Annotated in this window: 40 protein-coding genes and 2 pseudogenes (1 of these 42 cut by a window edge); 23 read left to right on the plus strand and 19 right to left on the minus strand. The window is 73.2% G+C overall.

What is annotated here, in order from left to right:
• Nucleotides 1–740, minus strand: the 5' portion of a protein-coding gene (locus J2S63_RS21050) for a DNA polymerase domain-containing protein (protein WP_310306462.1). Its footprint begins 352 nt before the window's first position; only the first 740 of its 1,092 coding nucleotides appear in the window; its start codon is at nt 738–740; the stop codon falls past the left edge of the window.
• A gap of 59 nt (nt 741–799) precedes the next feature.
• Here J2S63_RS21050 and msrB point away from each other — a divergent pair, with 59 nt between their 5' ends.
• A complete protein-coding gene (msrB, locus tag J2S63_RS21055) occupies nt 800–1,204 on the plus strand; it encodes a peptide-methionine (R)-S-oxide reductase MsrB (RefSeq protein ID WP_310306464.1) in 405 nt (134 codons plus the stop codon).
• 40 nt (nt 1,205–1,244) lie between these two features.
• On the opposite strand, the gene hemQ is transcribed toward msrB, so the two are convergent.
• Nucleotides 1,245–1,973, minus strand: coding sequence for a hydrogen peroxide-dependent heme synthase (hemQ, locus tag J2S63_RS21060; RefSeq protein ID WP_310306466.1), 729 nt, complete (start codon nt 1,971–1,973; stop codon nt 1,245–1,247).
• The gene (gene hemG / locus J2S63_RS21065; protein ID WP_310306469.1) at nt 1,970–3,388 is read right to left on the minus strand and encodes a protoporphyrinogen oxidase; all 1,419 of its coding nucleotides are present in this window, start codon (nt 3,386–3,388) and stop codon (nt 1,970–1,972) included. The genes hemQ and hemG overlap by 4 nt, the downstream gene beginning before the upstream one ends.
• A gap of 79 nt (nt 3,389–3,467) precedes the next feature.
• Here hemG and J2S63_RS21070 point away from each other — a divergent pair, with 79 nt between their 5' ends.
• Nucleotides 3,468–4,436: a DUF4349 domain-containing protein gene (locus J2S63_RS21070; protein ID WP_310306471.1), complete on the plus strand. Its 969-nt coding sequence runs from the start codon at nt 3,468–3,470 to the stop codon at nt 4,434–4,436.
• Between the two features lie 31 nt (nt 4,437–4,467).
• Here the strand turns inward: J2S63_RS21070 and hemE are convergent, their stop codons facing one another.
• Nucleotides 4,468–5,529: a uroporphyrinogen decarboxylase gene (gene hemE / locus J2S63_RS21075; RefSeq protein ID WP_310306473.1), complete on the minus strand. Its 1,062-nt coding sequence runs from the start codon at nt 5,527–5,529 to the stop codon at nt 4,468–4,470.
• 83 nt (nt 5,530–5,612) lie between these two features.
• Between hemE and J2S63_RS21080 the strand changes: the two genes are divergently transcribed.
• Nucleotides 5,613–6,212 carry a DUF3000 domain-containing protein gene (locus J2S63_RS21080; RefSeq protein WP_310306474.1) on the plus strand — a complete coding sequence of 200 codons (600 nt, stop codon included), beginning with the start codon at nt 5,613–5,615 and terminating at the stop codon, nt 6,210–6,212.
• A complete protein-coding gene (locus tag J2S63_RS21085; RefSeq protein WP_310306476.1) occupies nt 6,209–7,453 on the plus strand; it encodes a ribonuclease D in 1,245 nt (414 codons plus the stop codon). The genes J2S63_RS21080 and J2S63_RS21085 overlap by 4 nt, the downstream gene beginning before the upstream one ends.
• Before the next feature lie 36 nt (nt 7,454–7,489).
• On the opposite strand, the gene J2S63_RS21090 is transcribed toward J2S63_RS21085, so the two are convergent.
• Nucleotides 7,490–9,007, minus strand: a complete 1,518-nt coding sequence (locus J2S63_RS21090) for an ABC transporter substrate-binding protein (RefSeq protein WP_310306478.1) — start codon at nt 9,005–9,007, stop codon at nt 7,490–7,492.
• A 121-nt stretch (nt 9,008–9,128) separates the two neighbouring features.
• Between J2S63_RS21090 and J2S63_RS21095 the strand changes: the two genes are divergently transcribed.
• Complete coding sequence (locus tag J2S63_RS21095; RefSeq protein WP_310306480.1) at nt 9,129–9,965, plus strand: hypothetical protein; 837 nt, start codon at nt 9,129–9,131, stop codon at nt 9,963–9,965.
• Nucleotides 9,966–10,007: 42 nt separating this feature from the next.
• A complete protein-coding gene (locus tag J2S63_RS21100) occupies nt 10,008–10,589 on the plus strand; it encodes a hypothetical protein (RefSeq protein WP_310306482.1) in 582 nt (193 codons plus the stop codon).
• Between the two features lie 135 nt (nt 10,590–10,724).
• Here J2S63_RS21100 and J2S63_RS21105 read toward each other — a convergent pair whose 3' ends face one another.
• Nucleotides 10,725–11,645: an endonuclease/exonuclease/phosphatase family protein gene (locus J2S63_RS21105; protein WP_310306484.1), complete on the minus strand. Its 921-nt coding sequence runs from the start codon at nt 11,643–11,645 to the stop codon at nt 10,725–10,727.
• 33 nt (nt 11,646–11,678) lie between these two features.
• Here J2S63_RS21105 and J2S63_RS21110 point away from each other — a divergent pair, with 33 nt between their 5' ends.
• Together J2S63_RS21110 and J2S63_RS21115 are read left to right on the plus strand one after the other, a co-directional pair.
• Entirely contained in the window at nt 11,679–12,098 is a 420-nt protein-coding gene (locus J2S63_RS21110) for a type II toxin-antitoxin system PemK/MazF family toxin (protein WP_310306486.1), read from the plus strand.
• Between the two features lie 4 nt (nt 12,099–12,102).
• Nucleotides 12,103–12,453, plus strand: a complete 351-nt coding sequence (locus J2S63_RS21115; RefSeq protein WP_310306488.1) for an iron chaperone — start codon at nt 12,103–12,105, stop codon at nt 12,451–12,453.
• Between the two features lie 69 nt (nt 12,454–12,522).
• On the opposite strand, the gene J2S63_RS21120 is transcribed toward J2S63_RS21115, so the two are convergent.
• The 4 genes from J2S63_RS21120 to J2S63_RS21135 all read right to left on the minus strand — a co-directional run bounded on the left by J2S63_RS21120 (nt 12,523) and on the right by J2S63_RS21135 (nt 18,214).
• The gene (locus tag J2S63_RS21120) at nt 12,523–13,260 is read right to left on the minus strand and encodes an SDR family oxidoreductase (RefSeq protein ID WP_310306490.1); all 738 of its coding nucleotides are present in this window, start codon (nt 13,258–13,260) and stop codon (nt 12,523–12,525) included.
• Between the two features lie 69 nt (nt 13,261–13,329).
• Nucleotides 13,330–13,503 carry a hypothetical protein gene (locus J2S63_RS21125; RefSeq protein ID WP_310306492.1) on the minus strand — a complete coding sequence of 58 codons (174 nt, stop codon included), beginning with the start codon at nt 13,501–13,503 and terminating at the stop codon, nt 13,330–13,332.
• A gap of 124 nt (nt 13,504–13,627) precedes the next feature.
• Nucleotides 13,628–17,464, minus strand: a complete 3,837-nt coding sequence (hrpA, locus tag J2S63_RS21130; protein WP_445376099.1) for an ATP-dependent RNA helicase HrpA — start codon at nt 17,462–17,464, stop codon at nt 13,628–13,630.
• Between the two features lie 60 nt (nt 17,465–17,524).
• Nucleotides 17,525–18,214 carry an NUDIX hydrolase gene (locus tag J2S63_RS21135; RefSeq protein WP_310306496.1) on the minus strand — a complete coding sequence of 230 codons (690 nt, stop codon included), beginning with the start codon at nt 18,212–18,214 and terminating at the stop codon, nt 17,525–17,527.
• A gap of 91 nt (nt 18,215–18,305) precedes the next feature.
• Here J2S63_RS21135 and J2S63_RS21140 point away from each other — a divergent pair, with 91 nt between their 5' ends.
• Nucleotides 18,306–18,506, plus strand: coding sequence for a hypothetical protein (locus tag J2S63_RS21140; RefSeq protein WP_310306498.1), 201 nt, complete (start codon nt 18,306–18,308; stop codon nt 18,504–18,506).
• On the opposite strand, the gene J2S63_RS21145 is transcribed toward J2S63_RS21140, so the two are convergent.
• Nucleotides 18,507–19,115, minus strand: coding sequence for a TetR/AcrR family transcriptional regulator (locus J2S63_RS21145; RefSeq protein ID WP_310306500.1), 609 nt, complete (start codon nt 19,113–19,115; stop codon nt 18,507–18,509).
• A 72-nt stretch (nt 19,116–19,187) separates the two neighbouring features.
• Here J2S63_RS21145 and J2S63_RS21150 point away from each other — a divergent pair, with 72 nt between their 5' ends.
• From J2S63_RS21150 to J2S63_RS21170, 5 genes are all read left to right on the plus strand, one after another.
• A complete protein-coding gene (locus J2S63_RS21150) occupies nt 19,188–20,711 on the plus strand; it encodes a flavin-containing monooxygenase (RefSeq protein ID WP_310306502.1) in 1,524 nt (507 codons plus the stop codon).
• Nucleotides 20,708–21,562 (plus strand): SDR family NAD(P)-dependent oxidoreductase, encoded by an 855-nt coding sequence (locus J2S63_RS21155; protein ID WP_310306504.1) that lies wholly within the window; start codon nt 20,708–20,710, stop codon nt 21,560–21,562. The genes J2S63_RS21150 and J2S63_RS21155 overlap by 4 nt, the downstream gene beginning before the upstream one ends.
• A 142-nt stretch (nt 21,563–21,704) precedes the next feature.
• Nucleotides 21,705–22,607 carry a hypothetical protein gene (locus J2S63_RS21160; RefSeq protein WP_310306506.1) on the plus strand — a complete coding sequence of 301 codons (903 nt, stop codon included), beginning with the start codon at nt 21,705–21,707 and terminating at the stop codon, nt 22,605–22,607.
• Between the two features lie 29 nt (nt 22,608–22,636).
• Nucleotides 22,637–24,091: an LVIVD repeat-containing protein gene (locus J2S63_RS21165; protein WP_310306508.1), complete on the plus strand. Its 1,455-nt coding sequence runs from the start codon at nt 22,637–22,639 to the stop codon at nt 24,089–24,091.
• 75 nt (nt 24,092–24,166) lie between these two features.
• Complete coding sequence (locus J2S63_RS21170; RefSeq protein WP_310306509.1) at nt 24,167–25,681, plus strand: DUF222 domain-containing protein; 1,515 nt, start codon at nt 24,167–24,169, stop codon at nt 25,679–25,681.
• A 214-nt stretch (nt 25,682–25,895) separates the two neighbouring features.
• Here J2S63_RS21170 and J2S63_RS21175 read toward each other — a convergent pair whose 3' ends face one another.
• The 5 genes from J2S63_RS21175 to J2S63_RS21195 are packed head-to-tail and all read right to left on the minus strand — an operon-like array spanning nt 25,896 to nt 30,327.
• Nucleotides 25,896–26,384 (minus strand): nucleoside deaminase, encoded by a 489-nt coding sequence (locus J2S63_RS21175; RefSeq protein ID WP_310306511.1) that lies wholly within the window; start codon nt 26,382–26,384, stop codon nt 25,896–25,898.
• A complete protein-coding gene (locus tag J2S63_RS21180; RefSeq protein WP_310306514.1) occupies nt 26,381–27,187 on the minus strand; it encodes an ABC transporter permease in 807 nt (268 codons plus the stop codon). The genes J2S63_RS21175 and J2S63_RS21180 overlap by 4 nt, the downstream gene beginning before the upstream one ends.
• A complete protein-coding gene (locus tag J2S63_RS21185) occupies nt 27,184–28,035 on the minus strand; it encodes an ABC transporter permease (RefSeq protein WP_310306515.1) in 852 nt (283 codons plus the stop codon). The genes J2S63_RS21180 and J2S63_RS21185 overlap by 4 nt, the downstream gene beginning before the upstream one ends.
• A 25-nt stretch (nt 28,036–28,060) precedes the next feature.
• Nucleotides 28,061–29,287, minus strand: a complete 1,227-nt coding sequence (locus J2S63_RS21190; RefSeq protein ID WP_310306517.1) for an ABC transporter substrate-binding protein — start codon at nt 29,285–29,287, stop codon at nt 28,061–28,063.
• Nucleotides 29,284–30,327, minus strand: coding sequence for an ABC transporter ATP-binding protein (locus J2S63_RS21195; protein WP_310306519.1), 1,044 nt, complete (start codon nt 30,325–30,327; stop codon nt 29,284–29,286). Before J2S63_RS21195 ends, J2S63_RS21190 begins: the two co-directional genes overlap by 4 nt.
• Nucleotides 30,328–30,770: 443 nt before the next feature.
• On the opposite strand from J2S63_RS21195, the pseudogene J2S63_RS21365 reads away from it, so the two are divergent.
• Together J2S63_RS21365 and J2S63_RS21360 are read left to right on the plus strand one after the other, a co-directional pair.
• A pseudogene (locus tag J2S63_RS21365) lies at nt 30,771–31,022 on the plus strand (hypothetical protein); the annotation flags it as partial.
• Nucleotides 31,009–31,374 (plus strand): annotated as a pseudogene (locus J2S63_RS21360) (outer membrane protein assembly factor BamB family protein); the annotation flags it as partial. The pseudogenes J2S63_RS21365 and J2S63_RS21360, both read left to right, overlap by 14 nt.
• A 70-nt stretch (nt 31,375–31,444) precedes the next feature.
• On the opposite strand, the gene J2S63_RS21200 reads toward J2S63_RS21360, so the two are convergent.
• Genes J2S63_RS21200 through J2S63_RS21210 form a run of 3 tightly spaced genes read right to left on the minus strand, consistent with a single transcriptional unit; the run spans nt 31,445 to nt 34,069 of the window.
• On the minus strand, nt 31,445–32,491 hold the full coding sequence (locus J2S63_RS21200) for a DNA polymerase IV (RefSeq protein ID WP_310306521.1): 1,047 nt from the start codon (nt 32,489–32,491) through the stop codon (nt 31,445–31,447).
• A 16-nt stretch (nt 32,492–32,507) separates the two neighbouring features.
• Complete coding sequence (locus tag J2S63_RS21205) at nt 32,508–32,930, minus strand: DivIVA domain-containing protein (protein ID WP_310306522.1); 423 nt, start codon at nt 32,928–32,930, stop codon at nt 32,508–32,510.
• 17 nt (nt 32,931–32,947) lie between these two features.
• Nucleotides 32,948–34,069, minus strand: a complete 1,122-nt coding sequence (locus tag J2S63_RS21210; RefSeq protein ID WP_310306524.1) for an FUSC family protein — start codon at nt 34,067–34,069, stop codon at nt 32,948–32,950.
• Nucleotides 34,070–34,132: 63 nt separating this feature from the next.
• Between J2S63_RS21210 and J2S63_RS21215 the strand changes: the two genes are divergently transcribed.
• The 7 genes from J2S63_RS21215 to J2S63_RS21245 form a co-directional block, all read left to right on the plus strand.
• Nucleotides 34,133–35,542, plus strand: a complete 1,410-nt coding sequence (locus J2S63_RS21215) for a WS/DGAT/MGAT family O-acyltransferase (RefSeq protein WP_310306525.1) — start codon at nt 34,133–34,135, stop codon at nt 35,540–35,542.
• Nucleotides 35,539–35,739, plus strand: coding sequence for a hypothetical protein (locus tag J2S63_RS21220; RefSeq protein WP_310306527.1), 201 nt, complete (start codon nt 35,539–35,541; stop codon nt 35,737–35,739). The genes J2S63_RS21215 and J2S63_RS21220 overlap by 4 nt, the downstream gene beginning before the upstream one ends.
• Complete coding sequence (locus J2S63_RS21225) at nt 35,730–36,677, plus strand: sulfotransferase family protein (protein ID WP_310306529.1); 948 nt, start codon at nt 35,730–35,732, stop codon at nt 36,675–36,677. The genes J2S63_RS21220 and J2S63_RS21225 overlap by 10 nt, the downstream gene beginning before the upstream one ends.
• A complete protein-coding gene (locus tag J2S63_RS21230; RefSeq protein WP_310306531.1) occupies nt 36,655–37,251 on the plus strand; it encodes an aspartyl/asparaginyl beta-hydroxylase domain-containing protein in 597 nt (198 codons plus the stop codon). Before J2S63_RS21225 ends, J2S63_RS21230 begins: the two co-directional genes overlap by 23 nt.
• Nucleotides 37,252–37,318: 67 nt before the next feature.
• Complete coding sequence (locus J2S63_RS21235) at nt 37,319–37,705, plus strand: DUF6916 family protein (RefSeq protein WP_310306533.1); 387 nt, start codon at nt 37,319–37,321, stop codon at nt 37,703–37,705.
• Between the two features lie 9 nt (nt 37,706–37,714).
• Entirely contained in the window at nt 37,715–38,224 is a 510-nt protein-coding gene (locus tag J2S63_RS21240) for a phage tail protein (protein WP_310306535.1), read from the plus strand.
• A gap of 7 nt (nt 38,225–38,231) precedes the next feature.
• Nucleotides 38,232–42,718: Ig-like domain repeat protein (locus J2S63_RS21245; protein ID WP_310306537.1), on the plus strand; the 4,487-nt coding region annotated here is incomplete at its 3' end.

Below are 42,718 nucleotides of genomic sequence, written 5' to 3' on the forward strand. Positions count from 1 at the left end.
TTGTTCTGGTTGTAGTCCAGGAAGATGCGCTCGCCGCGCTCCTCCTTCCACCACGCGGTGGTCACGCCGTCGTCGCGCCGCTCGAGCTCACGGCCCAGCGCGATCGCGGCGTGCCGGAGGTCGACGAAGTCCCACCGCGGCTCGATCCGGACGTAGACGTGCACGCCCCGGTTGCCACTGGTCTTGGCGAACCCGGTCAGCCCGTGCTCGGCGAGCAGGTCGCGCAGCAACAGCGCCACGCGGGCCGCGTCGGAGAAGTCGGTGCCCGGCTGCGGGTCGAGGTCGAGCCGCAGCTCGTCGGGATGGTCGACGTCGGCCCGGCGTACTGGCCACGGATGGAAGGTCAGGGTCCCCATCTGGGCGCACCACGCGGCGACCGCGACCTCGGTCGGGCACACCTCGTCCGCCGTACGTCCGGAGGGGAAGGTGACCTCCGCGGTCTCGAGGTAGTCGGGCGCACCCTTGGGCACGCGCTTCTGGTAGAACGCGTCGGCCTTCTCCCCCGGCCGTCCCGTCGCCAGCGTGATCTCGGGGCGTACGCCGGAGGGCCAGCGCTCCAGCGCCGTCGGCCGCTCGCGCAGCGCGCGCATCAGGCCGTCCTCGACCGAGACGACGTACTCCACGACCTGGAGCTTGGTGACCTCGGGCGTGGAGTCGGTCGCCTCGTAGATGACCCGGTCGGGGCTGGTCACGCGGACCTGACGGTCCCCTGCGGTCACGTGGGCGGCGGGAGTGGCCATGCGGGCATCGTGGCACGAGGTCTCGACAAGCTCGACCACCGAGTGGGTACGTTCACCTCATGGGTTACCAGGTGGAGAAGAGCGACGCCGAGTGGCGTGAGGAGCTGTCCCCCGACGAGTACGCCGTGCTCCGCAAGGGCGGCACCGAGCGGGCCTTCGTGGGCAAGTACACCGACACCGAGACCGAGGGCGTCTACTCGTGCCGGGCCTGTGGGGCCGAGCTGTTCCGCTCGGACAGCAAGTTCCACTCGCACTGCGGGTGGCCGTCGTTCTACGCGCCGCTGGCCGGCGACTCGGTGGAGTACATCGAGGACACCAGCCACGGCATGAAGCGCGTCGAGGTCCGCTGCGCCTCCTGCGGGTCCCACCTGGGCCACGTCTTCGAGGGCGAGGGCTACGACACCCCGACCGACCAGCGCTACTGCATCAACTCGATCTCGCTGACCCTCGAGCCCAAGGCCTGACCGCGCCCGCCCCCCAGCTGCCCATCGGAGGCCGGGCGCCTCAGGGGAGGTCGGCGAGCAGCTCGGCGACCTCGCGGCGGCGGCCGGTGTAGAACGGGATCTCCTCGCGCACGTGGCGCCGGGCCTCGGAGCCTCGGAGGTGGCGCATCAGGTCGACGATGCGGAACAGCTCGTCGCCCTCGAAGGCCAGGATCCACTCGTAGTCGCCCAGCGCGAACGAGGCGACGGTGTTGGCGCGGACGTCCCTGTAGTCGCGCGCCATCTTGCCGTGCTCGGCGAGCAGGGCGCGGCGCTCGTCGTCGGGCAGGAGGTACCACTCGTAGGAGCGCACGAACGGGTAGACGCAGACGTAGTCGCGGGCCTCCTCGTCGGCGAGGAACGCCGGGATGTGGCTGCGGTTGAACTCCGCCGGCCGGTGCAGCGCCATCTGGGACCACACGGGCTCGAGGCGGCGACCGAACGCGGTGCGACGGAAGCGGTGGTAGTGCTGCTGCAGCTGGTCGGAGGACTCCGCGTGGGTCCACACCAGGACCTCGGCGTCGGCGCGCAGCCCGGAGACGTCGTAGACGCCGCGGACGGTGACCTCGTCACCCATCTCCTCGAAGAGCTTCTCGACCTCACGGGCCTCGGCCTCACGGTCGGCCTCGCGCTCGGGGCCGTCGAGGCGGTCCCGCAGGTGGAAGACCGACCACATCGTGTAGCGGATCGAGTCGTTGAGGTCCTTCGCGCGCTTGCCCCGGTTGGGGACGGGGTTGGTCGGAGCGGTCATGGCCCCATTGTCCCCTGCGGCCCTGAGACCCCGAGATGCCGGTCCACCTGGTCGGCGGCGGCGACGGCGGAGGCGATGCACGCGGGCACGCCCACCCCGTCGTACGTCGCCCCGCAGACCGCCAGGCCCGGCACGGCCGCGACCGCCGAGCGGATCCGGGCGACCCGGTCGAGGTGGCCGACGGCGTACTGCGGCAGACCCCCGCCCCAGCGCTGCACGTGCCAGTCGACGGGCCCGGACTGCAGGCCGATGGCCGCGGCGAGGTCGACCACGACGGTGTCGACCAGCTCGAAGTCGTCGCGCTGGAGCTCGCGCTCCTCACGGTGACGCCCGAGGGAGGCCCGCAGGTGCACCAGGCCCTTGTCGGCGCCGGCCCGGCAGACCCAGTCCCACTTGCGGAAGGAGTACGTCGCGGCCTTGATCGAGCGCCCGTCGACCGGCGGCACCAGGAAGCCCGACCCCTCCACGCGGGGGAACTGCTCGGCGGCGAAGGCCATCGTCACCACCGCCATCGAGGCGACCTCGACCTCCGCGAGGACGGTCGCGGCGGCGGGCGCGAGCGGGCCGAGCAGGCGCGAGGCGTTGGGCGGGGGCAGGGCGACCACCACGGCCGCGGCGTCGACCGACGAGGGCCGGTAGGCCGACCCGTGGAGGACCCGGAACCCCTCCGGGGTCCGGCGCAGCTCGATCGCGGGCTCCCCGAGCCGCACGTCGAGCCCCCGCGCCAGCTCCTGGGGCAGCCGCCCGACGCCGCCGACGATCCCGGCGAAGACCGGGTCGTCGGAGGCCGCGGCCAAGGAGTCCTCGGCCGCGTGCAGCAGCGACGGGTTGCCGGCGAGCAGGGCGACCACCTGCGGGATCGCGGCCCGGGCGGAGATCTCGCGCGCGTGGCCGGCGTACACCCCGCCGAGCAGCGGCTCGACGACCCGGTCGAGCAGCTCGGTGCCGAAGCGGTCGACGACCAGGTCACCGACGCTGAGGTCACCGTCGAGGATCTTGCGCGGCAGCCCGGGCTCGCCCTCGACCCGCGCCATGCCCGCCGCGGACAGGATGCCGCTGGCGCGCAGGTCGTCGAGGTCGCCGGGGATGCCCATCACCGAGCGGGGCAGCGGGCACAGCCGGCCCCGCGACCAGATCCGCGCCTTGGTGGTCGCCGGGTGGACCAGGTCGTCGCCGAGACCGACGTCGCGGACCAGGTCGACCGCCTCGGGGCGCCTGGCCAGCAGGGACTCCGCGCCGACGTCGAGCGTGACGCCCCCGACCTCCTCCAGGCGCAGCTTGCCGCCGACGCGGTCGCTGCCCTCGAGCACCAGGACCTGGCGCCCGGGGTGGCGCCGACGGACCTCGCGGGCGGCCGTCAGACCGGCGATCCCGCCGCCGATCACGACGACGGGCAGCTCGGGCGTGACCTCCATCCCCCCATCTCACCATCACCGGGGGAACCCGACGCTGCTGCCCTGCGTCACACCGGGACACCGACGATCGGAGCCCGTCATGCCGTCCCTGCCCACCTCCCTGCTCGCCGCCGTCGCCGTCACCGCCGTCCTCGCCGGCTGCTCCAGCGGGGGCAGCAACGACTCCGGCGGCTCAGGGAGCTCCGGCGGCTCCGCGGCCGGACCCGTCGCAACGGGCGCCCTCCCCGAGGCCGCCGTCGCCGACCGCCCCCAGGACGTCGGCCGGCTCGCCGACACCTCGCTCAGGACCTCCGCCAGGCAGACCGGCAAGGTCTCGACCAGGCTGCCCGACACCACGTTCCTCGGCCGTGACGTGATCGCCACCGCCCAGGTCACCGTGCGGACCACCGACGTCACCCGGGCGCGGGAGCAGGTGGGCGACCTGCTGCGGAGGTACGTCGGCTACGTCGCCCAGGAGCGAACCGAGCGCAACCGCAAGGGCGAGACCGTCCGATCGGTGCTGCAGCTGCGGGTGCCGACCGAGAGGTTCGACCAGGCGCTCGACGACCTCGAGCAGCTCGCCCCCCAGGTCGACGTCGACCGCAGCACCGAGGACGTCACGCAGAAGGTGATCGACGTCGCCTCACGGATCCGGACCCAGGAGATCAGCCTGGGCCGCCTGCGGGGGTTCCTCGACAAGGCCCGGACCGTCGACGGGATCGTGCGGCTGGAGTCCGAGATCGCGCGGCGCGAGGGCGACCTCGGGTCGCTGCGGGCCCAGCAGCGCCAGCTCGCCGACCTCACCGCCGAGTCGACCATCACCGTGCACCTCGAGCACGTCGCGAAGCCGAAGGCCCACACCGGGCCCGAGAAGGCCGCGACCGGCTTCGTGGCCGGCCTCTCGACCGGCTGGGGCGCCTTCACCACCGCCGTGGTCGGGCTGAGCCAGGGCGTCGGGGTCGTGCTCCCCTTCGCGGTCGTCCTGGCGCTGCTCGGGCTTCCGCTGCTGCGGTGGGTGCACCGGCGTCGCCGGACCCGCCCGGCCCCGCTGCCCGAGCCCGCCGCCTGACCCGGGGTCCGACCTCGGGGTCCGACCTGCGTCAGCGCGCGGAGACCTCGTGCACGTGGTCGGTCAGCCGGGCGAGCTGGTCGGGGTCGGTGGCCGGGAGGACGCCGTGGCCGAGGTTGAAGATGTGTCCCGGGGCGGCGGCACCGGCCTCGAGCACCTCGGAGGCCCGGGCGAGCATCACCTCGGTCGGGGCGAACACCAGCGTGGGGTCGAGGTTGCCCTGGACCGCGCGGCCGCCCGCCCGGCGTACGCCCTCGGCGAGGGGGACGCGCCAGTCGACCCCGACGACGTCGGCACCCGCCTGGCCCATCAGCCAGAGCAGCTCGCCGGTGCCGACCCCGAAGTGGATGCGCGGCACGTCGAGGTCCGCGACCGCGGAGAGCACCGCCGTCGAGTGCGGCATCACCAGCGCACGGTAGTCCTGTGGCGCGAGCGCGCCGGCCCACGAGTCGAAGAGCTGGACCGCGGAGGCACCCGCGGAGACCTGGACACGGAGGTAGGCCGCGGCGATGCCGGCGATCTTGCGCATCAGGGCGTCCCAGACGTCGGGGGCGCCGTACATCATCGCCTTGGTGCGGGCGTGGTCCTTGGACGGTCCGCCCTCGACGAGGTAGGACGCGACGGTGAACGGCGCGCCGGCGAAGCCGATCAGTGGCGTCGGACCGAGCTCGGCCACGAGCTGCTGGACGGCCTCGGTCACGTAGGGCACGTGCTCGGGCGTGAGGTCGGGTATGGCGGCGACGTCCGCGAGGGTCTCGACGGGAGAGGCGACGACCGGACCGACCCCGGGCTTGATGTCGAGGTCGACGCCGACCGCCTTGAGGGGCAGGACGATGTCGGAGAAGAAGATCGCCGCGTCCACGCCGTAGCGGCGCACCGGCTGCAGGGTGATCTCGGTGATGAGGTCGGCGCGCATGCAGGACTCGAGCATGCCCACGCCCTCACGGACCTTGCGGTACTCCGGCAGCGAGCGGCCGGCCTGGCGCATGAACCAGACCGGGGTGTGGGGCACCGGCTCCCCCCGGGCGGCGCGGACGAAGGCCGACTCGCGGGGTGACCTGCGCTGATCGGTCTCGGGGGAAGGGGTCGACATGTCCTCCAGTCTTCCAGAGGACCGGCGCGTCGCCGTCGCGTGTCTGTGCTTCACGATCGCACGATCGCCCGTACCCTGAGGCCATGGCCACGCGCTCACCCTCCCGTGTGGCGTCCGCTGCCCTGCCGCAGACCTTCCGGGACGCCGTCGCGCAGCTGCGCGACGCGCGGCTCCGCCCCGAGGTGACGTGCGAGGAGATGCCTGCCCCGCAGCGCATCGCACCGTTCTCCTCCGCGCTGTCGGCCGACGTCACCGTGGCCGGGGACGACATCGGCACCGGCCGGCTGGTGCTGCTGCACGACCCCGCCGGCAACGACACCTGGGGCGGCACCTTCCGCTGCGTGGCCTACGTCCGCGCCGAGCTCACCCCCGACTTCACCGCCGACCCCCTGCTGGCCGACGTCGCCTGGACCTGGCTGGTGGAGGCGCTCGAGCAGCACGGTGCGACCTACGCCGCCGCGTCCGGCACCGTCACCAAGGTCACCTCCGAGAGCTTCGGGGCGATGGCCGAGGACCCCGGCAGCGCCCAGCTCGAGATCCGGGCGTCCTGGACCCCCCAGGGTCCGCTCGGTCCCCACGTCGAGGCCTGGGGCGAGCTGCTCTGCACGGCCTCCGGCCTCGAGCCGGTCCCCGAGGGCGTGACCGCGTTGCCCAGCCGGCGCGGCCAGCGTGGCGAGGGATGACCTCGTCCGAGGACCAGCCGACCGTCGAGGGTGACGAGGCGCCGCCTCCTGCCCCGGCTCCCCTGCTCGAACTGCGCGACGGGCTGCCGCCGGTCACCGCCGACGACGCCGGCCTGGCCGGGGTCGCCGCCCGGCTCGGCGCCGGCACCGGCCCGATCGCGATCGACGCCGAGCGCGCGTCGGGCTACCGCTACTCCGCCCGCGCCTACCTCGTCCAACTGCGTCGCGAGGGCTCGGGCACCTCCCTGGTCGACCCGATCGACCTGAGCGACGTGCGCCCGCTCGCCGAGGCGCTCAGCGGGCCCGAGTGGATCCTGCACGCCGCCACCCAGGACCTCCCCTGCCTGCGCGAGCTCGGGCTCGCGCCCACGTCGCTGTTCGACACCGAGCTGGCCGGGCGCCTGCTCGGCTATCCCCGGGTCGGGCTCGCGACGCTGGTCGAGGAGATCACCGGCTTCCGGCTGCGCAAGGAACACTCGGCGGTCGACTGGTCGACCCGCCCGCTGCCGACGCCGTGGCTGGAGTACGCCGCCCTCGACGTCGAGGTGCTCGTCGAGCTGCGCGACGCCCTCGACGACCAGCTCGAGGCGGCCGGCAAGTCCGGGTGGGCACGTCAGGAGTTCGAGCACCTCTGCTCCTTCGAGGCCCCCGGACCCAAGGCCGAGCCGTGGCGTCGCACCTCCGGCCTCCACCGTGTCCGCGGTCGCCGCTCGCTGGCTGCGGTCCGCGCGCTGTGGCACGCCCGCGACGACATCGCCGCCGAGCGCGACGTCACCCCGGGCCGCATCCTGCCCGACAGCGCGCTGGTCGAGGCCGCCTCGGCGCTGCCCCGCGAACGCAACGCGCTGCTCGCGCTGCCCGGCTTCAAGGGGCGCGGCGCCGCGAGGTACGCCGCCACCTGGGTCGAGGCGCTCAAGGAGGCCCGCGAGCTGCCCGAGGACGAGCTGCCCCTGGCCACCGCGAGGTACGACGGGCCGCCGCCCCCGCGGGCGTGGGCCGACCGCGACCCGGTCGCCGCGGCACGGCTGGCCCAGGCGCGCGCCGCCGTGCAGGAGCTGGCCGCCTCGCTCGACCTGCCCGTGGAGAACCTGCTGACCCCCGACTACCTGCGCCGGGTGCTGTGGCAGCCACCCGCCGACGGTGCGGCCGCCGAGCTCGCCCGCCTCGGGGCCCGGGCCTGGCAGGTCGAGCTCGCCGCGCCCCTGCTCGACGAGGCGATCGCGGCCCACCCGCCGGCCTGAGCCGGGTCGGTCACCCGCCGGCCTGAGCAGGACCGCTCAGCCGTCGCCGGTCTTCGTGTCGGCCTGGTCGAACCAGGCCTTGGACTCCTCGTCGATCGCGGGGAGCAGGCGATCCAGCTCGGGCTCGAGGTCGCGTTGGGTGCCCGCGGCGAGCCTGCCCATGAGCTCCTCGATGCGGGTCTCCGCCTGCCGCCAGGCCAACGAGTACGGCAGCAGCACCGCCCGCTTCTGCCCCTCGATGAACGGCGCGACCGTGTGCGGGCGCCTGGCCCGCTGGGCGAACGCCGCGGAGTTGACCACGTCGAGGCTGGCCGGGACCAGCGCACCGGAGCGGGCCGCGCGGGTGAGCGAGGTCTCGCTGACCGCGTGGGCGACGAAGTCGACGGCGGCGTCGCGCACCGGGCTGTCCGCGTCGACGCACAGCCCGGAGATCGCCGCCGCCGTCGCCTTGGACTTGCCGACCCGAGGCACGGACACCACGTCGAAGGGCACGCCCGAGGCCCGAAGCGCCGGGACGTCGGCGCGCGTGCCGAAGAGGAAGGCCAGCCGGCCCTGGGCGAACCGCTTGGCCGGCGCGACCCGGAGCGCCTGGCGGTCCGAGAGGGAGGTCGAGCGGTCACGGGCCAGCTCGAGGTAGGCGGTGAGGGCCTCGCGACCGGCGTCGCTGTCCAGCGACAGCTGGCTGGGGTCCTCGCCCTGGTCGACGATGTCGCCGCCGGCGGTGCGCATCAGGGCCTGCAGCAGGTCGGCGTCCCGGGGCAGGTAGACCGCCCGGAACCCCGGGCGCGTGGACTCCTGGGCGACCAGCCGGGCCGTGGCCGCGAAGTCCTCGAAGCGCCAGGCGCCGTTCTCGTCAGGGGGCTCGATCCCCTCGTCGAGCAGCCGGAAGAACCGGACCAGGCGCGTGTTGACGAACAGCACCGTCGGCGACATCTCGAACGGCATGCACTGCAGCGCGGACTCGGCGCTGAACGCGGTGAGCGCGACGCGCTGGTAGTCGTCGCCGAACTCCACGCCCTTGTCCTCCAGCTCGTCGTCGAGCGGGTGGAGGCGGCCCGTGGAGACCAGGTCGGGCAGGTAGTGCTGGTCGAGCAGGAACACGTCGGGCGGGGTGAGCGCCTTGGTCGGGCTCGACGGGGTGAGCGCCTTGGTCGGGCTCGACGGGGTGGGTGTGGTGCCGGCCGAGGCCGCCGGGCTGCTCCCCGAGGGGCTCGCCGCGTCGGGGTCGGGGGTGGAGAGGTCGGCGAGCGCGTCCTCCGCGGCCGCGGCGGCGTCGGAGTGCGGCTGGAGCACGATGCGCACACCCGGGTGGTCGGCCTCGTAGGAGTCGGCGATGTCGCGGTAGGCGCGCACGGCCTGGCGGCCGCCGTACACCGAGAAGCGGAGCGTCTGCGGCTCGGGCGTGGGGCTGGAGGACGGCGCCGTCGGCGTCGGGGTGGACGGGGGCTTCGTGCTCGCGGACCCGTCGATGCAGCCCGCGAGCAGCGTCGTGAGGGCCACCAGGGTCGCCGTGCCCACCGTCGCCGCCCGGCGCATCCGCCCACCTGTCGTCACTGGGGCACCGTATCGGCTCGCCCCACACGCCACGCCCGGCCCATGCCCCGGGCGGACGGGCGGCCCGACCTACAGTGAGGGCGTCAGCGAGGGAACGCACCCAGACCCCCGGGAGGGACCATTGACCAGGCGCACGCAGGTACGACGACGAGCGCGGTCGCGCGCCGCCAGGGTCGGCCTCGCCGCACTGGTCCTGGGCGGGTCCCTGAGCGCGTGCCTGGGCCAGGACGACACGCGGGCGACCAGTGGCGACCCGACCGTCGAGTCCTCCGCGCCCGAGTCCACGGAGGCCACCCCGACGCCCTCCTCGGCCACGCCGACCCCGACGCCCACCGTGACGCCGACCTCGGCCTCCCCCACCCCCACGCCCTCCCCCACGCGCACGGTGACCCCGTCCCCGGCGCTGACCACGCGCCTGCTGCCGGCCGGCTCGATGGCCGGTCTCAACGCCCAGTGGCGCTGGCGTGACGGCGAGACCCTGACCGCCGAGCCGACCACCGGCGGCATCGCCGACTGCGTCCGCTTCTCCCTCGCCGCGATCGGAGCCCGCGAGGCCGTCTCGCGCTCCTACGCGCCCCCGGCGAGCGCGGCCGACGCCCCGGCCTCGGCGTTCGAGATCGTGGCCCGCTTCCCCGACGAGCAGACCGCCATGCGGGTGATGGACGTGCTCCGGTCGTGGCGCTCGAGCTGCCAGCGACGCCTCGACAACGTCTCCGACAAGCCCCACCGGGTCAGCGAGGCCGAGACGATCACCGCCGGCGACGACGCCTTCGCCTACCTCCACAGCACGCCGGGCTCGACCAAGGACACCACCCAGTTCGAGGACGTCGCCCAGGTGCGCCGCGGGGCGCTCGTCGCGCTGGTCGTCGTACGCCTGGACGAGCAGGACTACAACTACCCCGCCAAGCGCTCGCCGGCGGCACGCTCACTGGCCCCCGCGGCCGCGAGGCTGGGCTGACCCACGAGCGAGCCCGAGACCCCGCGCCACCGCCGCCCGGCCATGCCCGGCGCGGGCCACTTCGACGCGATCGTCGGCGACGTCGACCCGGCCGCCCGCAGCGAGGCCGCCGACCGGTCCGCGGCGCTGCTGGTCCGCGGGCCCCGCTCGCCGGAGGAGGCGGAGGTGGTCGAGCGCATCGTGCGGCTGGCCGAGACCGAGGGGCTCGAGGAGATCGCCGAGGTCTGGGCGGGCTCGGCGCCGGAGTCCCTGGCCGGGAGCCTGTGGCGGCTCTTCCTGCTGCGCTCCTGGGTGTACGCCGACCCGACCGGCGCGGCGCGACAGTTCGACGCGGGCCGGCGGCACTCCCCGGTGCTGGAGGTGGTGGCCGGGGTGACCTCGCCGCCCGGGCCGGAGGAGGTCCGGGCGCTGGCCGACCAGGTGCTGCGCGGGATCCGGGTCGGCGACTACGCCGACACGCTCTTCCGGGCGGCGGCCTTCGCCCACCTCGCGGCCACCGGTCGGGCCCACCTGGCCGACGAGGGCTCACCCGTCGCGGGCGACCTGTCCGCGGCGCGCCTGATGACGCTGGCCGACCAGCTCGAGGCGGCGGGTCGCCAGGAGCTCAGCGGCGGCCTGGCCTGACCCGTACACTGGGCAACGCGTCGGACCGCGGCAGCCCCGGGTCCCACAACAAGCCGCTACGAGCGGCCACGCGCCGTGAGGCGCTCCCGGTCCGGCGCGCCTACTCCTCGGCCTGGGCCCCGGTCACGGGCCGGCTCAGAACGCCAGCCGCGCCACGACGCCCGCGTGGTCCGAGGGCCAGCGCAGGTCGGGCCCCTCGAGGGGCACCTCGCCCAGCAGCGCGACCTCCTCGACCTCGGCTCCGCGGGCCCAGACGTAGTCGATGCGCTCGTGCAGCAGCGACTCGGGGTTGCCCAGGTCGGGCGCCTGGCAGCAGGTCAGCCCCGGCCCGGAGCCCTGGGCGACCCAGGCGTCGACGAACTCCGCGGGCATCCCGACGTCGGCGGGGGTGGCGTTGAAGTCGCCGACCACGACGAGCGGGCCGGCCCATCCGGCCGCGGCGGCCAGCAGCTCGTCGCGCTGGGTGTTGCGCGAGTCGGCGGCGTAGGCCTCGGTGTGGGTGTTGACGAACGCGAACGGCCGGCCGTCGACCTCGCAGGCTGCGCCGCACCAGCCGCGGGTGATCGCCAGGTCGTCGGTGTTGAGCGAGGTCACGCCCAGCGCCTCGCCGAACACGCCGCGCCCGGTCTCGCCGACCTGGACCGGCGAGTCCGCGCGGCGCAGGACGGCGTTGGAGCCGCTGAGCGTGATGGCGCCGGGCAGACCGGCCTCCACGCCGAGGTGGGCGGTGCCGCCGAAGGTGGGCACCTCGCACACCACGTCGTAGGCCACCCCACGGTCCGCGAGGGCCTCGCCGACCAGGGCACCGAAGTCCCAGAGGGTCTCCCCCTCCAGGGTCCAGGTGCAGACCTCCTGCAGGCCGACCAGGTCGGGGGCGTGCGGGGCGAGCGCGTCGGCGACGAGCTCGGCACGGCGGTCGAACGCGGTGGCCAGCAGCTGGCGCTCGACCTCCTCGAGGTTGGCCGCCATCTCGCCGGGAGGGCGGTCGCCGAGGACCAGGCTCAGGTCGGCCCCGAGGTAGAGGTTGTACGTGGCGACGACCACGGAGTTGGACACCTGACCAACTTTACCAAACCCTAAGGTGGGCAGATGCCAGCCGAGGACCCGTCCGAGCCCGTCGTCGTCACCTACGCCGCCGAGGTCGACGGCCTCCCCGACCCCGGCGAGGTGGTGTGGACCTGGGTGCCCTACGAGGACGACCCGCAGCAGGGCAAGGACCGGCCCGTCCTGGTGCTCGCCCGCGACGGTGCCGATCTCCTCGCCCTCCAGCTCACCAGCAAGGACCACGACCGCGACGAGGAGCAGGAGGCCTCCTGGGGCCGGCACTGGATGGACGTCGGCACCGGCGACTGGGACCGCGAGCACCGTCCCTCCGAGGTCCGGCTCGACCGGCTGCTGCGGCTGCCCGAGGCCGACGTACGCCGTGAGGGCGCCGCACTGGCACGCGAGGTCTTCGACGAGGTCCTCGCCGCGGCCCAGGAGTTCCACCCCGAGCTGCGGGCGGGCTGAGCCGATGAGCGCCGCGGAGGTCGACGCCTACCTCGCCGAGGTCGGCGAGCCGGGGCGCGGGACGCTGGAGGCGCTGCGCCGGTCGATCCTGGCCGTCGTACCCGACGCCGAGCAGGGCATCTCCTACGGCATGCCGGCCTTCCGGGTCGGCGGCAAGGTCGTGGCCGGCTTCGCGGCGTTCAGCAGGCACCTGTCCTACCTCCCCCACAGCGGCGAGGTCCTGGCCTCGCTGGAGGACCGGCTCGACGGCTACACCCGCACCAGCGGGTCGCTGCACTTCCCCGCCGACGAGCCCCTGCCCGACGACCTGGTCCGTGCCCTCGTCGAGGCCAAGCTGGCGCTGCTCGGCCTCTGACGGGCTCCCCGTCCGACCTTGCGACGAGATCCGCGCTGCTTGTCGCACCGCTACGCCACGGGGCACTGCTCAGCCGCGCAACCACTCCTCGAACGTCTGCGTCCCGCGCGGCCCGTCGTCGGCGGGCGTCAGGTCGCCGGAGCGCATCCCCCTGCCCCACGCCCCCGGCACGCGTATGCCGACCACCCGGCGGCCCAGGTGCCGCTCGCGGTTGACCAGGCGGGAGAGCTCGACCAGCTCGCGGACCTCGGGTCCCGCGAGGTCGGGCACCCGGCCCCGCGGACCGGCCTCGACCAGGTCGACCAGCGCCTGCGCGACCTCGCGCGCCGCGATCGGCTGGGTGGTCATCCTGGGCACCAGCGACAGGCGCCCGACGGTCACGAAGCCGAGGGCCTGCTCGGCGAACTCGTGGAACTGCGAGGCGCGAAGGATGCTCCACGGCACCCGCCCGTCCTCGACCAGGCGCTCCTGCAGCAGCTTGCCCTGGTAGTAGCCGGAGGGCACCTGGTCGATGCCGATGATCGAGAGCGCGACGTGGTGGCCCACCCCGACCTCCGCCCCCGCCCCGAGCAGGTTGCGCGTGACCGTGCCGAAGAACGCCTCCGCCTTGGCCCGCTGCTGCTCCCGGGTGCTGGTCACGTCGACCACGGCGTCGACGGCGGCCAGGTGGTCGGCGAGGCCGACGCCGGTGGTCAGGTCGACCCCCGTCGACCGGGTCAGCACGACCGTCTCGTGCCCCCGGGCCTCGGCCTCCGCCACGACGTACGCCCCGACGACACCGGTGCCTCCTGCGACCGCGATCCTCATCGACCCTCCCCTGTGCGCTGGGGCTCCAGTCTCTCCGAGGGGTGGGCCGATGGTGCGCGCGGTGCCGGGTCAGGCGTGGCGGACGCGGGTGAAGGTGAGGAACGCGGGCAGCAGGGGGCGGCGCACGGGGCGGCCGGCGGCCGGCTTCGGGGCCTTGATGCGCTGCACGCGGCGCTCGCGGTCGGCCTCGCGGCGCAGGTCGCTCATGCGGGTCTGGACGAGGGTGGTCGGGTCGGGGTACATGGCGGGTTCCTCTCGGTGGTGCGGCGGTCGGTGTCGCTGGGACGAGTCTTCGCCGATCCCCTCCGGAGCACCGTTCGCCGGCCGACGCACCGAGTGACGGGTTGCCGACAGTTCTCCGGACCGGCTACAGCGCGTCCAGCGCCTTCTGCACCCGCGTCTCCGACACCGGACGGGGCGTCCCCAGGCGCTGCGCCCACAGGCTGACCCGCAGCTCCTCGAGCATCCACCCGACCTCGGCCAGCGCGAGGGGCACGGGCGCCCCCGGTCGCAGGGCGGCCACGCGGTGCAGCCAGGCGTCCTGCAGCGGTCGCACCCGGTCGGCGAGCTGCTGGTCCCGTGCGGGCTGCTCGGGCAGCCGGGTCGCCCGCTCGGTGACCGCGTGGAGGTAGCGCACGAGATGCGGCAGCCGAGCCGCGCCGGCTCGCGCCACGAAGCCGAGGCCCATGAGCCGGCCCACCTGGGCCTGCATCTCGGTCATCGCCGGGAGCAGCCGGAGGTCGACGCTGCCCGAGAGGGCGCGGTCGGTGGTGCGCCACGCCTCGAGCACGCGGACGGCGTCGTCGAGCACGAGCGCCGAGCGGGCGGCCAGGTGGTGGCGGACGTCCGCGACGAGGCGGTCGAACGCCTCCTCGTCCCAGACGGCTCCGCCGTGCTCGGCCTGGAGCGCGCCGACTGCGGCCAGGCGGCAGTCCTCGAGGAAGGCCTTCACCGTCGGGTAGGTCGACCCGGCGAGGGCCAGCTTGCGGCGGTTGTCCCAGCCGTCGGTGAGGCGCGCCGACTCGTCGGGCAGCGCGAGCGCCACCAGTCGTCGTACGCCGAGCAGGTGCGCGGCCTCCTGCTCCTCCTCGGAGGCGAAGACCTGGAGCCCGACCGCCGCACCCTCGTCGACCAGGGCCGGGAACCCGCGGACCTGGTGGCCGGCGCGGGTCTGGACGAAGGAGCGTTCGACCGTGCCGAACGTCCACTCCCTCTGGCCGGCGGCCGTGCGGTCGGCCGCCGCATCGGACAGCGCCTCGGCGAACCGCCCCTCGAGCGGGGCCTTGAGCTCGGTGAGGTCCTTGCCGGTCGAGACGACCGTGCCGTCCTCGTCGACCACACGGTAGGTCGGCTTGAGGTGCGGCGCGACGCGCGACCAGTCCCACGCCGCACGAGGGACGACGACGCCGGTGCGCGAGAGCAGGTAGCGCTCGAGGGCGTCGAGCAGCGGCTCACCCCCCGGCACGACCGCGGTCAGGAACTCGCGTGCCCAGTTGGGCGCCGGGACGAAGTTGACCCGCAGCGCCTTGGGCAGCGAGCGGATCAGCGAGACCACCAGCTCCTCGCGCAGGCCGGGCACCTGCCACGACAGGGCGTGGTCGTCGACCTGGTTGAGCGTGGCCAGGGGCAGGTCGACGGTGACGCCGTCGTCGTCGGCCCCCGGGGCGAAGTGGTAGCGCAGCGGGAGGGCCAGGTCGCCGTCGCGCCACTGGTCGGGGTACTCCTGCTCGGTCACCCCGCGGGCGGCCTCGTTGAGCAGCATCTCGGGGTCGAAGGTGAGCAGGTCGGGCCTCTTCTGGCGCGCGCGCTTCCACCACGAGTCGAAGTGGGCGCCCGAGACGCACTCCTCCCCCACGCGCTGGTCGTAGAAGTCGAACAGCGTGTGCTCGTCGACCACGAGGTCACGCCGCCGCGCGCGGTGCTCGAGCTCCTCGGCCTCCTCCAGCAGCGCCCGGTTGTCGTGGAAGAACCGGTGCCGCGTCTGCCACTCGCCGTAGACCAGGGCGTGGCGGATGAACAGCTCGCGCGCCAGTGCCGGCTCGACCGCGCCGTACTGCACCAGGCGGTCGGCGACCAGCGGGACGCCGTACAGCGTGACGCGCTCGTGGGCCATCACCGCGGCGCGCTTGCGCGACCAGTGCGGCTCCGAGTAGGTGCGCGTGACCAGGTGGGCGCCGAGGCGCTCGGCCCACTCCGGCTCGACGGCCGCGGTGACGCGGGCGAACAGGCGCGAGGTCTCGACCAGCTCGGCGGCCATGAGGAGCTCGGGTGGCTTCCGGGCCAGCCCCGAGCCGGGGAAGATCGCGAAGCGGGTGCCGCGGGCGCCGAGGTACTCGCGCAGGGGTCGTCGCTGCCCCCGCTGCGCGGGCGGGGCCTCCTCGCGCAGGCCGACGTGCGACAGCAGCCCGACCAGCAGGGCCTGGTGCACGGCGTCCTCGTCGACCTGCGCAGGATCGGGCACGTCGCGACGGCCGCGTGCGCCGTCCAGCCCGACCTGCTTGGCGGTCTGGCGCAGCTGCTGCTCGACCTCCTGCCACTCGCGCAGGCGCAGGTAGTTGAGGAACTCGTTGCGGCACATACGCCGGAACGCGCTCGACCCGAGCTCGCGCTGCTGCGTGCGCACGTGGCGCCACAGGTTGAGCAGGGTGAGGAAGTCGGAGCGCTCGTGACGGAAGCGCGCGTGCAGCTGGTCGGCCCGGGCCTGCTCCTCGACCGGACGCTCCCGGGGGTCCTGCACCGAGAGCGCCGCGGTGATCGCCAGCACCTCGGGGAGCACGCCGAGCCGGTCGGCCTCGAGGATCATCCGGCCCAGGCGAGGGTCCACGGGGAACGACACCAGCCGGCGCCCCACCTCGGTCAGCCGCGGGTTGCCGCTCGCCGACTCGATGGCGCCGAGCTCCTCCAGCAGCTGCATGCCGGCGGTCACCTGGCGCCGGTCGGGTGGCTCGACGAAGGGGAAGCGCGCGATGTCGCCCAGCCCCAGCGCCGCCATCTGCAGGATCACCGAGGCCAGGTTGGTGCGCAGGATCTCGGGGTCGGTGAACTCCGGGCGTCCCGCGAAGTCCTCCTCGGAGTAGAGGCGGACCGCCACACCGGCCTCGACGCGGCCGCAGCGACCCGAGCGCTGCTGGGCCGAGGCCTGGCTGATCGGCTCGATCGGCAGCCGCTGCACCTTGGTGCGGAAGGAGTAGCGCGAGATGCGCGCGAAGCCGGAGTCGACGACGTACCTGATGCCCGGGACGGTGAGGCTGGTCTCGGCGACGTTGGTGGCGAGCACGATGCGGCGCGTGGTGTGCCGCTCGAACACGCGGTGCTGCTCGGCGGCGGACAGCCGCGCGTAGAGGGGTACGACGTCGACCTGGCCGGCGAGCCCGGTGCCCCACCGCTCACCCTCGAGCACCTCGGCGGTGTCGCGGATCTCCCGCTCACCCGGCAGGAACACCAGGATGTCGCCGGGCCCCTCGCGGACCAGCTCGTGGCACGCGGCGACGATCGCCTCGGTCTGGTCGCGGACGACCGGCTCGCCGTCCTCGTCGTCGTAGGACTCCTCGACCAGCGGGCGGTAGCGCACCTCGACGGGATAGGTGCGGCCCGAGACCTCGACGATCGGCGCGGGCGTCCCGGAGCGGTCGGCGAAGTGGCGGGCGAAGCGCTCGGGGTCGATGGTCGCGGAGGTGATCACGACCTTGAGGTCGGGGCGTCGTGGCAGCAGCTGCTTGAGGTAGCCGAGCAGGAAGTCGATGTTGAGCGATCGCTCGTGGGCCTCGTCGATGATGATCGTGTCGTAGCGGCTGAGCAGCCGGTCGTGCTGGAGCTCGGCGAGCAGGATGCCGTCGGTCATCAGCTTGACCAGCGTGTCGGGTCCGGCCTTGTCGGTGAACCGCACCTGGTAGCCGACGACCCCCTCACCGAGCTCGACCCCGAGCTCCTCGGAGATGCGCTCGGCGACGCTGCGCGCGGCGATGCGACGCGGCTGGGTGTGCCCGATCAATCCGGTCGTGCCACGACCGATCTCGAGGCAGATCTTGGGGATCTGGGTCGTCTTGCCCGACCCGGTCTCGCCCGCGACGACGACGACCTGGTGGTCGCGCAGTGCCGTCGCGATGTCCTCGCGCCGGGCGCTGACCGGCAGCTCCTCGGGGTAGCGCAGCTCGGGCACCAGGGCGCGCCGGCGCTCGACCTCCTCGGGTGGCAGGCGGCGCACCCGCTGGTCGGGACGGCGCCCGCGCGGCCGGCGCCGACCCTTCTCGGGGGGACGACCCACTCAGCCGACCCGGGTGAGGGGTGGGCTGATGGTGGTGGCGCTGCCCGCGGTGTAGAGCGCCGCCGGGCGCCCGCGGCCGCGCTGGACCGTGCGGCCGGTCGGCTTGAGCAGCCCCGGGACCCCGGTCACCTTGCGCTGGAAGTTGCCGGCGTCGAGCTCCTGCTCCCAGACCGCCTCGTAGACCTCGCGCAGGTCGCTGACCGTGAACGCGCGCGGCAGGAAGCGGGTGCCGAACGAGGAGTCCTCGAGCTCACGTCCGGCCAGGGCCAGCGCGTCCTTGAGGATCGTGGCGTGGTCGAAGGCCAGCTTGCGCGGCTTGAGCAGGTCGGCGACCGGGAACCACCGGGCGTCGGTCGCGTCGTCGCCGCCGGCCACCTCGGTGCTCGCGGGGAGCGCGGTGAGCCACGCGAGCGAGACCACCCGGCCGCGCGGGTCGCGCTTGGGGGCGCCGTAGGCCCCGACCTGGTGCAGCTCGAGCGACCTCGGCGAGACGCCGGTCTCCTCGCCCAGCTCACGTGCCGCTGCCTTGTCGAGCGGCTCGTCCTTGTCGACGAACCCACCGGGAAGCGCCCACCGACCCTTGTGGGGCTCGGATCCGCGTCGGACCGCGAGGGCGCACAGCCCGTCGTCGGGCCGCACCGAGAGGGCGACGACGTCGACGGTCATCAACAGCGGCGTGGGCTTCGGCATCTGCCGAGGATAACTTGTCGAAACAACAACGATTCGACGGCGTCGGACCGGGAATGCTCCAGACACACTCGGGGCGGCGAGGAGGCAACCCATGCGCATCGGCAGCGTGATCGTGGTGGTCTGGTTGGTGATCGGCCTGCTGGCGGCGGTCCAGCGTGGCTACTTCGGCGACGGGCGCGAGGTGAGCTGCAAGACCGCGGGCGACACCGTGCTGACCGTCGTCGCCGGGCCGCTCAACTACCTCGGGGTCAACCCCAAGGTGAAGTGCCGCGTGCCGCAGCCCTCGAAGTGATCACCTGGGCGTCGGCTGCACAGCCAGGGTGATGCCGGGCAGCGCCGCGGTCAGCAGCGTGAGCAGCTCCTCGCGCGAGAGGCCGGCCGGGTCCTCCAGCCACGCCATCACCGTCTCCTCGACCAGCGCGCTCCAGCCGCGCACGAGCAGGTGGCCGCGCGGGTCGTCGTACAGCCCGAGGGCGGCGAGCTCCTCGGCGTCGCTGACCTCGAAGATGCGGTCGAGCAGCGCGGTGCGCGACTCCTCGTAGATCTGGTGGAACTCGGCGTCGCCGCTGCGGGCCGCGCGGAGGAACGAGGCGTAGGCCGCGCGGTTGGTGCCCACGAAGCCGACGTAGGCCTCGAGCGAGGCCATCATGCGGGTCATCGGCGTGCCCCCGGTCGGCGGCGCGGTGATCGCGACGACCTCCTCCGACATCCGCCGCAGGACCGCGAGGTGGAAGTCCCGCTTGTCGGAGAAGTAGTGGTAGAGCAGCCCGCGGGAGATGCCGGCGTGCTCGGCCAGCACGTCGATCGACAGGTCGTCCAGGCCCCGCTCGGCGAGCAGCACCATGCCGAGGTCGAGCAGCTGCGCGCGGCGCTCGACGGGGCTGAGGCGGGTCCGGGTCATGTGCGCCATGTTACTGAACTTCGTTCAACAAATCTATTGACGCGCGTTCAACAACTTTCCTACGGTGGGCGCATGGACACGGACCAGACGCTTCCCACCCACGTGCGCACCCTCGTGGTCGGCGCCGGCTTCGGCGGTCTCGCCGTCGCGATCAAGCTGCACGAGCAGGGCCGCAGCGACTTCCTCGTGCTCGAGCGCGGCTCCGACGTGGGCGGCACCTGGCGCGACAACACCTACCCGGGCGCGGCGTGCGACGTGCCGTCGCAGCTGTACTCCTACTCCTTCGCGCTCAACCCCGACTGGTCGCGCTCCTTCTCCCCCCAGCCCGAGATCCAGGCCTACATCCGCAAGGTCGCCACCGAGTCCGGGGTGCTGGACCGGTTCGCGTTCCACACCTCGCTGACCGACGCCACCTGGGACGAGCAGGCCCAGGTCTGGCGGGTCACCACCGACCGCGGCGAGCTGACCGCCGACGTGCTGGTCTCGGCCGCCGGCGCGCTCTCGGACCCCAAGGATCCCGACATCGAGGGCTTCGACTCCTTCGAGGGCGAGGTGTTCCACTCCGCCCGCTGGAACCACGACTACGACCTCACCGGCAAGCGCGTGGCGGTCATCGGCACCGGCGCCTCGTCGATCCAGATCGTGCCCGCGATCGCCGAGCAGGTCGCGCACCTCGACGTCTACCAGCGCACCGCGCCGTGGGTCCTCCCCCGGCACGACCGCGACTACACCGCCCTCGAGCGGCTCGCCTTCAAGCACGTCCCCGGCGTGCAACGGGCCTACCGGACGGCGATCTACTGGGGCCGGGAGATGTACGTCCCCGCCTTCACCAAGTGGCCCAAGCTCGCCACCCCGGCCAAGCTGATGGCCTTGAAGAACATCGAGAAGGGCATCTCCGACCCCGAGCTGCGCCGGAAGGTCACCCCCGACTACGAGATCGGCTGCAAGCGCATCCTGATCTCCAACGGCTACTACCCCGCCCTGGACCGCGACGACGTCGACCTGGTGACCGAGGGCATCGCCCGCGTGACCCCGACGGGCATCGTCGACCGCGAGGGGGTCGAGCGCGAGGTCGACGCGATCATCGTGGCCACGGGCTTCCACACCACCGACCTGCCGATCGCCTCGCACGTCACCGGGCTCGGCGGCGTGACGCTCGCCGACCACTTCGCCGAGCACGGCATGCAGGCCTACAAGGGCTCGACCGTCAACGGGTTCCCCAACCTGTTCTTCGTCGTGGGACCCAACACGGGTCTGGGCCACTCGAGCATGGTGTTCATGATCGAGTCGCAGGTCGCCTACGTCCTCGACGCGCTGAAGCACCTCGAGCAGGAGGGCGTGACCGCGCTGCAGCCGCGCGCCGAGGTCCAGGCCGACTACGTGCAGGACCTGCAGGACCGCATGACGACGACCGTGTGGAGCGCCGGCGGCTGCGCGTCGTGGTACCTCGACTCCCACGGTCGCAACGTCACCCTGTGGCCGCGCGCCACGTTCACCTTCCGCCGGCTGCTGTCGTCCTTCGACCGGGACAGCTACGAGGTCGTGTCACCGGCACCCCTCCCCACCACCCCGCAGGCCGAGGAGGTCTTCGCATGAGCACCACCACCCCCCAGGGCCGCGACTGGCTCGCCGGCAAGGTCGTCGTCGTCACCGGTGCCGGCTCCGGCATCGGCCGGGCGGTCTCCGTCCTCGCCGCCCGTCACGGCGCCCGCCTGGCGATCAGCGACGTCGACGCCACCGGGCTCGCCGAGACCGCAGCGACGATCAAGCAGGTCAGCGGCCTCGAGGCCCACACCGACAAGCTCGACGTGCGCGACCGCGACGGGGTCAAGGCGTACGCCGCCGCCGTCGCCGCCGACCTCGGCGGGGTCGACGCCGTGGTCAACAACGCCGGGGTCGCTCTCAACGGCGACTTCGCCGACCTCGACTACGAGTCGCTCGAGTGGATCATGGACATCGACTTCTGGGGCGTGGTGCACGGCTCCAAGGAGTTCCTGCCCTACCTCGTCGCGTCCGGCGACGGCCGGCTGGTCAACATCTCCAGCCTCTTCGGTCTCATGGCCGTGCCCGGCCAGTCGGCCTACAACGCCGCGAAGTTCGCCGTGCGGGGCCTCACCGAGGCCCTGCGCCAGGAGATGGTCGCCTCGGGCACACCGGTCAAGGTCACCTGCGTGCACCCCGGCGGCATCAAGACCGCGATCGCCCGCAACGCCCGGGCGGTCGGCCAGGACCAGGCCAAGGCCGCCGAGCTGTTCGACAAGAAGCTCGCGCGGATGAGCCCGGAGCGGGCCGCCGAGATCATCGTCGACGGCATGGTCGCCGGCCGGGCCCGCGTCATCGTCGGCGTCGACGCCAAGGCGCTCGACCTGATGGTGCGCATCCTCGGGTCGGGCTACCAGCGCCTGGTCACCGCCTCCGCACGTCGTGCGACCCGCGGCCTGCGCTGACGAATCCGCTCACGGCGCCCCGTCGGTGGTCCACACTGACGGGGTGCCGCTGTTCCGCCGTACTCCCCCAGCTCCTCCTGCACCGACGGGCTCCGCGAGCCCGGTGACCGCGGAGGGGGGTCCACCCGGGCCGCCCCCGGTCGTGGACCCCGACCCCCACCTGCCCGTGCTCGACCGCTACCGCGCCGACGTGCTGCGCCGCCTGGTCGAGACGGTCCTCGAGGAGCGCGGCGAGGGCATCGCCGGTGGCGGCCGCGCCCTGGTCGGCCAGGAGTGGTTCACCGAAGGCTCCGGCACCCGGCACCCGCTCGGTCAGCTCGCCGAGGCGCTGGCGCCGCTCGACCTCAGCCTCTGGAAGGGCGTCATCGCCGACCACCTCTCGGTCGCGGGCCCCGCCGTCACCCCCGAGACGCTGAGCGACGCGGAGTTCCGCGAGCGCCTCCGCGTCCGGTTGACCGCGCGCAGCCACCTCGCCCCGTCCGTCGCCGACCTGGCGCCCGACTGGCTGCCCGGTGTCGCCCAGGAGCTGGTCCTGCACCTCCCCGGCCACGTGCACACCGTCACCGAGGCCGACCTGGCCGGCCACCCGTCGTACGCCGACCTGGTGACCGAGGCGCTCGCACACACGAGCGCGCTGGTCGAGCACGTGCAGGGGGTGACCCTGCCCGAGCAGGGCACCGACCGCGTGACCGTGGTCGTGGGTCCCGAGCACTTCACCGCGACCCTGGCGACCGCGCTCCCCCAGCTGCTCCACCACGCCACCGACGAGGCCGACTGGGGCCACGGGGTGTTCGTGGCGCTCCCGACCCGGTCCAAGGTGCTCTACCGCGTGGTCGACGGGGCGGACGCGATCGGCAGCCTCGTCCGCATGTTCCACCAGGCCCAGCAGGCCTTCGACTCCGAGCCGGGGCCGGTGAGCCCCCACGTCTACTGGGTGCACGGCGACACGTGGCGCCAGGCCACGGGCCCCGACGCCTCGGGCGCGCCCTCGATCCTCGTGCGCGAGGAGCTCGAGGCGGAGTTCGCGCGGGCGGCGTGGTTGTGAGGCGACCTTCTCGGGCGGTCTCCAGGCTCGTGCTGACCGGCACGGTGGTCCTGGCCGGCGGCGTCCTCCTCCTCCCCGGCGGCGCGTCGTCGGCCGCCGACGAGCCGGCCGTGGCTCCGACGCCGCAGCGGGCGTGCAACGCCGGCTCGCGACCCGAGACCTCGATCCAGGGCCGGGTCCCGCAGCGCGACTACGACAGCGGGCGCGCCCGGCAGGGCTACTCCTGCAACACGCGGCTGTTCTCGCACATCGGCGCCAGCGGCGGCTTCAAGGTCTACCGCTACGTCGACGCGGCGGGCCACACGTGCGTCTTCTACGACTCGACGCGGCTCGCCCCGACCGACCTGCCCTACAACGTGGGGTCCGGCGGCATCGGCACCTTCGTGGTCGACGTGAGCGACCCGAGCCGTCCGCGGCACACCGCCACGCTGCAGACCCTCGCGATGGACTCCCCCCACGAGTCGCTCAACCTCAACCGCCGCCGGGGCCTGCTCGCCGCGGTCGCCGGCAACCCGGCCACCCTGCCCGGCCTGATCGACGTCTACTCGGTGCGCCGCGACTGCCGCCACCCGGTGCTGCAGTCCTCGATCCCCTACCAGGGCCTGGGCCACGAGAGCGGCTTCGCCCCGGACGGCAGGACGTTCTACGCCTCGGCCACCTCCGGCTACACCCTCGCGGCGATCGACCTGACCGACCCGCGCCACCCGGCGACGCTCGCGACGTACTACGGCGTGAACTACCACGGCCTGCGGGTCAGCCCCGACGGCAACCGGATGTACGTCGCCAACATCGGCACGCCCTCCCCCGGCGGCCGCGTCTCGGTCGGCGGCCTGCGCATCCTCGACACCAGCCAGATCCAGGCACGCAGGCCCGACCCGCAGGTGCGCACCCTCTCCGACCTGTCGTGGCGCCAGAAGTCGATCCCCCAGGCGGCCGACCCGCTGCTCATCGGCGGCCATCGCTACGTGCTGGAGTCCGACGAGTTCGCCAACTTCACCCTCGGTCCGGGGCTCGTCGTCGCCGGCGGCTACGAGGCCGACGCCCCGGTCGGTGCCGCGCGACTGATCAACATCGACAACGCCCGCAACCCCTTCGTGGTGTCCGACCTGCGGCTCGCGGTCCACCAGCTGAAGAACCGCTCCGGCCCGCAGAAGAACGACCCCGGCGCCAACAGCACCATCGGTGGCTACACGGGTCACTACTGCTCGGCGCCGCGCTACCGCAACCCCGGCATCGTCGCCTGCAGCATGATCGGCAGCGGCCTGCGGATCTTCGACGTGCGCCACCCCTACCACCCGCGCGAGGTCGGCTACTTCAACCGCGTGACCTACCCGAACACCAAGCCCAACGGGGCCGGTGGCCTCGCCTACTCCGCGCCCGCCTGGGACCTCCGCCGCCGGCTCGTCTACTACTCCGACGGGCTCAAGGGGCTCTACGCCGTCCGCCTGGCCAAGGCGATCGTCCCGCGTCACTACTGGGACTGATCTCTTTCCGCACGGGGGCGAGCGCACGCCACTCACGCGCCGAAGAACGTCGGTGGCCACTGGTGGGATGAGGTCATGTCGATCTCTCCTCTCGTCGCCGCGGACCTCGGGTCGCAGCTGCGTGCGTGGGACCGCACCGCCCGCCTCAGCAGCATGAAGGCGCGCCGCAAGGAGAGGGACGCCCTCGACGCCGCGGACATGCTCGACGTGGTCGGCTGGGCCGACGACCACCGCGCCGACGTCGCGTCGAGCTTCGCCGACTCCGCGCTCCTCCCCGGACACGAGGGCTACTCCGCGCCGATCATGATGTCCGGCGTCCCCGTCGACGAGTTCTGCCTCGCCGAGCTCGCCACCGCCCTCGGCACCAGCCAGGGCTCCGCTCGCGCGCGGACCGAGCAGAGCCTCGAGGTCCGTGAGCGTCTTCCCCGGTTGTGGGGCAAGGTCCACGCCGGCGCGCTTCCCGCCTGGCGCGCCCGCGAGGTGGCACGCGAGACCCTCTCCCTCTCCGACGAGGCCGCCGACCACGTCGACCGCCAGCTCGCGCCCTTCGCGCGCACCCTGACCACGACCCGCATCAAGAACCTGGTCAACGCCGCGATCCTCCGCTTCGATCCCGAGCGCGCCGCGGCGGAGGCCGAAGCGGCCGGCGAGCGCCGGGGGGTGTGGTTCGACGTCGAGCACGGAGGCGACGAGCTCGTCACCGACGAGTCCCGACCCGACGGCACCGGCCGGATGGAGGCCGTGGCCGACGTCCCGGGCCTCCTCGCCCTCAAGGAGGCGCTGACCCACAAGGCGCACGACCTGGAGGTCCTCGGCGACGACTCCTCCGAGCAGGTCCGCATGTCCAAGGGGCTCTGCATCCTCGCCGACCCGCAGTACGCCCTGGATCTCGCCGCCTCTGCCGAGGCCGTCCTCGCCGAGGAGCCTTCCGGGGAGGACGAGGCGCCGCGTCGGCGCCCCAGCCGGGCCCGGACACCGCTCGGGGTCGAGCGCCCGATCCACGTCCACCTGCACACGTCGACCGAGGTGGCTCGGGTCCAGGCGTCCGGGCTCCCGCACGCTGCCTCGCCGATCAGCCGCGCTGCGGTCGAGCGGTGGATCGCCGAGCTCGCTCCCGGCGCGACGGTCAGGGTCACCCCGGTGATCGACCTCAACCGCAACGTCGCGGTCGACGCCTACGAAGCTCCCGACGCCATCCGCGCTCTGGTCGACGAGCGCGACCACGCGTGCGTCTTCCCCTTCTGCACCAACCGCGGACGGTTCGACCTCGACCACACGACCGAGTACGTCGACCCCGACGAAGGCGGCCCACCCGGCCAGACCGGCAACCGGCTGCTCGGCAAGCTGTGCCGCTACCACCATCGAGCGAAGACCCACACGACCTGGACCTACCACCGGGTGGAGTCGGTCTTCGACCTCGATGCCGCCGGTCCCGACCCCTGGACGCCCGAGCTCGTCACCGACCCGCGGCTGCTGATCGATCCCGGTCGAGATCCTGACTCCGGCGGCCCACCTGCGGCCTATCTCTGGACCTCACCGATCGGTTTCCACTACCTCGTCACCGGCACCGGCACGTTCCCGCTCGACTGACCCGGCTCCCCGCTGTCGCCAGCTCCGGCCACTCCCGCCGACGAGGTCGCCCAGCGGCTGTTCGGCGGAGGCGGGCGGAGCTCGGCGGACCTGGACCCGGTTCGCCCCCGAGACGGTGTCGGCAGCCGCCGAGCTCGGACCCGATCCGCCGAACTGGTGCGCGTGCCCGGCCGGCACGGTGCGGGTGACTCGCGGCCGTTCGGGCCGAGGCGGCTCACGCCGGACGGTCGGACCGTCGTCGGTGCAGCTCCCTGACCTGGCTCGCGAACGGCTCGACCGGACCATCGGTCGGCACCCCGGGCGCGACCTCGCTGATCGGCAGCGGGCGCACCGGCGAGGCCCCGGCGCCCAGCTCGGCGCACCACTGGGCGGTCTGTTCGGCCGACGACGCGAAGACGATCCGGCCGAGGCCGACCCAGGCGTGGGCGGCCGAGCACATCGGGCAGTGCTCGCCGGAGGTGTAGGCCGTCGCCGTCGCGCGGTCGGGAGGCGGCAGGTGCCGAGAAGCCCACTGGGCGAGCTCGAGCTCGGGGTGCCGCGTGGCGTCGCCCGAGCCCTCGTGGTTGCGGGCCTCGTGCAGGACCGTGCCGTCACCGGCCACCAGCACGGACCCGAACGGCTGGTCGCCGGCCTCGAGGGCCTCGGCCGCCAGCTCGACGCAGCGGGCCAGGTGGGTCAGGTCGTCCTCGGACAGCGAGCTCATCGGGTCATCGTCTCCGAGGTGTCTCCGGACAGGCGCTGAGCGAGGTAGATCGGCACGATCGAGAACAGCACGAGGGCGGCCGCGACCACGTTGACCACCGGCGCCTGGTTGGGCCGGAAGAGGTTGTTGAAGATCCACAGCGGCAGGGTCTGGAACTGCCCGCTCGTGGTGAACGTGGTCACCACGATCTCGTCGAAGGACAGGCCGAAGGACAGCAGCGCCCCGGCCAGCAGGGCCGAGCGCATCATCGGGAAGGTCACCAGCCGGAAGGTGGTGAAGGTGCCGGCCCCGAGGTCCATCGACGCCTCCTCGAGCGAGCCGCCGCCCCGGCGCAGGCGGGCCTGCACGTTGTTGAACACGGTCACGATGCAGAAGGTCGCGTGGGCGACCACGACGGTGAACAGCCCGAGCTCGAGGCCGAACATCGACTTGAAGGCGTTGTTGAGCGCCAGGCCCGTGACGATGCCGGGCAGGGCGATCGGCAGGATGATCAGCAGGGACACGACGTTGCGGCCGAAGAACCGCGTGTGCTGCAACGCCATCGCGGCCATCGTGCCGAGCACCAGCGCGACCCCGGTGGCCAGCAGGGCCACCTCGACGCTGACCAGCAGCGCGTCGCGCGCCCCACTGGAGTGCGCGGCCAGGGACCACCACTTCGTGGTCAGGCCCTCCGGCGGCCAGCCGAACGAGTTGGAGGTGTTGAACGAGTTGAGCACCACGAGCCCGAGCGGCACGTAGACCACGGCGAGGACCAGGGCGGTGAAGGCGAGCAGGGTGCGGCGCAGGCCGGCGGAGATGGTCACAGGTTGTCCAGCGCTCCCGTCCGGCGTACGGCGGCCAGGTAGACCAGCATGATCACCACCGGCACGGTGGCCATCGCGGCCGCGAAGGGCAGGTTGTTGGCCGCGCCGACCGAGTCGTAGACGACGTTGCCGAGCATCTGGTTGGTGCCCCCCACGATCTTGACCGCGATGTAGTCGCCCATCGACAACGAGAAGGTGAAGATCGACCCGGCCACGATCGACGGGAACACCATCGGCAGCACCACCCGGCGCAGCGTGGTGACGGCGGGGGCGCCGAGGTCCGAGGACGCCTCGAGCAACGAGTCGGGCAGACGTTCGAGGCCGGCGTACACCGGCAGGATCATGTAGGGCAGCCAGAGGTAGGCCAGCGTCACGACGGTCGCGGCGATGCCGTAGCCCGGCGAGCCGACCCCGAACGGGGTGCCGATCCAGTCGATCAGACCACCCGTGGCGAACATGCCGCGCCAGGCGTAGGCCTTGACCAGGTAGGCCGCCCACAACGGCATCAGCACCGCGATCACCAGCAGGCGACGAGCGCGGGGCCGCGCCACCTTGGCCATGAAGAACGCGACCGGGAAGGCCAGGACCGCGTCGACCACCGTCACCGCGGCCGCGATCCCCAGCGTGCGCAGGGTGATCGTGCGGTAGACGTCGAGGGTGAGGAGGTCGTGGAAGTTCTGCCAGGTGAAGACGCGCTCGACGTCGCCGGTGAAGGCGTTCTGCCCCCAGAACGCGGTGACCAGCAGCGCGCCCAGGGCCGCCAGGTAGGCCGCTCCCAGCCACAGCATCGGTGGCGTGAGGAGCAGGCCCACCCGGAGCCCCGGGCGTCGCTGCAGGAAGGCACTCATGACGGTGGTCGAGCCGAGTCGAGACCTAGCCCTTCACCTCGGTCCACGCCTGCGTCCAGGCGCGGTAGTCGGTGCACTTCACGTCCGTGCGACCGTCGAGGCACTGCTCGATCGGGGTGTTCCAGAAGGCGATCCGGTCGGTGTAGGACGCATCGCCCGCGTGGTAGGTCTCGCAGTGCTTCTTGTCGGCGGTCTCCGCGCAGGCCTTGGTGTTGGACGGGGCCTCACCGAAGTACTCCGCGACGGCAGCGTTGGCCTTGGGTGAGGTGATGTAGTCCATCCACTTGTAGGCGCAGTTGGGGTGCTTGGCGTTGGCCGCCACCATCCAGGTGTCGGACCAGCCCGTCGAGCCCTCCTCGGGCAGCACGGACTCGACCGGGACCTTCTCGCCGACCAGGCTGTTGTCGATCACCTGCCAGGTGGTGCCGATCACCGAGTCACCGGTCTTGAAGGCCTGGATCTCCTTGAGGTAGTCCGACCAGTACTCCCCCACGGCCTCCTTCTGCTTCTTGAGCAGGTCGACCGCGGCCGCGAGCTGCTTCTCGTCGAGGGCGTAGGGGTCCTTGATGCCCAGGTCGGGCTGGGTGTTCTTGAGGTAGAGCGCGGCGTCGGCGATGTAGATCGGCGAGTCGTAGGCGGTCACCTTGCCCTGGACGGACGCGTCCGGCTCGAACACCGCCGACCAGCTGGTCGGGGCGGTCTTCACCTTGTCGGTGCGCCACATCAGCAGGTTGGCGCCCCAGCCGTGCGGCACGCCGTACATCTGACCGTCGACGGAGTTCCACTCGCGGTCCTTGAGGAAGCCCACGATGTCGCCGTAGTTCTCCAGCAGGTCGGTGTTGACCGGGGCGACGTCCCCGCCGGCGATGAGGCGCAGGGAGGCGTCGCCCGAGGCCGACACCGTGTCGTACTCCCCGGTCTTCATCAGGTTGACCGCCTCGTCGGAGGTGCCGAAGTACTTCACCGTCGCCTTGCAGCCGGTCTGCTGCTCGAAGGGCGTCACCCAGTCGACGCTCTTGTCGGTGGTGCCGTCCTCGGCGTAGCCGGGCCACGCGAGGATGCTGACCTCGCCCTCCCCGTCGCCGAGGGACTTCATCATCGGCACGTCAGGGGCGGTGAAGCCGTTGGCCTGCTTGCCCCCGCCCCCACCGTCGCCGCTGTCGTCACCGCAGGCGGCGAGCCCGGTGGAGCCCAGCACCAGCACGCAGGCGCCTGCGAGCGCGCGCCATCCTCTCGTCCCAGCCGTCGTCATCGTGTCTCCTTCTCCTCGAGGTCGACCATGTGCGCGCGCTGCCAGGACAGCGTCACGCGCTCGCCGCGCCGGGACAGCGCGTGGTCGAGCGAGCTCTCCGAGTTCTGCTGCATCGCGGTCAGGCGTACGGCGTCCGCGCCGTCACCGACCTCCACCAGGGAGTGCGTCGCCGAGCCGAGGTAGACCACGTCGACGACCACCCCGGGGACCGTGACCTCGCCGCGGGGGGCCTCACCCTCGGCCGAGAGGTGGACCTTCTCGGGCCGCACGCTGAAGGCGCCCTCGTGCCCGACGAGGTCGTGGGCGAGGCGGCCGGTGACCAGGTTGCTCGTGCCGACGAAGCCCGCCACGAAGCGCGACGCCGGCCGCTCGTAGAGCTCCACGGGCGTCGCCACCTGCTCGACCCGGCCCTGGTTGAAGACCGCGATGCGGTCGCTCATCGTCAGCGCCTCCTCCTGGTCGTGGGTGACGAACACGAAGGTGATGCCGACCTCGCGCTGGATCTGCTTGAGCTCGATCTGCATCTCGCGGCGCAGCTTGAGGTCGAGGGCGCCGAGGGGCTCGTCGAGCAGGAGGACCGAAGGGCGGTTGACCAAGGCCCGGGCGAGGGCCACGCGCTGCCGCTGCCCGCCGGAGAGCTGGCTGGGCCGGCGGTCGGCGAACGACGGCAGCCGCACGGTCTCGAGCGCCTCGTCGGCCCGTCGGCGGCGCTCGGCGCGGCCGACCTTCTTGACGCGCAGGCCGTACTCGACGTTCTCGCGCACGCTGAGGTGCGGGAACAGCGCGTAGTCCTGGAAGACGGTGTTGACGTCGCGCTCGAAGGGCGCCGCCCGGGTCACGTCGGTGCCGTGCAGCTCGACGCGGCCACTGGTCGGACGCTCGAACCCGGCGACGATGCGCAGCACCGTGGTCTTGCCCGACCCGGACGGGCCGAGCATCGAGAAGAACTCCCCGTCGGCGATGTCGAGGTCCAGGTCGTCGACCGCCACGACCTCACCGAACTCCTTGCGGAGCTGCACCAACCTGATCGCCACCGACATGTTCGGCAGTATTCCAGCGCATCGGACCGCAAATCCATCACGCAACGGTCTCGATCCACAGGTTTCCGAAGCAATTCCCGACTTCGGCAGAGGATCCCCTTTCGGGACCCCGGTCCTCGGGCCGGGGTCCGGTCGGGTCATGGCCCCGGCCCACGACGAGGCGTTGTTGAGCGCGAAGACGTAGGCCCCGGTGGGGTTGCCCGGGGTGCCGAACTTGCCAGAACACCGGCGCCCTGCTGTGGCGGACCGGGGTCGAGTCCCACTTCACCGCGATCGTCACCCAGTCGGCGCAGGTGAAGGGCAACACGGCGTACGTCGGCGTGGCCAGCAACGAGGAGGCCTACGCCTCCCAGGCCGTCGGCGGCGGCCACCCGTGCTGCTCGTTCCGCGGTTCGATGCTCGCGCTCAACGTCAACACGGGCGCGATCCTGTGGAAGACCTACATGGCGCCCCCCGGCTACTCCGGGGCCGGGGTCTGGGGCAGCACGCCGTCCTACGACGCCAAGCGGGACACGCTCTACGTCTCGACCGGCAACAACTACTCGGTGCCTCCTCCCGCGGTGACCTGCCTCGAGGGGTCCGGCGACCCGACTGCCTGCCTGGCACCGGACGACTACTTCGACAGCATCGTCGCGCTGAACGCCAGCACGGGGCAGGTGCGCTGGGCGACCGGGGCGCTCAGTGACGACGTGTGGAACGTCGACTGCGGCCTCGGCTTCCCGCCGTTCGACACCGTCGCGCGGGCCAGAAGGCGGGCATCTACTGGATGCTCGACCGGGACACCGCGCGCTCGACCAGCCCGGCTCGTGGGCGGCGCTCGACCCGGCCACCGGCGCGATCCTCTGGCAGACCTACGACCCGAGCTGGGCGGGCCCCTACACGGGCTACTCCGCGCAGGGCATGGTGAGCAGCGCCAACGGCGTGGTCTACGCCTGCACGCTCAACTACGCCGGGACGATGTTCGCCTTCGACGCGGCGACCGGCGCGGTCCTGTGGCAGTTCGACAGCGGCGGCTCGTGCCTCGCGGGCGCGGCGATCTCCAAGGGCACGGTGTTCTGGGGCTCGGGATACGCGGTCTTCGCCCCCTTCACCAGCGGGAACGACAAGCTCTACGCGTTCACGCTGTCGCGCCGGGCTCGGCCATCTCGGCACGGAACCCGACCAGCCGCACCCGGCGGTCGTGGTCGAAGCCGTCCAGGAGAGCGACGCCCGCCTCGCCCAGCGCGGCGGCGTCGCTCTCGGGGGCGGCGAGCTTGCGCGTGCGCTGCTTGGTCTCGAACGGCACGTAGCGGATCTTGACCGCCACCCGCACGGCGGCCCGCCCCTCGGCGGCGATGTCGTCGGCCACCTGGGCGGCGAGCCGGCGCACGAGCGCGGCCACCTCGTCCCAGTCGTCGAGGTCGTGCTGCACGGTCTCCTCACGCCCGTGCGCCCGCGGCACCCACGGGGTCGGGTCGACCGGCGAGGAGTCCGCCCCGCGCCCCAGCCGCCGCAGCCACGGTCCGGTGCGCGGCCCGAACTCGGCGGCGAGGTCGGCCGCCGGGGTGGCGGCCAGGTCGTCGACCGTGCGCACGCCGAGGGCCTCCAGCCTCCGCCTCGTGCGGGACCCGACGCCCCACAGCGCGTCGACCGGCCGCGGGCCCATCACCGCCGCCCACTCGTCGCTGGTCAGCCGGCCCACCCCGTCGGGCTTGCCGAAGGACGTGGCGAGCTTGGCCTGCAGCTTGTTGTCGCCGATGCCGACCGAGCAGGTCAGCCCCGTCCGCGCGACGACCGCCGAGCGGATCTCCTCGGCGAGCACGCCGGGGTCCACCGACGGGTCGTGCGGGCCCACGAACGCCTCGTCCCAGCCCAGCACCTCCACGTCGACCGGGAAGGAGCGGAGGACGGCCATCACCTCCGCACTCGCCTCGTCGTACGCCGGCTTGTCGACGGGCAGGAACACCGCGTCGGCAGGGAGCCGCTTGGCCGCCGTACGCAACGGGGTGCCGGAGGAGACGCCGTGGGCGCGTGCCTCGTACGACGCGGTGGAGGCGACCCCGCGCTCCGTCGGGTCCCCGCGACCCCCGACGACGACGGGCAGCCCGCGCAGCTCGGGCCGCCGCCGCAGCTCGACCGCGACCAGGAACTGGTCGAGGTCGACGTGCAGGACCGGGACGCCCATGGGGTGCGGCGCGCCCTCAGAGCTGGAGGATCGCGACCACGACCAGCGCGAGCACGATGACCGTGGCGACGGCGTAGATCGTCAGGGCGAGCCGCCGGTGGCGGCGCTCGGCGGTGTGGCCCTGGACCTCGCCGACCCCGTCGTCCCCGTGGATCTCGCGCAGCTCGTCGCGCAGCTCCTGCAGACGCTCGTCGACCGCGCGCATGTCGTAGCCGCGCGACCACCGCACGGCCGGGAAGCGCGCGTCCTGGATCTCGTAGGGCGCCATCGTCGGCGGGGTGCTGCTCATCGCCCGCCCCACCTCGGCGAGGAACCGGTCGACCGCCTCCCGCTCGTAGCCCAGCGCGGTGAACCGGGCCAGCCTGAACGCCCGGTCACCCCGGCGCGGTCGCCGGTCGGAGGCGTCGCCGCCCTGCGCGGGGTCGGTGCGGTCGCTCACGCCAGTGATCATGACACTCACTCGGGCCGCAGAGGCGGAATGGCGTCGGTCGACTCCAGCGTCCCCATCCCGGTCAGCCGCAGCAGGTCGGCCACGATCGAGCGCAGCTGGGCCAGGACCACCTCGGCCGACAGGTCGTGACTGCGCTCCACGGCCGAGGTCGCGTGCGCCAGCGCCACCAGCCGCGGCTGCACCGACGCGGGGGTGCGGTCGGCCCGCAGCTCGGCGGCCATCTCGTCGACCACGTCCGCCAGGTCGTCGCACAGCAGCGCGTAGGCGCGAGGCAGCGGCGCCCGGCGGTAGACCGCGACCGCCACCCGGCGGACCAGCACGCGGGTGTTGCGAAGCGCGAGGTCCAGCGGCTCGACGTAGTCGGCCAGCCGCCGCACCGAGCCCTTGTGCCGGACCCGGAACGGCGAGGAGCGCACGACGGCCAGACCCTCGTCGGCGGCCAGGCGCAGCTCGTCGACGAGCACGTCGGTGGCGCGGGCGTCGCGCAGGAGCTCCAGGGTCGGGTCGAGGTCGCCGTCGCGGATCGCCGTCGCCGACCCGCGGAGCAGCTGGGCGATCCGGCCGACGACGAAGGCGGCCTGCTCGCGGGGCCGCCGCAGCGGGGCCCGGGGTACGACGGTCGCGGCGACCAGCGCGACCGCGCCGCCGACCAGCGCGTCGGTCCAGCGCAGGAACGCCTGCCCGCTCTGCGGCACGAGCGCGGTGATGACGATCGACTGGACCGCGGCCTGGGTGACCAGGAGCCCGCTGGCGTTGAGGAGGATCGCGCTCGACATCGCCAGCATCACGATGAGCGCCATCTGCCAGCCACCGCTGCCCATCAGGTGCACCAGCAGGTCGCCGACGAGCACCCCGATGGCGACCCCGATGGTCATCTCGACGACGCGCTGCCGGCGCTGTCCGTAGGTGAGGCCGAGGCTGACCACCGCGGAGATCGGGGCGAAGAACGGAGTGGGGTGGTCCAGCAGGTTCTTGGCGACGAACCACGCGACCCCGGCCGCCACGCCGCACTGGCCGATCTGCCAGGACTTGGACCGCAGCCGGCGCACCCGCATGTCGAAGGACACCCGGCCGCGGGCGAACACCAGCTCCCACGGCTGGCCGGCCTGGGGTTCTGGAGTCGTCACGGCTCCATCCTGGGGCATCCACCCCTAGGGTGAGGTCGACAGCCTCGAGAGCAGGGAGTCCGCATGGCCGTGCCGATGGACCCGACGTCGGCGGGCTTCATGATCGCCGACTCCCGCAACACCCCGATGCACGTCGGCGGTCTCCAGCTCTTCACCCCGCCCGAGGGCGCGAGCGACACCTGGATCCGCGACCTCTACGACGAGTCGCTGCAGACCACCGAGGTCGCGCCGATCTTCCACAAGCGTCCGTGGCGGTCGGTGGCGACCGGCGGCCAGTGGTTCTGGCGCGAGGACAACCAGTTCGACCTCGAGCACCACGTGCGGCTCAGCGCGCTGCCCGAGCCCGGCCGCATCCGCGAGCTGCTCGAGCTCGGCGGCCGCCTGCACAGCACGCGCATGGGCTTCGACCGTCCGCTGTGGGAGATGCACCTCATCAGCGGGCTGGCCGACGGCCGCGCGGCGTTCTACTCCAAGATGCACCACGCGCTGGTCGACGGCGTCTCGGCGATGCGGCTGCTCCAGGCGACGCTGAGCACCGACCCGGACAAGCGCGACGTCCCCCCGCCGTGGGCGGTGCGCCGGGTGGCCACGCAGATCGAGGCCGAGAAGGACGCCCTCGGGGAGCGGCTCCTCGAGCTGCCGCTGGGAGCCCTGCGGTCGGCGTACGGCATCGCGGCGGACGCCGCCGGCCTGCCGGGCGCGCTGGTGCGCACGCTCAACCGTGGGGTCCGCAACGACACCGCGCCGATCGCGCTCTATGCCCCCAGGACGATCCTCAACCAGAAGATCTCCTCCTCGCGCCGCATCGCCGCCCAGGACTGGCCGATCGAGCGCCTCCGGGCCGTCGGCAAGGCCACGCGCACCACGATCAACGACGTCGTCCTGGCGATGTGCGCCGGAGCGCTGCGGCACTACCTGATCGAGCTCGACGCGCTGCCCTCCCAGCCGCTCGTGGCGATGGTGCCGATGAGCCTCAAGCTCGACCAGGCCGGCGACGCCTCGGCCGACGGTGGCAACGCGGTCGGCACGCTGATGGTCAAGCTGCACACCGACGAGCCCGACGCCGGCAAGCGCCTGGCCGGGATCAACGCGTCGGTCAGGAGCGGCAAGGAAGCCGTCAGGTCGATGAGCCAGAACCAGATCCTGGCGATGAGCGCGCTCGGCGTGACCCCGCTCGTGCTCATGCCGATGCTCGGCATGCAGGGCCTCACCCGGCCGCCGTTCAACCTGGTGATCTCCAACGTGCCCGGCCCGCGCAAGCCGCTCTACATGAACGGCGCGCGGCTCGACGGGATGTACCCCCTCTCGATTCCCTACCACGGGCAGGCCATGAACATCACCTGCACCAGCTACGACGGCCGGATGAACTTCGGCCTCACCGGCTGCCGCCGCACGGCCCCGAGCCTGCAGCGCCTCCTCACCCATCTCGACGACGAGCTGGCCGCACTGGAGCAGGCCGCCGGGCTCGCATGAGCGCGGTCGACGACCTCGCCGCCGCGCTCGCGGCCGACCCGTCGTGCTGGGAGGAGCTGGCCTCCTACGAGGACCGTGGCGCCTTCGCGTTCCGCCTGGCTAGGCTCGCGCCGTCGTACGGCGTGGAGGTCACGCGCGAGGAGGTCCTCGACGCGCTCGTCGTACGCCGGCGGGAGTGGCTCTCGCGATGGGTGTGACCACGCGGGGGTGGATGCCGGTCCGCGTGGACCGCGAGCCGTCCGGGCTCGTCGTCGACTGGGCGTTCCTCGACGGGGTGCGCCTCGACGAGCCCTTCCTCGACCAGACGCTCGAGCGGGCGATGCGCAGCCCGTTCCGCCTGCTCGTGCGCCGGCGCTGCCCGGTGGCCGAGGTCGAGCAGTGGGCCGCGCACCGCGCCCGGGACCCCGACGGGCTCGTCCTCCACCTCTCGCGGTGCGGCTCGACCCTCGTCGCCAACGCCCTGCGCGCCCGGGCCGGGACGACGGTGCTCTCCGAGCCGCCCGCGCTCGAGCCGGTCCTCGCCTCCTCCCCCGACCCGGTCCGCGACGTGCGGGCGCTGGTCCGGGCGATGGCGCCGGAGGACGCCGGCTCGGCGTACGTCCTCAAGCTGGACGCGTGGGCCGCGCTCGACCTGCCGGTCCTGCTCGCGGCGTTCCCCGACGTGCCGTGGGTCTTCGTCGGCCGCGAGCCCGCCGAGGTCGTCGTGTCCCACCACGGGCACCGGGGGTGGCACGTCGTCCCGGGGACCCTCACGGCCTCGCGGCTCGGGATCGACGCGGCCACGCTCGCCGGCCTCGACCTCGACGACCACGCCGCGGCGGTGCTCGGCCGGATCCTCGCCAGCGCGGTCGACGGGGTCCGGGCGGCCGGCGACCGTGCCCTGGTCGTCGACCACGCCGAGCTGCCAGACCCCGGAATCCCACGCGTCCTCGCCCACCTCGGCCTCCCGCTCACCGACGACGACCGCCTGGCGGTGGCGTCGACGTACGCCCTGCACGGGAAGAACCCCCACCTGCTGTATGCCGACGACCGCGCGGCCAAGCAGGCGGCGGTCACCCCCGAGCTGCGCCGGAAGGTCGACGCCTGGGCGACTCCGGCCTACCGTGCTCTGCGTGGGCTCGCTGCTCCCTCCTGACCACCTGCGCCTCGACCTCCCCGTCGACGCGGGCGCACTGGTCGCCGACCTCGGGCGGCTGCCGGACGACGCCTGGGTGCCGCACTTCAACACCGGGCAGTACTCCGGCGACTGGAGCGGCGTCCCCCTGGTCATGGTCGGCGGCCGCCCCGACCGGCTGTTCCCCGAGCCCGGCTCCGACGCCCCGCCCACGGCCACCCCGCGGCTGGCCGAGTGCCCCGGCAGCGCGGCCTTCCTGGCCGGCCTGGAGTGCCCGGTCCTCAGCGCCCGGCTGCTGCGGCTCGGACCCGGGGCCGAGGTGACCGAGCACCGCGACAACCGACTCGGCTACGTCGACGGGGAGGTCCGGCTGCACGTCCCGGTCACCACGGGTCCGGGCGCGAGCTTCCGCCTCGCCGGCCGGGAGGTCGCGATGGCACCCGGCGAGTGCTGGTACGTCGACGTCAACGAGCCGCACGCCGTCGCCAACCACGGGACCGCGGCCCGGGTCCACCTCGTCGTCGACGCCCGCCTCGACGAATGGCTCGATCGGGTGTTCCAAAGGTCCCTGGTCACTGCTCTGGACCGGGCGTAGCGTCCGGGACGACGCAGCAGCGCCGCGCCTGCTCGGAGGCGAGTTCCCATCGCATGTTGGGGGGGTCATGCCCGAGCTGGACCGCCGCACCGTCCTGCGCCTCGGCGCCCTCGTGCCCGTCGTCGGGCTCGTCACCGGCCTCGCTGCCCCCGCCGAGGCCGCCGCCTCCCCGTACTCCCGCTCGACCTGGTCGCCGCACGTCGGCAAGACCTTCGCGCTGAGCTGGAAGGGCGGCACGGCCACCGCGGTCCTCGTCGCGATCGGCGACCTCACCGGTGCGCCCGCCGGTGCCGTCACCCGTTTCTCCCTCGACCTGCGCGTCGCCTCCGGAGGCACGCCCACCGGCGCCACGACGCTGTCGCGCAACGGCTTCGGCAGCGTCTCCCTGTTCCTCTCCCCGGTCGACCGGGGCGTCACCGACATCCACGCCCTGGCCGTGGTCAACCGCCTCTAGGAGCACCTCGTGAGTGAACCCTTCATCGGCATGCTGATGCTGGTCGGCTTCAACTTCGCGCCCCGCGGATGGGCCTTCTGCAACGGGCAGATCCTCTCGATCGCCCAGAACACCGCCCTGTTCTCCCTGCTCGGCACGCAGTACGGCGGCAACGGGCAGACGACGTTCGCCCTCCCGGACCTCCGGGGCCGGGTGCCGGTGCACCAGGGGCAGGGACCGGGGCTCTCGCCGTACACGATCGGTCAGGTGGGTGGCCAGGAGAGCCACGTGCTGATCGTCTCCGAGATGCCACCCCACAACCACCTGCTCAGCTCGACCAACGCGGCCGCCACGACCAGCCGGCCCAACGGTGCGGTCCCGGCGGCCGGCGGGTCCTACAGCACGACGCCGGACGGCGGCACGATGAACCCGCAGGCCGTGGGCCTCGCCGGCAACGGCCAGCCGCACAACATCATGCAGCCCTACCTCACCCTCAGCTGGGTCATCGCTCTCGAGGGCATCTACCCCTCCCGGAACTGAGGCCCTCATGTCGATCCCCCTGCGCCGGCCGACCGGGACCGGCACCGTCCTCGCCCTGCTCCTCGCCGTCGCCGGCGTCGTCGCGCTCCCCATCAGCGCCGACGCCGCGACGGTCACCTTCAGCAACACCTCGGCCATCGCGGTCAACGACCCGGCCGGCGTCGGCACCGGTCCGGGGGTGGCCGGCCCCTACCCGTCCCAGATCGCCGTCTCCGGCATGACCGGCACGATCAGCGACGTCAACGTGACCCTGAGCAACGTCACCGACGACTACCCCGACGACCTCGACGTCCTGCTCGTCAGCCCGTCCGGCCAGAAGCTGGTGCTGGTCTCCGACATCGGCAACACCAACGGCGCCGGCATCTCCGACGTGACCGCGGTCTTCGACGACTCGGCCGCCTCCGGCCTCACCCCGAGCAGCGCCTGGGGCGCCTCCGGCGCGACGGTCACGGCCAAGCCGACCAACGCGACCGAGGGCACCACCGACTCCTGGCCCGCCCCCGCACCGGCCGGGCCCTACGCCAACGGGGACGGCGGCCCGGCGGGTGGGCTCAACACCACGTTCGGCGGCACGAGCCCCAACGGGACGTGGAGCCTCTACGTCGTCGACGACCTCTGCTGCGACGCGGCCGGCCAGGTCGCAGGCGGGTGGAGCCTGGCCATCACCACCGCCGACGCCACCGCGACCACCACGACGGTCACCAGCTCGGCGAACCCCTCGACCACGGGCAGCCCCGTCACGTTCACCGCGACGGTGACCAGCACCTCCACGGTCAACGCCGGGACGGTCCAGTTCGCCGGCGACGGCACCAATCTCGGCGGCCCCGTCGCCGTCAACGGGAGCGGGCAGGCGACGTTCGTCACCTCCGCGCTCGGCGAGGGCGCGCACACCATCCGGGCGACGTACTCCGGCACCCCGGTGTGGGGCACGAGCAACGGCTCCCTCACCCAGGTCGTCGACAACGCGACGGTCCAGACGGGCAACACGTTCTGCAACACCGGCTCGATCGCGGTCCCGGGCTCGGGCACCAGCGGGGGTGGTTACCCCTACGCCTCGCACGTCGCCGTGTCCGGCCTCAGCGGGTCGATCAGCAAGGTCACCGCCACGCTGAAGGGCTTGACCCACCCGGTCCCCGACGACGTCGACGCCATGCTGGTCGGTCCCGCGGGCAAGAAGCTCGTCATCGCCTCCGACGTCGGCGGCACCACCGCCGTCAGCGGCGTCAACCTGACCCTGGACGACGCCGCGGCCTCGTCGCTGCCCGACACCGCCCTGCTGTCCTCCGGCACCTATCGGCCCACCGACCAGAACGACGGTGCGGACGCCTTCCCCGCTCCCGCACCCGCCGCGCCACAGCAGGCCGCCCCGGCCGGCACGGCCACCCTCGCCTCCGTGTTCGGCGGCACCGCGCCCAACGGCACCTGGAGCCTGTTCCTGGTCGACGACCAGCTCGGCGACGCCGGTTCCCTGTCCGGCGGCTGGTGCCTCAGCCTCACCACGAGCAGCGACCCGGCCACGACCACCGTCGTCACGTCGTCGGCCGACCCGTCGACCGCGGGCGACGACGTCACCTTCACCGCCCACGTCACCAAGGCCGCGGACTCCTCCGACGTCACGGTGGGGACCGTCACCTTCCGTGACGGCAGCACGACGATCGGCTCGCCGGTCGCACTGGGCCCCACCGGGCGGGCCTCCGTGACCACGTCGGGCCTCGCCGAGGGCAGGCACACGATCACCGCGGAGTACTCCGGGTCGGCCGGAGCCTTCAACCTCAGCAGCGGGTCCCTCACACAGACCGTCGACAGCCCGACGGTCGCGTCGGGTGGGCAGTACTGCAACAACGGCACGATCTCGATCCTCGGCGGAGCCGGTGGCGTGCCGGACCACGCCTCGGTCTATCCGTCCCACATCACCTTGCCGGCGGGCGTCGGGTCGCTGACCGGCCTCGAGGTGACCCTGAAGAACCTCTCCCACACGCACCCGGACGACCTCGACGTGCTGCTCGTCGGCCCGGGCGGGGAGTCGCTGGTCCTGGCCTCCGATGTCGGCTCGACCGCGACGAGCGGCGCCACGCTGGTCCTCGGTGACTCCGCCGCCTCGGCCCTCCCGTCCTCCGGACCGCTGACCAGCGGGAGCTTCCGACCGACCGACAACGGCACCGGTGACGGCTTCGCGGCGCCTGCACCCGCCGGGCCCTACGGCCTCGCCGCTCCCGCCGGGACCGACACGCTGGTGAGCACCTTCGGCGGCACGGACGGCTCCGGCACGTGGAGCCTGTACGTCGTCGACGACACCCTGGGCGACGTCGGCTCGCTCGGCGGGTGGTGCGTCGCCCCCCTGGCCGCCCCGACGTTGCACCTGCCCGCGGACATCACCGTCGACGAGGATCCGAAGGGGTCCGACAGCGCGTCGGTGCCGTTCACGGTGACCGCCGACGGCTACCCGGCCCCCACCGTCTCCTGCACCGAGGCCTCGGTCCCGGTCGCCAGCGGCGACACCTTCGCGGTCGGCACCCACACGATCGACTGCTCCGCGACCAACAGCGAGGGCACTGACTCCGGCTCGTTCACGATCACGGTCGACGACCTGCCCGAGATCCACGTGCCGCCCGACATCACGGTCACCGAGACCGCCCCGGGCGCCGGGGCGGCGGTGCCCTTCACCGTGACCGCCGACGGCACCCCGACCCCGACGGTCGTCTGCAAGGACGGCGCGACGACCGTGCAGAGCGGCGACACCTTCGCCGCCGGCGTCCACACGGTCGAGTGCACGGCGACCAACGCCAACGGGACCGACTCCGCCTCGTTCACCATCACGGTGCAGAGCGTCCCGGTCATCACCGTCCCCGCGGACAAGAGCGTCACCGAGTCCTCCCCCGGCTCGGGTGCCGCGGTGACCTTCACCGTCACCGCCACGGGCGTCCCCACCCCGACGGTCAGCTGCCTCGAGGGGGCCACCCCGGTCTCCAGCGGCGACACCTTCGCCGCCGGCGTCCACACCATCGACTGCACCGCCACCAACAGCGTCGGCAGCGACAGCGACTCGTTCACGATCACGGTGCGCAGCGCGCCTGTGGTCCAGGTGCCGCCCGACATCGCCGTCACCGAGCCGAGCCCGGGAGCGGGCGCGGCGGTCGCGTTCACCGTCACCGCGACCGGCACCCCGACCCCGACGATCAGCTGCCTCGACGGGACCACCCCGGTCTCCAGCGGCGACACCTTCGCCGCCGGGGTCCACACCATCGACTGCACCGCCACCAACAGCGTCGACAGCGACAGCGACTCGTTCACGATCACGGTGCGCAGCGTCCCGGTGATCCACGTGCCGGCCGACTTCTCGGTCACCGAGAGCCCCGAGGGGTCCGGCACCGCGTCGGTGCCCTTCACGGTGACGGCCGACGGCGTCCCGGCCCCGACGGTCTCGTGCGCGGAGGGCGCGACCCCGGTGTCCAGCGGGGTCACCCTCGCGATCGGGAGCCACACCATCGACTGCACCGCCACCAACAGCGTCGGCGCCGACTCGGGCTCCTTCACGGTCACCGTCGAACCGGCCAACCAGCCGCCGACCGCCGACGCGGGTGGGCCCTACTCCGTGGCCGAGGGCGCCTCGCTGTCGCTCGACGGCACGGGCAGCAGCGACCCCGACCACGACGCTCTCACCTACAGCTGGGACGTGGACGGCGACGGGACCTACGGCGACGCCACCGGGCCCACGCCGACGCTGACCTGGACCCAGCTCGAGGACCTCGGGATCGACGACGGCCCCGACTCCTTCACCGTCACGGTGCGGGTGAGCGACGGCCACGGCCACACCGACACCTCGTCCGGAGCCGCCCTCGCGGTCACCAACACCGCCCCCACCGCCTCGGGGCCGGCCTCGGCGGCCGCCACGCGCGGCACGGCCCTCACGCTGGCCCTCTCGGCGACGGATCCGTCCCCGGTCGACACCGCGGCCGGCTTCACCTGGACCGTCGACTGGGCCGACGGCACGACCAACGCATCGCTCACCCACACCTACGCCTCGGTCGGGGTGTACGACGTGACCGCGACCGCGACCGACAAGGACTCCGGCACCAGCAGCACCGTGAACGTGCTCGTCACCGTCAGCGGGACCCAGGTGGTCGACGACCCGTGCGGCAGCGGCCGGGCCCTGGTCGTCGGCGGGACCGCCGGTGCCGACACGATCACCGTCAAGCCGGGCAGCTCCTCGAGCGCGCTGGTGGTGAGGATCGGCAACGGCTCACCCCAGACGTTCACCGGGATCTCCCGGGTCATCGTCCTCGGCCAGGCCGGCAACGACTCCCTCACGATGGACCGCACCCTGACTGTCCCCCGCTTCCTCTACGGCGGCGACGGCAACGACACGCTCAACGGCGGCAACGCCACGGGCGTCCAGGTCGGCGGCGCGGGCAACGACACGCTCCGCGGTGGCAACGGACGTGACCTGCTGCTCGGCGGCACCGGTGCCGACTCCCTGTCCGGCGACAACGGCGA

This window comes from Nocardioides marmoribigeumensis (assembly GCF_031458325.1).
GTDB lineage: Bacteria > Actinomycetota > Actinomycetes > Propionibacteriales > Nocardioidaceae > Marmoricola_A > Marmoricola_A marmoribigeumensis.

Excerpts from the sequence above, each read along its gene's own strand:
- msrB (WP_310306464.1), top strand. The coding sequence starts at position 800 with ATGGGTTACCAGGTGGAGAAGAGCGACGCCGAGTGGCGTGAGGAGCTG.
- hemQ (WP_310306466.1), bottom strand. The coding sequence starts at position 1,973 with ATGACCGCTCCGACCAACCCCGTCCCCAACCGGGGCAAGCGCGCGAAG.
- hemG (WP_310306469.1), bottom strand. The coding sequence starts at position 3,388 with ATGGAGGTCACGCCCGAGCTGCCCGTCGTCGTGATCGGCGGCGGGATC.
- J2S63_RS21070 (WP_310306471.1), top strand. The coding sequence starts at position 3,468 with ATGCCGTCCCTGCCCACCTCCCTGCTCGCCGCCGTCGCCGTCACCGCC.
- hemE (WP_310306473.1), bottom strand. The coding sequence starts at position 5,529 with ATGTCGACCCCTTCCCCCGAGACCGATCAGCGCAGGTCACCCCGCGAG.
- J2S63_RS21080 (WP_310306474.1), top strand. The coding sequence starts at position 5,613 with ATGGCCACGCGCTCACCCTCCCGTGTGGCGTCCGCTGCCCTGCCGCAG.
- J2S63_RS21085 (WP_310306476.1), top strand. The coding sequence starts at position 6,209 with ATGACCTCGTCCGAGGACCAGCCGACCGTCGAGGGTGACGAGGCGCCG.
- J2S63_RS21100 (WP_310306482.1), top strand. The coding sequence starts at position 10,008 with ATGCCCGGCGCGGGCCACTTCGACGCGATCGTCGGCGACGTCGACCCG.
- J2S63_RS21110 (WP_310306486.1), top strand. The coding sequence starts at position 11,679 with ATGCCAGCCGAGGACCCGTCCGAGCCCGTCGTCGTCACCTACGCCGCC.
- J2S63_RS21115 (WP_310306488.1), top strand. The coding sequence starts at position 12,103 with ATGAGCGCCGCGGAGGTCGACGCCTACCTCGCCGAGGTCGGCGAGCCG.
- J2S63_RS21120 (WP_310306490.1), bottom strand. The coding sequence starts at position 13,260 with ATGAGGATCGCGGTCGCAGGAGGCACCGGTGTCGTCGGGGCGTACGTC.
- J2S63_RS21125 (WP_310306492.1), bottom strand. The coding sequence starts at position 13,503 with ATGTACCCCGACCCGACCACCCTCGTCCAGACCCGCATGAGCGACCTG.
- J2S63_RS21135 (WP_310306496.1), bottom strand. The coding sequence starts at position 18,214 with ATGCCGAAGCCCACGCCGCTGTTGATGACCGTCGACGTCGTCGCCCTC.
- J2S63_RS21140 (WP_310306498.1), top strand. The coding sequence starts at position 18,306 with ATGCGCATCGGCAGCGTGATCGTGGTGGTCTGGTTGGTGATCGGCCTG.
- J2S63_RS21145 (WP_310306500.1), bottom strand. The coding sequence starts at position 19,115 with ATGACCCGGACCCGCCTCAGCCCCGTCGAGCGCCGCGCGCAGCTGCTC.
- J2S63_RS21150 (WP_310306502.1), top strand. The coding sequence starts at position 19,188 with ATGGACACGGACCAGACGCTTCCCACCCACGTGCGCACCCTCGTGGTC.
- J2S63_RS21155 (WP_310306504.1), top strand. The coding sequence starts at position 20,708 with ATGAGCACCACCACCCCCCAGGGCCGCGACTGGCTCGCCGGCAAGGTC.
- J2S63_RS21170 (WP_310306509.1), top strand. The coding sequence starts at position 24,167 with ATGTCGATCTCTCCTCTCGTCGCCGCGGACCTCGGGTCGCAGCTGCGT.
- J2S63_RS21175 (WP_310306511.1), bottom strand. The coding sequence starts at position 26,384 with ATGAGCTCGCTGTCCGAGGACGACCTGACCCACCTGGCCCGCTGCGTC.
- J2S63_RS21185 (WP_310306515.1), bottom strand. The coding sequence starts at position 28,035 with ATGAGTGCCTTCCTGCAGCGACGCCCGGGGCTCCGGGTGGGCCTGCTC.
- J2S63_RS21190 (WP_310306517.1), bottom strand. The coding sequence starts at position 29,287 with ATGACGACGGCTGGGACGAGAGGATGGCGCGCGCTCGCAGGCGCCTGC.
- J2S63_RS21195 (WP_310306519.1), bottom strand. The coding sequence starts at position 30,327 with ATGTCGGTGGCGATCAGGTTGGTGCAGCTCCGCAAGGAGTTCGGTGAG.
- J2S63_RS21200 (WP_310306521.1), bottom strand. The coding sequence starts at position 32,491 with ATGGGCGTCCCGGTCCTGCACGTCGACCTCGACCAGTTCCTGGTCGCG.
- J2S63_RS21215 (WP_310306525.1), top strand. The coding sequence starts at position 34,133 with ATGGCCGTGCCGATGGACCCGACGTCGGCGGGCTTCATGATCGCCGAC.
- J2S63_RS21220 (WP_310306527.1), top strand. The coding sequence starts at position 35,539 with ATGAGCGCGGTCGACGACCTCGCCGCCGCGCTCGCGGCCGACCCGTCG.
- J2S63_RS21225 (WP_310306529.1), top strand. The coding sequence starts at position 35,730 with ATGGGTGTGACCACGCGGGGGTGGATGCCGGTCCGCGTGGACCGCGAG.
- J2S63_RS21235 (WP_310306533.1), top strand. The coding sequence starts at position 37,319 with ATGCCCGAGCTGGACCGCCGCACCGTCCTGCGCCTCGGCGCCCTCGTG.